Raw genomic sequence first — 57,671 nt, 5'->3', positions numbered from 1 at the left:
TTGATGAACTGTTCCTACTTTTATTAACCTCATCTCCTATCCCTCCATGAAAAAGAGCTGTTTACAAATACATATGTAAAACAACCCTTTTCAAGAATCCATCAATAAAAAAACCAGCAGCCAAACGGCCACTGGTTCCTTTTCATCTATTAAACTGTATAACGCTCATCTTCTAAAATTTTCGCAGCGATTTCACGTTTCTTCGGAATTACGTTAAGTGGCGTGTGGCGAGTTAATTTACGTAATGATGATAACATCATGCGCAGCATGTCGCCGTTTTCAACTGCGATAAGTGTTTCTTTCGCATCTGCTTCGATTTCGTTGAATGCTTCTTGGCAGAATACTTCAGTGTATAACACTTTTTGTTTATTCTTTTCAAGACCAGTTGTTTTAATTGCTTTTTCTGTACGAAGAACAGCTGATTCCATTGCATAAAGGTTGCTTACGATGTCAGCGATATTCACAAGAATTTCTTGCTCTTTATCTAATGCTTTACCGTATTTTTGAGCCGCTAATCCAGCTACCATTAAGCCGATTTTCTTCGCGTTAGTTACTAAATATTTTTGAAGTGCTAATGGCTCATCGCCTACTTCTTCTGGCATCATCATCATTAACTCTTCTTGTAATTTTTGTGCTTTTTGAAGAAGTGGTAATTCACCTTTCATCGCTTTACGTAAGAACGTACCTGGTACGATTAGGCGGTTAATTTCGTTCGTTCCTTCGAAAATACGGTTAATACGAGAATCGCGGTACATTCTTTCAATCTCGTATTCTGCCATAAATCCGTAACCACCGTGAATTTGAACACCTTCATCTACTGTATAGTCTAATACTTCAGAACCGAATACTTTATTTAAAGAGCACTCGATTGCATATTCAGCGATAGAAGCTGCTACTGCTTTACCGTCTTTCACTTCTTCTTCAGATAATGTACTCATGCGGCTTTCGAATAAACCTACTGTACGATATACAGAGCTTTCAGCTGCATATGTTTTCGCTGCCATATTCGCAAGTTTCTCTTGAATTAATGGGAAGCGAGCGATTGGTTGTTTGAACTGTTGACGTTGGTTTGCATATTGTGCTGAAATTTCTACTGCACGTTTCGCAGATCCAACTGTACCAACACCTAATTTATAACGACCGATATTTAAAATGTTGAACGCGATAATATGACCTTTACCGATTTCACCAAGTAAGTTCTCTTTTGGTACTAATGCATCTTCTAAAATTAACGTACGAGTTGAAGAACATTTAATACCCATTTTCTTTTCTTCTGGGCTTGTAGATACGCCAGCATATTCTTTCTCTACGATAAATGCTGAGAAGTGCTCTCCATCGATTTTTGCATATACGATAAATACGTCAGCGAATGCAGAGTTTGTAATCCACTGTTTTTCACCATTTAATACGTAATGTGTACCTTCTGCATTTAAACGTGCAGTTGTTTTTGCACCTAATGCGTCAGATCCTGAACCTGGCTCTGTTAATGCGTATGCAGCTAATTTTTCACCAGTTGCAAGTAATGGTAAATACTTTTTCTTTTGCTCTTCGTTACCGAATAATACGATTGGTAAAGATCCGATACCTACGTGAGCACCGTGAGTGATTGCAAAACCACCAGCGCGAGAGAATTTCTCTGCGATTAACGCTGAGCTTACTTTATCAAGACCAATTCCGCCGTACTCTTCTGGTACGTCAGCGCCTAGTAAACCAAGTTCACCAGCTTCTTTTAAAAGACGAACAGAACGATCAAACTCATGTTGCTCTAAATATTCAAGCTCTGGAAGAACTTCATTTACGATAAAGTCCTCTGTCGTTTTTGCAATCATTTTATGCTCAGATGAAAAATCTTCTGGTGTAAACACTTGATCAATCGTAATCTCATCTACTAAAAAGCTACCGCCTTTAACCGCATTTCCTACTGTTTTTTCCATGAAAATTTCCTCCTTCATATTTTCATGAGCCGCTTCTCTCTTTTGGAAAGAAGCTGGCTCTCAATTTTATTTATAACCCTTTGTTGCTTCCATTCTTTGCTTTAGCGTCGTCTCGTTCTGAGCAAGCCACTTCCACTTTTTATAATCCAGTTCCAGCGGCTAGAATGTTCGGTGGCTTCGCTTCTTCCTGCGAGGCAAAAAGAGCCTCTACGTCTGAAGCTCCATCCCCCTCACATTCTGAGCGAGCCGCTTCCACTTTTTTTATAGTAATTCAAACACTCCCGCTGCTCCCATTCCGCCGCCGATACACATTGTTACGATACCGAATTGTTGGTTGCGACGTTTCATTTCGTGAATAAGAGATAGTGTTAGTTTTGCTCCTGTACAGCCAAGTGGATGTCCAAGTGCAATTGCACCGCCGTTTACGTTTACTTTTTCTTCATCTAAACCAAGTTCACGAATAACTTGGATTGATTGAGAAGCGAATGCTTCATTTAACTCGAATAAGCCGATATCCGATAGTTCTAATCCTGCTAGTTTTAACGCTTTTGGAATTGCAGCGATTGGGCCAATTCCCATTACTTCTGGTGGTACGCCAGCTACTGCAAATGAACGGAATTTCGCAAGTGGCTTCATACCATCACTCACTGCTTTTTCACGATCCATTAATAGTACAGATGCTGCACCGTCACTCATTTGTGAAGAGTTACCAGCCGTTACAGAACCGCGAACGTTAAATGCTGGACGTAATTTACCTAAAATGTCTAGCGTCGTCTCTGCTCTTACACCTTCGTCTTGTGCGAAAATGATTGTTTCTTCTTGCAATTTATTGTTTGATCCAACCGAGCGTAACGTCACATCTACAGATACTGTTTCATCAGCGAAGTTACCAGCAGCTAATGCTTTCGCAGCGCGTTGATGACTTCTTACTGCAAATGCATCTTGCTCTTCACGAGAAATTCCATATTTCACAGCAACTTGCTCTGCTGTATGTCCCATGCCCATATAATATTCTGGAGCCGCTTCTACAAGGCGACTATTCGGACGAACGACGTGTCCCATCATCGGAACTAAGCTCATTGATTCCGCTCCGCCTGATAATACAGCTTCAGAGTGTCCAAGCATAATGCGCTCTGCTCCATAAGCAATACTTTGTAAACCTGAAGAACAGTAACGGTTAATTGTAATAGCTGGAACATCGTAAGAAAGCCCTGCTAATCCGCCGATATTACGAGCCATATTTAAACCTTGCTCTGCTTCTGGCATCGCACAACCGAAAATTAAATCATCGATTGGCCCTTCATAATTCGCACGCTTTAACGTTTCCTTTACTACTAACGCCCCTAGATCGTCAGGACGAACTGTTTTTAATGAACCCCTCTTTGCTTTTCCAATTGGTGTTCTTGCTCCCGCAACAATGACAGCTTCTCTCATGAACGATATCTCCCTTCGTTATTAGTTACGTAATGGCTTTCCTTTTACAAGCATGTGCTGCATTCTTGCTTGTGATTTCATCTCACTTACTAAGCTAATAAATGCTTCACGTTCTACATCTAATAAATACTGCTCATCAACTTTTGTTCCATACGGTACTTTTCCGCCCGCAATGACATATGCAAGTTTCTTCGCAATGTGAAGATCATGTTCAGAAATGTAACCAGATAAATGCATTGCTTCTGCACCAAGTACAAGCGTTGCATATCCTGTTTCACCGACAACTGGTATCTTTTTACGAATCGGTGCTTTATAGCCTGCTTCATATAAAGTAAGTGCTTTTTGTTTCGCATCATATAGTAAGTGGTCACCATTCACACTAATACCGTCTTTATCGCCTAAGAAGTTGTTAGAAACAGCCTCTTGCGCTGATGTAGAAACTTTCGCCATCGCTACGGATTCAAATACTTTATTCGCAACTTTTTGTAAGTCGAATTCTACACCGTTTGCCATTTTGTTTAAGTGTTTAATGTATAGCTCTTTATTACCGCCTCCGCCAGGGATTAAGCCAACACCTACTTCTACTAAGCCCATATACGTTTCGCTAGAAGCTTGAATGCTTGCAGCTGGTAAACAAACTTCTGTACCACCACCAAGTGTCATACCGTATGGAGCTGCTACAACTGGCTTAGAAGAGTACTTAATTTTCGTCATTGCATCTTGGAAGTTTTTCACAACCAACTCAATTTCAAAGTAATTGTCGTCTTGTGCTTCCATTAAGATCATTGCTAGATTCGCACCAACGCAGAAGTTCTTCGATTGGTTCCCGATAACAAGACCTTTATAATTCTTTTCTACTTCATCAACAGCGTAGTTAATCATTTGCGTAATATCCATACCGATTGCATTGCTCTTCGAATGGAATTCTAAGCAAAGGATGCCGTCACCTAAATCAATTAAGCTCGCGCCGCTATTTTTCTTTAATACGCCATTTTTCTCTTTTAATTGTTTAAGAGAAATTGCTTTTTTATTACGCTCGATTAGCTTATATTCACCATTATCGTAATAGTAGCTATCGCCGTTATCATGTTTATAGAAAGCAGTAAAACCTTTCTCTACCATTTCTTTTACCCAAGCTGGTACATTTACGCCGTTTTCTTCCATCTTTTGAATCGATTTTTCAACGCCGATTGCATCCCAAATTTCAAATGGTCCTTGCTCCCAACCGAAGCCCCATTTCATCGCTTGATCGATTGCCACGATATCGTCAGCAATTTCTTTATGAAGCTTTGCAGAGTATAAAAGAGTTGGTGTGATGATATTCCATAACAACTCACCTGCGCGGTCTTTCGCGTATACAAGCGCTTTCAATTTATTCGCTAATCCTTTTTCTTGCTTGCTTAACTCTACGGATGCAGCTTTTAATTTTTTGCGCGCTTCGTATTCCATCGTTTCAGGATTTAATTCTAAAATTTCTTTTCCTTGTTTTAAGAAGAAGCCTTGACCAGTTTTACTTCCAAGCCATTTTTTATCAAGCATGTCATGCATGAAAGCTGGTACTTTAAATACATCTCGCTCTTCTTCTTGTACATTTTCATATACGTTATTTGCAACATGTACAAATGTATCTAAACCGACAACATCTAATGTGCGGAACGTTGCGCTCTTCGGACGACCAATTAATGGACCCGTTACAGAATCAACTTCTCCAATGCTATAGCCGCGCTTAATCATTTCTTGAAGCGTTACAAGCAAGCCGTACGTACCAATGCGGTTTCCAATAAAGTTTGGTGTATCTTTTGCGATAACAACGCCTTTTCCAAGAACGTCTTCGCCAAATAATTTCATGAAGCTTAATACTTGTGGATCAGTTTCTTTCGTCGGTATTACCTCTAGAAGTTTTAAATATCGTGGTGGGTTAAAAAAGTGTGTTCCTAAGAAGTGTTTCTGGAAGTCGTCTGAACGACCTTCTGCCATTTTTTCAACGGAAATGCCTGACGTATTTGAACTAACAATAGAACCTGGTTTACGAACAGCATCTACTCTTTCAAATAATTTCTTTTTAACATCTAAGTTTTCAACTACTACTTCAATAATCCAATCTACATCAGCAAGACGCTCAAGATCATCTTCTAAGTTACCTGCTTCAATCAGTGCTAAATTTCCTTTCACTGTCAGAGGAGCTGGTTTTTGCTTCAATAGTTTTTGCAGTGCCGTATTACTAAAACGATTTCTCACACTTTTATGTTCTAATGTAAGTCCCTTCGCTTCTTCTTCTTTCGTAAGCGCAGGTGGTACAATATCAAGCAATAATGTCGGAATACCAATATTAGCTAAGTGTGCCGCAATTCCTGAACCCATTACGCCTGAACCTAGAACAGCAGCCTTTTTAATTTGGAACATCCAATTCTCCCCCTATTCTTGAATGAATGCTCATTCAATTTTTCGACATAAGTCGCAATCAATGAGTGAGCCTCTACTTATAAATATATGATACTGTTTAAATTTTCGCAATATATTTATTGATAAAATTTTCTGAAATAAATATTTTTCTTTTATTTGCCCATGCTATATATGTGTATTTTCTTCACTAAAATGCACTTTTCCTTTTTATAATCTGACGAAACTGGAGGAATATATATGGCAAAACTTAAGAAGAACCCCTCAAAAGCTGGAATTAGTGCAGCGAGTGTAACCGGAAATGCAGGTCCGCATAACCACGGTGTGGAAAAAGGACGTCAAGGTAATAACCAACAATATAAGAAGCATAATATGGGCGAAAAATAACGCTATATTTTTGGGCAGAGAACGTGGCATAATGATTAATGGCTGCTTTTTCTGCCCAATTTATTTGTACATATGGAAAACAAAAGAGGGAACGATGATGAAACGAACAATAGTTATGATTGTAATGATTGCTACACTATTTACAGGGATGATTTTCTTCTCTTATGCACAAAGACAACAAACTGTAAGAGCTGATCAGCCTAGTATTAAGGGGCAATACGGAATTACAATCGATGCAGACACAGGTGAAATTTTGTATGGAAAACGCGAAGATGAACGCTCTTATCCGGCTAGTATAGCCAAAATGATGACAACCCTTCTCTTACTAGAGAATGTAAAAGAAGATGAAGAAATTACAGTTACAGAAAACGCAATAAAAACAGAAAGTCAAAGTAAAAAAATTAAGCTGCGTGCTGGGGAAAAATTAAAACGCGATGAGGCATTAAAACTTATGCTTATCATTAGTGCAGACCCAATCTCTGAGTCAGTTGCAGAACATATCGCAGGATCAAAAAATGAGTTTGTGAAAATGATGAATGCTAGAGCGAAGGAACTTGGTACAAAACATGCAACTTTCAAAAACGCAAGTGGTGCTGATGCACTTGGAAATAAAGTATCACCATATGACATTGCCATTATTACGAAAGAAGCATTAAAATACCCAATTGTTTTACAATATATGAATTCAGTACATACAACTCTATATACTTCCGAACGCTCTCCAAAAATCGCAAACTATGGACGAGAAGAACTATATGACGATCCATATGCGATTGGAAGTAAAAGCGGTCTATCGGCACTCGGAAAATATACGGTCGTAACTGTTGATGAGAAAGACGGTAAACGCGTCATTAACGTCGTATTATCTTCTACTCGCGCGCAACTATATCCTGATACGAAGAAAATGGCACATTACGCATTTAAGCAATTAAAATAACCAAGGAGTATTTTCTCCTTGGTTATTTTTTAACCATACCTTTTAATACGAACGCAACGTTCGCTGGACGCTCTGCTAGACGGCGCATGAAATAGCCATACCAGTCGTTTCCATAAGGTACATAAACACGCATCTTGTAGCCTTCTTTTACAAGCTCGAGTTGACGCTCATTACGAATACCATATAACATTTGGAATTCAAATTGATCCCTTGGAATATTGTGTTCTTCGGCAAGTTTTTTCGTATATTCAATAATTGCTTCGTCATGTGAAGCAATTGCAGTATAATTTCCATTTAATAAGTGCATTTTAATAATTTTTTTATAATTGTCATCTACATCTTTCTTGTCCGGGAACGCTACTTCTTCAGGTTCCTTATAAGCCCCTTTTACAAGACGTAAATTAGGATTATAAGCATTTAAATCTTCCATATCTTTTTCTGTACGATACAGGTAAGCTTGAATAACAGTACCAATATTATCGTATTCAGATTTTAATTGTTTAAAGATATCAATTGTCTTCCCGCAACGCGTATAATCTTCCATATCAATTGTAACAAACACACCGTTTTCTTTTGCAGCTTCTAAAATACGGCGCATATTGTTCATTACGATTTCATCTGAGATATCTAATCCCATAGAAGTCATTTTTAAAGAAAGCTGTGAATCAAGTCCTTCTTTTCCAATTGCACGAATCGCTTCAATCGATTGGTTAGCCATTTCATTTGCTTCCGCCTCATTATCAACGAATTCACCTAAATAATCGATTGTTACACAAAGGCCTTGCTTGTTCAATTGTTTAATAGCTGCTGTCGCTAATTCGATTGTCTCCCCTGCGACAAAACGACCTGCTCCAAAGCGTAAACCGTACTTTTTAGCTAACTTTGTTAGCGCTTTATTTTTTGACAAGAAAAGAAACGAATTTCGCATTAATTGTTCCATGTAATTCACCCCTATGACTGTACTTTATCTGTTTTTTACCCCTCTTCAAAATTATATCATTCTTTAAAATTATTTGATACAAATAATTATTTAGATAATTTATAAAATACTATAAAAACATTTAAAACCTCATATTCTCGCTTGTAAATATAAAAGGAATATTTTTCGACATTTAGAAAAAACGGGTTTACTAGGCCTCAAATAGACATGTTGAAAATATTCGACACACCTATAAAACCCTTTATATTCCATCCAAATTATATGAGGATATTAATAAAGTGAAACTTTAATTAGAGCCCCCTCTGATTATTAGCCCTCATCAATTGGACTTTTACGAGATAAAAAAAGCTTAAGGTGAAATTCACCTCAAGCTCTTTTATTTTTCATTTCGCTTCTCTTCATTTATCTTTTTTATATCTGAAATTAACTGTACCATTTCTTCTTTCGCATCGGGATACGTCTCGTTCCAATGCTTCACTAAAGCTGGCATCGTCTTTGCAATGTAAGAATAAAGTGCCCACTTCTGCACCTGTTCTTTTCTTTCTTCATTGCTCTCTCCCAGTAATAGTTCCGTGTACTTCTCTAGCAACCCATCAAATTGCTCATTAAACTTTTCACTCACCTTATTTACCTCCTATATGAAAAAAGCAGCGATCATCGCTGCTTTTTCTTATAATTTTGATCGAACAGAGTTTAATTTCTTCTCCATTGTGCTTACTTTATCACGGCGATCATCGATACGAATTGTTGTTGCAACGCGTTGTGCACCTTTCGTATAGGGAACTTCATGCATTTGTTGAATTACTTCTAGAATGACAGGAAGATCTCCTTCAATAACTGTATTCATCGGTGTTAATTGATACTTCACGCGATCTGCATTTTTCTCTAGCACCTTTTGTACTTCTGCTACATATTCACTAACACTTGGATTACCTGTTCCTACTGGAATAATCGAAACGTCAACAATTGCCATAGTAGTTTTCCTCCTATAATTGCTTCTTATATATCCATTGTCTATTTTACCGAAATCCTCATCATTTTACTAATATGTTACTCTTCCACTTTAAACTGCTCGACTAATCTTTCTAAATCTCTCATATGCTCTGTCAAGCTTTCCATCGTATGAGCTACCTTTTCTAAATGATTCACTTGCGATTCAGTTGCAGCATTTACCTCTTCAGATACAGCTGCACTTTCTTGACTCGTACTAGCAATTGTATGCATTACCTCTGTAATTTCACCTTGCTCGTGACCTATATTGTTTACTTCTTCTACAATTTTTTCAACTGAGATACTAATCGTATTTACAACCGACATAATTGTACGGAATTCCGCCTCTGCCTCTGTCGTCACTTTATTTTGTATATCAGCAATATCTTTCAATTTACTTACGACCTCTACAACTCGTTTTACTTCTAATTGGACATCGCCAATCATTGTTGCGATTTCTCCTGTTGCCTCTTTTGATTGTTCCGCTAACTTTCGAACTTCTTCAGCCACAACTGCAAATCCCTTACCTTGCTCACCTGCACGTGCTGCTTCAATCGAAGCGTTTAAAGCAAGTAAGTTCGTTTGATCCGAAATACCTTTTATAAGCTCTACAACATTTTGAATCGATCCGACTTTTTGCTCTAACTTACCAGATGCTTCCTCTGTATGAACAACAATCGAAGATGACTCTCCTCTTGTACGAACTAAATTCTGCATCGTATTTAACCCTTGCTTAGATGCCTTTTCCGCTTTACCAGCCACTCCTTCTATTTCACCAACGGAGCTATTCATTTCTTCCACTGACTGCGCCATGTTCTCAAGCTGAGCTGAAACTTCATCTACACTATTGGCAAGAGTAGAAGCTCCCCCGCTCACATCATCCATTGCACCTGACACTTCTCTACTAGCGGCCACCGTTTCATTCGTTAAATAATGGAGATTATTCGTTGATTGCTGCACTGTTAATACACTATTTTTAATTTTACTTACCATTTCATTCATTTGCCCAACCATATGATTAAAATGGTTCGTCAGCTCTCCAACCTCATCTTTACTTGTCACTTTCATTTGCAGTGTTAAATCACCTCCTGCTACTTTTTGAACGTGATTCGTTAATAATTGCAGTGGTCTTGCTAATCTTCTTGAGAATAAATAAGAAGCTACTATTCCAACTAATAAACTAATACATCCCATTATAATGACTGTATTTCTCATACTACTTAACAATCCATCAATCGTTTGTTTCGGATAAAAAATTCCTATCTTCCATTTCATCGCATCAAATAACTGACTATAAACAACTACATCTTCACCTTTTAATGTAGTTTCAGCATATTTTGTGACATCTTTATTTAAACTCTTCAGCAATGGCTCTTTAGAAATATCTTTCCCTATCTTTTCTGGGTAAACAAGAGCTATATTTTTATCATTTATAATAAACATTTCTCCATCATTATTGTATTGAATATTATGAAGTAACTTCTGAATTGTTCCGAGCGATACATCCATCGCAACAACGCCTAATACAGAACCATCTTCAGACGTAATAGCTTTAGAAACCCCTACACTTAACTTTCCTGTCGCGATTTCATATGAAGGTTGTCCCCAATGAACCTTTTTCACATCAGCCTCTGAATCTTTATACCACGGTCTTGTCGTTGGATCATATCCTTCCGGCACTTTTCCACCTTCAGCAAGATTGGCACTTAATGTTTTTTTATCTTTCGTACCAATATATAAATCTAAAATACCAGGATGGTTCTTTTTATACTCCGCAAACTCTTTCGTTAAAAATGCTTCCTCTTCTGGAGTAACTCCATCTTGAATCATATTACGAATCATCTCACTGTTCGCATAATACCCCATATCTTCATCAGTTCTTTGAACAAATGTCGTAAGTTGCTCTGTCACAAGATCCATCGTATTTTGAGAATACTGGTCTAAGGAACTTACTTCTTTCTCTTTCTGTAATTGATACATAGCTGTACCCAATACTACGAACATCATAGAAATAAGTACTGAAAATACTACCGCAATTTTTAAACGTAAACTTCTTAACATCTTCCCCCAAGCATCCCCTTCGTATTAAATTAAAATCTTATTAATCATTATATTAAGTATAATAGATAAAATTAAAAAATTGAAATTAATTCTCACCTTAATACAATTAGAAAACGGACTACCACTTGTGCAAAAACAAATAGTTCATTATCCTTAAAATATAATCTCATTCGTTCGGAGGGAACTATGTTACAAAAATTCGGTTTCTCACAATATGAAAGCCAAGCTTATGAAGTTGTCGTATCAAGCAATGAACCGTTAGATGCTACAACAATTGTGAAGCACTCTGGTGTTCCAAAAGCAAAAATATATGAAGTGCTAGCACGCCTGATAGATAAAGGAATGGTAATGGATTCTGTTTCAGAAAAGAAAAAGTTGTATACAGCATTACCACTAAAACTAGCAATTGAAAAATTAACGACAGAATTCCAAGCAAATATTCAAGACTTAGAAACGAATATATCAAAAAAATCATTTACGGATGACCGTGTGTGGAGCTTAAAGATGCAATCTTCTATTCGAGTTCAAAGTAAAGAGCTCATTGAAAGTGCAAAAGAATCGATTCGTATTTCAGCTTGGAATGACACTCTTTCAGAATACCTTCCTTTACTAGAACAAAAAGCAAAACAAGGCGTCCAAATTGAGTCCCTTATAGTTGGAAAAGTAGAAACAGATTTAGAAAACATGCATTTTCTAATCCCAGCTGAAGAACCTAATGCATTAGAGCGCTACTTACTACTCATCGTTGACGACCGTGAAATTTTATTTGCTGGTGTAGAACAAGAGTCATGGCAAGCAATGAAAACAATGTCACAACCTTTCGTGAAGTTCTTTACAGAATTCTTCTATCATGACGTTGCACTTGCGAAAATTACCCAGAAACACCATGATCTCTTTATGGAAGATGAGGAAATTAAAAGTTTGTTGATGAAATTAAGATACTAATTAAATAATAAAAAGGAGTCTAGTTTTTCACTTAGACTCCTTTTCATTTTGTTCCTTTATATCCATCAACAGCTCAATGATTTTCTCATTTTGCTCCACTTGTTTCTCTGAATTTTGATAAATGAAACGAACCCATCTAAAGAGAAAAATTACAAGAAAGAATGGTATGATCGTAAATAAAAAACCAATGATTGAAAAACTTGAATACATATACTATCACCTCGCTATATATACCTTCTTCATTTTCCTACTAACTCCTTCCATTTTTTACAAATAAAAAAAGAACCTATCAAACGATAGATTCTTCTTTCACAAACTGAGTAGAACGCCCTCTCGTAATCGAGAATATTGCACAAAGCAGTGCTAATATAATAAAGCCACCGCCTACCCAAGCGTTATATATAACAGATGATTTTTCAATAACAACTCCGCCTACTGTTGAACCGAGCGCAATTCCTAAGTGAAGGGCAGAGTTATTTAAACTTTGCTGAATACCAGCTGATTCTGGTGCAATTTCAATTAAGTAATTTTGTTGTGCTGGTGAAATAGCCCAGCTCAGCATACTCCAAAGTCCCATCATAATAATGAAGAGCGGGAATGAAAATGTCATCATTGGCAACATAAAGATTGCACATGCAAATACGATAATGATGGAAATAGTACTTTTCTTCGATCCCCATTTATCAGCAAGCAAGCCCCCAAGGCCGCCTCCAAGTACCGCTGCAATTCCGAAAATGAAGTAAAACACACTAATCCAGTTCGCTTCCACATGCATCACATCTTTTAAAAATGGTGTTAAGTATGCATACAGTGTTAAATGACCTGTTAAAAATAAAAATGATGTTAACTGTGCACTCACAATTTTTTTATCTTTCAACGTAGCAATTTGTTCTCTTATTGATAACACCGATGTCGGCGGTACTTTCGTTAAGAATAATGAAATACAAGCGATTGCCATAACTGTTAATATCGAAATTAATACAAATGGCGCACGCCATCCGTATGCATTTCCGAGTACAAGACCAAGTGGTACTCCAAGTACGAGCGATCCGCTAATCCCCATAAAAATGATCCCAATTGCACGCGCACGAAAATGCGGTTCTACAACACTAGAAGCAAGTGTTACAGATAGTGCAATAATTAATGAACCACTCGCCGCACAAATGACCCTTGAGAACATTAACATTTCGTAATTCACACTAAATGCTGAAATAATATTTCCAATTAAGAAAATCGATAATGCCCCAATGTATAATGTTTTTCTTTCAAACTTTCCTGTTACCGCTAATAAAACTGGACCTGATAAAGCAAATACTACTGAAAATATTGTTATAAGCTGACCAGCTGCGCTAATAGATACTCCTAAATCATTGGCAACTAAATCGAGCGTTCCTCCTATAATTAGCTCAACCGTTCCGACTACGAAAGCCGCAATAGCTAAAATATATACACGAAAATTCAAGTCTTTCCCCACGCTTTCTATTTTGGTTACTACTATTATAGTAACCAAAATAGAAACTGTAAGCAAGTACAATTTTTTTACAATAAAAAAGGTAGGCGCATTATACACCTACCCCTCCATCATTCAGTTTCTTTCTTCTTATTTAAATACCAATACACCGGAAGTCCCGTAAAGACAATTCCAATTGATAAGAAACAACTTACCGGATCATTGATAATTGCACTACCGATTACAAAGAACGAACCTAAAATCGCTACGATTGGTACGATTGGGAATAAAGGTACACTATATGCACGCTCTTTATTCTTATTACGTTTTCTTAAAATGAAGACACCAATAAACGTCATTACATAGAAAATATAAATAATGAATACGGAAATCTCAGATAGCTTATTCGGATCACTAATAATCATTAAAATAATTCCTAAAATGATTTCAACAGTAATCGCATTTGCTGGTGTTTTAAATCTTGGACTTTCCTTTGCAATAAACTTAGCAAATGGAAGTTGTCCACGCTCTGCCATCGACATCGGGATACGTGGGAACGTTAAAATCTTTCCATTTAAACAACCGAAAATAGAAACGATAATACCGATACTAATAATTTTTCCGCCATATTCTCCAAGTAGCATGCCTGCAGCTGTCGCTGTTGCATTTTCTCCAAGGTCTACAATTTGTGTTGCTGGTAATACATTCAGTAACGCCAAGTTAATTAATACGTAAGCAGCAGTTACAATTAAAATACCAACTGTCATTGCCTTCGGTAATAACTTTGTTGGATTCTTCATTTCCCCGCCGATGGAAGCGAGTAAAATCCAACCATCATAAGCAAATAAAGTTGCTAAAATTGCCATACCTATACTTTGATTTTCTGATATCGGCACTACTACGTTAAAAATATCACTATTCCCTTTCCAAAAGCCTAATACAACAATTAAAATAATCGGAATCATCTTCCCTATTGTCGTAACCGTTTGGACGATACCTCCATATTTTGTCCCCATACTATTTACAACGCCTAGGAACACAACGGTACCAATTGCGATTGGTAAATTCCATACTTTATCTAAATAGAAAAAATTGATCATTAAAGAACTAAAATACAACCCTAACGTTCCAATAATAGCTGGGCCATACACAATCGTTTGCATCCAGCCTGATAAATACCCCCAAAAACTTCCGTAAATCTCCTCTAAATACGTATACAACCCACCATTTTTCGGGATTTGCGCTCCAATTTCAGCTACTGTTAAACCACTTGCTAGTGTCAACAGACCACCAATTACCCAAGCAAGAATAGCCATATTAGAACTCCCTGAGTAATCTAATACGCTCCCTGGTTTCATAAACACACCAGATCCAATGATAGTCCCTACTACGATAGAAAGCGCTACTGTTAAACCAATTTTGTTTTTCTCATCATGATGCATGCTGCGTATCCTCCTTCCAATCCTAGTGTGATGCAAAAATGAAATAAAAAAACACTCCTCCCTAAAAAAGGGACGAGTGTTATATTCGTGGTTCCACCCTTGTTTCAATTCGCAAAGTGACATACTTCACCAATTTCTCAAGTCTAAATAACGGTTTTTGCCGGCAAGCAATTACTAGGTATCCGTTCACTGCTGCAGTTCAGAGGTGGTAATCTATTTTCCCGTACTAGGAAGCTCACAGCCAAAGGCTTCCCTCTCTGAGAATCGTAAAAAATTGATCATGTCCTCATCATCACTTCTTGATGTCGAATTTTGTAGTTATTGTTCATTATATTGAATTGTTAGAAAAAATCAATATATTTTTTATATAACATAAGAAATATTTCTCTTCTTATATTATAACAGAAGCTATTTATTTTCTCTAATTGCCTCATATCTTTGAAACAGTGTAGCGATAAAAAATTATATGAACGATTTCCCAACAAAAAAACGACAATAAGTAAGAGGAGGCTTTCCAAAGAAAACCTCCTCACATATGTACCTTCCGGTTGCCCACACGAAAGATACATAACTCAATTATTTATCTTCTTTTTTCATAAAAAATTTATGATGTGGAAGATTCACATTTAATTCCTCTAATTGTTTCTTTTCATTTTCTAGAACTGCTTTTGCTTTTGCCTTTGTTGCTTCATCTAATCCCGCGAAGATGTCTTCATGCTTCTCTTTCTCTGGAAGTTTCACGCCTAACTTTGTTAATTCTTCTTTTGCTTGTTCACGTGTTAATTTTCCGGATTTCTCTTGCTCTAAAATCGATTTCGCTTTTGCTTTCGCCTGATCATCTAATCCTGCAAACATATCCTTATGTTTACCCTTCTCTGGCAATTTCACGCCTAGCTTTGTTAATTCCTCTTTTGCTTGTTCACGTGTTAATTTTCCGGATTTCTCTTGCTCTAAAATTGACTTTGCTTTTTCTTTCGCCTGATCATCTAATCCTGCAAACATATCCTTGTGTTTACCCTTCTCCGGCAATTTCACACCTAGCTTTGTTAATTCTTCTTGCGCTTGTTCATGTGTTAACTTCCCAGATTTCTCTTGCTCTAAAATTGATTTTGCTTTTTCTTTCGTTTGATCATCTAATCCCGCAAGCATATCTTTACGTTTTTCTTTCTCTGGAAGCTTTACACCTAGCTCCTCTAATTGTTTCTTTGTATCGTCCATAATTGTTTTCACTTTTTGTTTTGTAGCGTCATCTAAATCTTTCTTCACCGTTTTTGTAGGCTGATCCGCTGCTGGAGTATTCGTTGCCGCAAATGCTGGTACACCCACTCCTCCTATAATTCCAAATGATAAAGCACCTGCAATTGCTAAATACCCAACTGTTTTCTTCTTCATAGGAAATTTCCTCCTTCATATTTCTAAAGCATGTACACTTTCGTATACAATGCCTATAGTAATATTGGTTTCTTAAAATTCCCTTAACGACTTAACAAAAAAGACACCGCTCATCACGAGCGGCGTTGTTCTAAGCTTTTTGTAATTGTAATTCTTCACGTTCCATTATTTTTCTTAATACAATTGTTTGTGTCATTGTAAATAGGTTACCTGTAATCCAATACAGTACAAGACCTGATGGCGCCGCAAATCCCATAAATAGAATCATTGCTGGCATCATAATTTGCTGCATTTTTAGCATTTGTACTTGTTCTCCAGGTGTGATATTAGATTGGAAAACTTTCATCTGAATAAATGTCGTTAACGCTGCAATAATCGGTAATATATGATATGGATCTGCATGTCCTAAGTTCACCCATAAAAATGAAGATGTGCGAATCTCTTCTGTTCGGCTAATCGCATAATACAAAGCAGAGAAAATCGGCATTTGTATAAAAATTGGCCAACAACCAGCAAGTGGATTCCAACCGCCTGATTTCATTAGTTCTGACATTTCTTTTTGATACTGCTTTTGTTTTTCAAGATCTTTGCTTACATCACCGTATTTTTTCTTTAGCTTCTGCAATTCAGGTTGCATTTTTTTCATTTTCGCTTGGCTACGGTATTGTGAAACAGCTAATGGAATCATTGCTGAACGAATAACGAGCGTCATGATAATGATCGCAATCCCGAAGCTAGCTCCAGGTATATGATGAGCAACAAATTGAATCATAAACGAGATTGGATATACAAAGTAATGATCCCAAATCCCAGTACTATGTGCATCAATTGGGGCCGCATTACTGCAACCAGATAAAACAAAAACAAGTAATAATGATAAACTAACGAGCACAGCTCGATATGATTTTAACATGTTCATTCCTCCAATGTTTCGTAATTATTTAGCGAAACATTGGTGTATACGGACCGACCTCGTCATTCTCTTCACTTGATTCTTGTCTGCGAACAGAACGAATCATTCCATATTTATAAAAAATAGAAAATAGCGTTACATTTCCTGCACTATCTTCACATGTATCAACTAACGCAAAAGCTCTTTGTTTACCGCTCGATGCTTGCTGACGCACAAAGCGAGAAACATTGGCAAGGAAGAAAACTTCTAATAAACAAAGCGCCGTTGTTACAAACGATATATATAGAATTGCATCCTGCAATAAAAATTCCATCGCTTCACATCCTTAATAAGCTCATTTTAGCACATCGGGCAAATATTCTCTATTTCCTTTTATTTTCAAAAAAAGTATTTTGCATATTTTCTCAAGAAAACAATAATTAAGAAACATTGTATTCGCTTTCTTTAGTATATTCACGCACATCAATGAATAGGCTTGATTTATTAGAAATTTATAAAATTTTTGCATTATAATAAAACTATTGCCAGTTTTTGAAAAAACCTTTATTCTCTTCTTGTAATCAAAAATGAATATGGAGATGAAACATACTATGGGTCAACTAGGAGACGCCGATTACGTTCCCGACACCGCCTTTTTATCTTTCCCAGCAGCTAAAACATTTCACTTAGAATTTATGATACAGTTGGTTGTTATTTTCATAGCTTCTATTTTGTATGCAATTTCTATGAACATGTTTTTTATCCCGCATAATATGATTAGCGGTGGATTTGCTGGTGTAGGGATGATTATCGGTTATTTAATGCATTACAATATCGGTGCACTTATCTTTTTACTAAACATTCCTCTTCTTATTTTAAGTCACTTTTACTTAGGCAAGAAGACAACCTTTTTAACAGCGTATTTTGTAGCTGTATCATCTTTAGCGATGAACATTATCCCAGTACATCAAGTTTCAGACGATATTTTACTTTCTTCTGTATTCGGTGGTGTAATTTGCGGAGCAGCTTCAGGAATCATATTCCGATTTGCTTCTTCAACAGGTGGTTTTGATGTCGTTGGATTGATTGTAGCAAAACATCGAGATATTTCGATTGGAGCAATCATCTTTGGATTCAACTTGATCTTACTTGTTGCAGCAGGATTTATTTTCGGATGGGATATTACGCTTTATACGTTAATTAGCCGGTTTGTAGTCAGCAAAGTAATTGATGCCGTGCATACAAAACATATTAAATTAACGATAATGACAGTTACAGAAAAAGGTGAGGAAATAAAAAGCGCACTATTACATCACGGCATACGCGGGGTGACAATGGTAGATGCTGTCGGCGGCTATACAAACCATAAGAAAAAAATGATTTACACTGTCGTGACTCGATATGAGTTAGGCGAAATGAAACGTATTATCCGTCAAGTGGATAACAAAGCATTCATGAACATTACTGAAACAGTTGAAATTGTCGGCCGTTTCAAACGCATATAAAAAAGCGCAAGGAACTAACATTCCTTGCGCTTTTTATTTTTTACACTTATTACAAAATCAGATAATTCTATTATTGTGTCCCTAAATGTGTTATAATGAAAACAGACTCACAAAAAAAGAGTATATAGACTTGGAAGTTTCTCATATTTTACAAACAAAAAGAAACGAGAAGTCGGGTATATTTCAGTCACCATACACGTAACGGTTTAAAAACCGATCATCTTAGTTATTCTTCACTAATCTTTTTATAAAAAGATACGTACAACTAAAATTCACTTCAATATACTATACCTACCTTTTTGACTTCCAAATCATCTTATTACATAAGGAGATGAACATATGAATCAATATATACGATATACAATAGCTGTCCTGTTTGCCATTATCGGCGGTGTGATTTGCTTCTGGACAAACACTCAGCTTGGAGAGAATATCATTTTTAATGGAATCGAAACACTTGTAAGCGCTTCAATTTTAGGCGGATACATTTACTTCCTCTTCAATCCAGAAGAAAATGCTCAAAAAACAATGTTATTAACAATGATCGGAATCGTTGGTGGATGTATTTCCTACTCAATGACAAACTATACATTACCACTTCAATTAAGCTCTGCTTTCTTCCACGGTCTATGGACTTGGTTTATCGCATTCTGCCTAGCAGATGTATTCAATCTTTTACAAGACACTGAAGAAGAAAATGGTCGTCAAATTGAAAGTAACTCGTAAGCTGGAAGAATATCTTCCAGCTTTTTTGTTTGCTATTCTTTCCTTTTCATACTCCATCACCAAAATAAAAAGAAGTTACCTCCACGGCAACTTCTTTTCCATATACCCCACTTAGTATTCACTTAAGTATATCAACGATTTTTCAAATATATCGATCGTTTCTCCACTTATATCAACGATTTTTTCATTATATCGACGATTCGACACAAGATATCGATTTAACGACAACCTTCGACACTCGAAACACACAACATACCCTATCCCCCAAGCAACTTACTGCCGAACTCTACGATTAAAAAGATAATTAATAGGATCGCGAGTATCTTTAATGCTACATATGCTACTTTAAAAACAACATAAATGAGCAAGACTATCAAAACAATTGATAAAATTTCCATATTTACTTCCTCCAAGCTTTGCTCTTCTTATCTTATTTTACTCGTCCTAGGCTGTTTATGGAACGTTATAAGATGACATATAAAAAAGAGGATACCTCACCCATCGTAAGATACCCTCGCCTGTAGCTGATCAAACCATTCTCTCTCTACTTGTAAATATCCCATTCCACTCTTCTCAGCACTCTCCAATTCTTTATCAGCTTTCTTCATATAAGTGCGGGAAGCTTCCATATCGTCCTCTAAATATTTAATAATTCCTTGTGTACGGTAATATCCGTTTAAATCCATTTTGGTAATGGCCTTTGCATGTTCCTTTGCTTCTTGCAGAGAAAGGCTATTTATCTGATAAAGAGCTTTATATAAAAGATACCAACTATGAAAACTACTAACGAAAAATTTATTGTCCTTCGTTACAGATAGTTGAACAATTTGTTCTATATACGGTATTGCTCTTTCCATTCCCCTTTGATCAGCTCGGACATAAAAGACGAGCATAAGTCCGCTCATTATCTCTCTTATACTTTTATCCTCTTTTAATTTTTCCTCACTAAGTTCTACTAATCTCTCATCCCAATCTTTCGGTCTTTTATAACTAAATAACTCACTCGATATTTGAATCGTATATAAATGCTGCTTAGCTTTTTCATCATCTTTAATTAAAATGAGAAATTGCATACCATCACTCAGAAGCGTTCCTTTTATCGGCACGATTGTAACTGCAAAAATCACAAAGTGGAAAACGGAAAAATATAAAAGATATTGATAATAACTCACCATATATATGTAACCTGAAGTAATACCGAATAGTAAACTCATAATTGGCCCACCTAAAGTCATCCACGCCCATTTCTTTGAAAGGTTCGGTGTCTCTATAGAAGACGGCGCTAACATCACCACGCCACCAAAGTACGCCCATAATTTATTTTCTCGAATGCGTAATTTCCCTTTTTCCTTTTGAACAGTGATAGGTCCTACTGTCATAAATTTAAAATTCAAACCACCTATCAAGCCAAATAGTACGTGCCCTAGCTCATGAATGGCTAACACTAATAATACAATTCCAAATACTGCCCATATATTCAACATTACTTCTAATTTTCCAGTTCGGATTACTCCGTATAAAATGGACAAAACTAGCGCCGCCGTCATTGAACTAGCTGGCCTTCTTAAAATATCCACTCTTTTCTCTCCTTAATAAATCATTTTCCTCTGCATTTCGTACATGAATTTTCCGAGATGCAATATCCAAATAAATGAGATTAAGCCAATCAATACAAAATCGATATTACTAGCCGCTGTATATATAACGGCAGCCCACCATACATATGCTAATATTGTATTCGTAAATTCATACGCTTTATATCCAGCCTCATGCACAATGTGTTTTAATCCTTCATCTGCGTTTTTCGTCCACATTTTCATAGATTCCATATATGTTACACCTTGTTCAGGATATAGCTTATTATAACGATTTTTTGTTATGAGCCCGATAATCACTACAGTAGTTAAACAGACAATAGAAGCTACTAAATTCCACACCGCAAATGAAACATTTGTATCCTGCACCAGTGCACGTCTACATGTAATAACTGCATATACAAACCATGCCTGCGTAACTATATCACCTACACGTAAATATATACTTATAATGCCTAATTTTCTGCCTTGTACGCTCTCTTCTTCATCGCGTGCTTCCGCTAACATACGTGTATTCTTCCAAGTGTAGTACATCATTAAAATTCCAAAAATAGTACATACACCTATAAATAGATTAGATGATAATTTTCTCGGTTCATCCGAGAGTAAATCTAAAGCTATATAAGATGTTAAAAAACCACCCATCATACTTAATGCTATTTTTCCCACAAAATCAAATTGTTTTTTTCGTTTACTCTTCATCGTCCTCTTCCCCCTCCACTAACGTGAATATTTCCTCCACCGGTACATTGAAAATTTTTGCGATTTTTAACGACAATACAATAGATGGTGCATAATCCCCACGCTCAATTAAACTAATCGTTTGCCGTGATGAGCCAATCGCTTTCCCTAAATCCCCTTGTGATAAACGATGCTTTGCTCGCAATTCCCTCACTCGATTTTGAAGCTTCATATCTTCCCTCTTTTTCATTTATTTAATTAAAATTGTAAATAATATCCTTATTTTTGTCAATTATAATTGTCATTACGACTATAATAATTGACAAAAATAAGGATGTATTATGATGAAAATAACCTATATAATGAATGTGAAATATTAAACAAAGGAAGTGACATATGAATAAATTATCTACTTTTTCCTATATTCTTACTAAGCTTACAGCGACTTTCTTATTATTATTACTTATTAGCACGCTTCTCTTAACAACTAGTCAACAAACATTATATAGTTTCTTAGCTGGATTACGAGAACTGCTATATGTTCCCTTCGTTCCTATTCTTGCTGCATATGCATTTTTTTGTTCTATTTGCATCGATAAATTGAAATTAAAAACACATACAAGACTGAAGACATTATTACTTTATATTTTTTGCGGCTATTTATTTTTTCTTCCCTTCCTAACATTTAAAGAAGCTAGTCTAATACAGTTCTTGTTCCTCGGATCAATTGGTGCAGTATGTTCTCTTTCTTTCTATTTATGTACAGTTATAGCAACAAAATTTAAGTGGCTACAATATTTCGTACCAAGCATTATGTTTATTATATTTATCACAATTAACTTAGTAGATTTAGAAAGGTTTGGAACATCAAAAGAACAATGGGTCGAAACAAAAACAGATAACTCTTTCGAAGCATCTTTTCAACATTTTAGTGGTGAACATAAAGTCCCAATTGAACTAAAACGAGGGAACATATTAGAATTCACCATTGAATCACGAGCTGAAAATTCGAATGGCTACATGGGGGACATAAAAATGGCTAGTGAATTTCAAGAGGAAGAAAATTATTTAGCTCCAGCTGGACCTAATACATACCAGTTCGCGGCAATTAAGACAGGAACTTATTACATTATAGTTAGCGGAAATCAGCTAAAAGGAAAGTTAAAAATAGATTGGAACATAAAATGAAACTTTAATCAGTGGGGTTTTGTTCATCCCCCACTGATTATCAACCCTCACCAATCGGACTTTTACGGGCAGCCCGACAAATAGCGGGATAAAATAAAAAAGGCAGTGCTTTTGCACTACCTTCCTAAATTTTGACATAGAATGGATTCCATATTAACTTGCGTTTTGTAACAATACTCGTTTTAACTGTTTACGGAAACGAATGCCTAGCGTAATTGCTACGATTACGATAACTCCAAAAATGATTTTACCAATATGACCTTCTAGCACCCCAAAAATATCATGTAAGTTTCCACCTAACCAATAACCACCGATTAAGAAGAATGACACCCAAAACAGAGCACCTGAATAAATTGTAATCGCAAAACGACGGAATGGTAGATTAATAATTCCTGCAAAGTATCCTGTAAAATGGCGTACACCAGGAATAAAGAAACCGATAAAGATTAGGAAGTACCCATACTTATCGAACCACATTCTTGTTAAGTCGATTTTTCTTTGTGTTAAAAATACATATTTCCCATATTTTTGAACGAAAGGCATACCTAATTTATTTCCTAAAAAGTATTGAATCGTCATTCCTACACTTGTCCCAATAAAGGATAAGATAATTAAAATTGGTAAACTTAAATCACCCTTCTGTGCTAAAAATCCCGCATATGCTAATGTTGGCTCTCCCGGAAACGGAAGCGCAATATATTCTAACAGCAAGCCGACAAGTACAACATAATACCCGTATTGCTGAAATAATTCATGAACCCATTCCATGTCATCTCTCCTTTCAGTCACGTACAACTTCTTACTATTATTGTATAAAAAAAATGTCGAAATAACTATCACAATAGCTTACATTTTTATTACATTTTTGTAAGGCTCACACTAAAATTTTTTGTTCTCTATTTACTTATATCTATTAGCATTTAAAAACAAGCTAACAACTATATATCACGCGAATGAAATCCATTAATATACATTTTTTATCCAATTTTTAACACTCGAAAACTATCTTATTTTGTTCTCTATAAAAAACCACCACAAACTCATACGAACTTCATATTAGCTTCATATACGTATTGTAAGATTATATCGGAATTTGTTGAAAAATTTAGCTAATATATGACTAAACATTAAATTGAATAAATATAAGTCGCTTTTCGAAATTGAAAAAAGGGTGAATAAGAAATGGAAGCTTATAAAATGCACGATTTTATTAATACGAATGTTGAATCTCATCAAAATGAAACCGTTTTTAATTTACAAATATGTGAAACAAATGAATTTGACGTAAGTTTAACAAAATCTACTACGCTGTCTTTTATCGTTTCAAAAAAGAACATTAAGATTGTCACTAGAAAATGGGTGAATTCAAATCAAGAAAGCATGATTGGCAAAAGCTACATCATTCCAACGAAAGCTTTTCACTATTTCTTACCGATTATTTCTGAAACTGAAGATGAACTAAATATTCAAGTTCAAAGTTTTGGACTACATGGTGAGCTTTTATTAAACGAAAGATTACTTATTGATAAAAACAACAAATGCAACCCAAAGATTACTACCTTCTTTGAAACATTAGATGAAAATGTCAATCAAGCATTACGAGGATTACAAATTCATTGTATGTAAGACTACTACAAGAAGTAAAAGGAGAATATAATGAAAAAATTATTATTAAGTGCGCTATTATCATTAGGATTTTTAACTCTTCCATTCACTACTGCAGAAGCAGCTACAACGAAAGATCAGCTTATCGTAAACACACAACTAAATAAAATGGATTATTATCAAAATGGAAAATTCATAAAAAGTTTCACTGTCGCTACTGGAAAAGCAGCAACACCAACACCTAAGGGTACTTTTCAAATCGTAAATAAAATTAAAAACCGTCCTTACTATACAGGAAAAATTAAAGGCGGCGATCCACGTAATCCACTTGGGGACCGCTGGCTCGGATTAAATATGGCAGGAACTTACGGAACAACGTATGCAATTCATGGAACTAACAATAATCAAGCAATCGGGAAAGCAACAACACTTGGTTGTATTCGTATGTTTAACAATGATATTCACTGGTTATTTGAGCGCATTCAGCAGCAAGCTACTGTCACTGTAAATTAACCTAAGAACAAGATTTACGTGTAGCCAAGAATTTTATGTCTTGGCTTATTTTATTTATTCATTTACAGTAGCAAAACAACTGTATTTACATATATAATAAAAATAGATTGCGTTCAACATCATCGTAACATTGATAAACATGGATATTAAAATTATACAGTTATAATATTTTATAAATTTTACAATACATACTATAATAGAACTACTGTAATTCTGAAATATTCAGTGACACTAAACAATCCCCCTTGCTACTTTCATTACTATTTTATAGCGGGGGCTTATTATATGTATAAACAATCTGAGTCATCCGAAAAATGATGAATTCGAATATTGCAGTAAAAAGCGTTATTTAGGAGGTGTTACTATGACGCATATACTGGTGATTGAAGACAACCCAGATATACAAGAACTTATTCGTGAATTTCTAATGGCACAAAACTTTACTGTTGATGTAGTTGGTGCTGGAACAGAAGGCATTCTTCTTTTCCAAAAAAATTCATACGATCTTGTCCTCCTCGATGTAATGTTACCAGATATAGATGGCTATAGTATTTGTAAAATTATGCGAGGACAATCTGATGTACCAATCATTATGTTAACAGGCTTACATAATGAAGAAAGTGAAATTAAAGGATTTGAGTTAGGTATTGATGACTATATTACAAAACCGTTCCATTACACCGTATTTATAAAACGTGTAGAAGCTGTATTAAGAAGAGCAGCAACGAAGGAAGCAGAAGCTGCAACTATACTACAATTCCATGAATTGATGTTAAATTCTACAGCATATGCCGCTTATGTTCATGGTAATCAAATTGAATTGACTACAAAAGAATTTGAAATTATATATACTTTACTGCAAAATCGGGGAAAAGTACTATCAAGAAGTGATTTGTTGAATAAGGTATGGGGCTATGAACATTATGGTGATGTGAGAGTTATAGATACACATATTAAAAACTTACGAAAAAAATTAGAAATTCCTTATATTAAAACGGTGAAAGGCATTGGCTACAAAATCGAATCGTAGCAAAGACAACATCACCAAAAATATATTCATCAAAACCTTATTATTTTGTATTTTGTTATCACTTTGTCTTTATCAAATTATTTATTTTCTAGCCTCAAATTACGATAAAGATCGTTTGAAAGCGTCTGAAACGCAAACTGCGGAACAAGCGGAATCAGACAAACAAAACGACCAAAGTAAAACAAAGCAAAATAAAGCTGTGTCAGAGAGTAGCATCTCTAATTTTCAATCTTCTCAAATAGACATGAATACACTCTCTACAGCCATCAATCATCTTTTGCAGCCTAGCCAAACTGCAAAAGCAAAAGAACATGCACAAAATATTCCGGGGAAAAGTAACACAACGTCATCACTTACAGAAGCGGAAAAACAAGTTACTAACAATGATGCCTTACATACACAAAATGCAGCAAGTAAAACAAATGATACACATGATAATCCATCGTTAACAGATGTGTTGCAGCAATTAGCTCCACATATTGGGGCGACAATGCTTGCATTATCTCTGCTTGGATCTTTAATCTACGCAAAAATAATCGCCAAACCTTTCCAATATATGAGCGATGCTTTAAAAGATATTATGAATCTTGATTTCTCAGATAAAAAGCTACTTAACAAAAATACAGATCAAACAGATTTTAATTTGCAAGTAGCTGCCTCACAAGTACCTACTATTGTGAAAAATTTACACGAAAGCAATCAAGATTTAAGAAATGAAATCAAGAAGGAACAACAATTAGAACAATCTCGTAAAGAATTTATGTCTATGATATCCCATGAATTAAAAACACCAATCGCAGCCGTTATGGGACAACTCGATGGCATGATTCACGGAATTGGCGCTTATAAAGATAGAGATAAATATTTAAAACGTTCATATGAGATGATGCAAGATATTAACATATTAACGGAAAAGGTGTCAGAATTATCCAAAATACAAAACCCTCAATTTAAACCAAATTTAAAAGTTATCTCATTGACTAATATTATTGAGGACGTTATAAAGAAAGTAGATTATTTTGTATCTGTAAAACAATTAAATGTTCAATCTAACATTAAACAAGATGTACAAATTTTAGCTGATCCTAAATTTATGCAAACTGCTATTTTTAACATTATTTCAAACGCAATTCATTATACAATTGACCATCAGCATGTATATATAAAGCTTTATGAAAAGCCAAACGGTTACGCATTAGAAGTATTAAATACAGGTTCTCAAATTGATGAAGATAAACTTGCCCATTTATTTGAGCCATTCTATCGCGCAAATCCTGATAAACATGGCTTAGTACAAGGTAGTGGTCTTGGGTTATATATTGTAAAACAAATATTAGATAAACATCAGTTTCCTTATGGAATACAAAACACACCTCAAGGTGTAAAATGCTCCATTGTATTCCCAAAGGCAATGTAAAACCTATTGTAATTTCATACCCCAAATTCATACTTCGTATGAATGGCGGAATTTTGTAGAGTATGTTACTCTGTTTCGTTCGCCCGTTGTCCTTATTTGGATAGCGGGCGTTTTTTATTTTAAAAGGAGGATTTTTATGGAGAAGTTTAAGTATTCACTACTCGTTTTACTCGGTGCTTGTAGCTACGGCGTGCTTTCAACTATTTTCAAACTCGGATTTATTAACAGATTTTCAGCACATCAACTATTAGGGGGACAATATGTCTTCGGATGGATTGGACTACTTCTGCTCGTTCTTTTCTTTTCACGCCATAAAGTAACAAAAAAGCAATTCTTGTCATTACTAACAGTCGGCACAACAATGAGTATGACTGGTATTTTCTATGCTATTTCTGTAGAAGAACTGCCAGCATCTATCGCTGTCGTTCTACTCTTCCAGTTCACATGGATCGGAGTAGTCATCGAGGCTATTGCAAATCGAACGTTTCCAAGCCGTGAAAAAGTTATATCTATCATCATTTTATTCACTGGTACATTGTTTGCTGGCGGTGTCTTTGAAGGGCTAGGAGAAAGTTTTTCTACGAAAGGTATTATCTTTGGACTATTAGCTGCTGTCTCTTTTTCATTCTATGTTTTTGCAAGTGGACGCGTTGCTACAGATGTTCCACCTTATACGAAAAGCTTTCTCATGACAACAAGTGCTACCCTTATCGTCTGCCTATTCTTCCCGCCAACCTTTTTAACAGATGGTGCCCTGCAAGCCGGTCTATGGAAATATGCTTTCTTCCTCGGATTATTCGGCGTTGTCGTACCTGTCATTTGTTTTTCAATTGGCGTACCGAAAGTCGGAATAGGACTTGGTACAATATTAGGTGCAGCTGAATTACCAACTGCCATTATCGCTTCTATTACACTTGTACATGAAGTTGTAACGCTTATGCAGTGGATTGGAATTATATTTATATTGTTTGGTATTTTCACTCCTCAGCTCCTTACGTATAGAAAAGAAAACAAACATAATCGTGTGCATAGCGCATAAGAAAAGACCTTTCATTTATTTGAAAGGTCTTTTCCCTATCTCACTTTACCGCTCCATATAGCTTCTCTATCTCATGCTCAATTTGTTTTACATCGATTCGTTCAAATAATGGCTGCACGCTATCAATTTTATTCGGCAACGTATTTTGCGGCTCCCAATTTCGTTTAACAATCGACAATGTGTTTCGAACTCTTTCACTTGAAAATGGTAAAAATGGTTCAAGGAGATTTGCAAAATTAGCGATAAGATAAACACAATTATAAACCGTTTCTTCACATGAAACTGGATCATCTTCTCTTTGTTTCCAAGGCTGCTTTTCGTCAAAGTATTTATTTGCAAAACGTACTGCATCAAATATTGTCTCTAACGCCACCTTAAATTTAGTTTGTTCAATAGCCACTCCTACTTCTTTATATAATCCTTCTACTTTATCTTTCAGCTCTACATGAATAGTTCCCTTCGGTACAACGCCATCATAATACTTTTCAATAAACTTTAATGTCCGATTCACAAAGTTCCCATATGCACCTAACAATTCACTATTATGACTGTAAATAAACTCACGCCACGAAAAATCAGTATCACGATTTTCTGGTGCATTTACTGTTAAAAAGTAACGGATCGAATCTGGATCATAGCTTTCTAATATATCAGGTACCCATACTGCCCAGTTTTTACTTGTCGATAATTTTCTTTTTTCTACCGTTAAATACTCATTTGAAACGATATGACGAGGAATTGCTTCTTCTCCTACTCCAAGTAATACCGCTGGCCAGATGATAGAGTGAAATGGAATATTATCCTTTCCGTGTACATAATACGTTTTCGTTTCTTTATTCCAAAACTCTTGGTCATCTTTCCCTGTTTTTTCAGCCCAATGTTTACTTGCAGAATAATATCCTGTCACTGCTTCAATCCATACGTAAATTTTCTTATCTTCGTATCCTGCCACTGGAATTGGAATCCCGACTGGTAAATCACGCGATACTGCCCTATCTTGCAACCCTTCTTTTACATATCTTTCTGTTAGCTGAATTGCATTATCACGCCATGTTCCTTTTTGTTTTGCAATTTCTACGACTCCTTTAATTTTCTCCTGAAATGTATGCAGTGCGAAATAGAAATGCTCTGTTTCCTGTACGGATGGCGTACTACCACATAACTTACATTTCTTTTCTAACAAATCGAGTGGATCTAAAATGGCCGAACAAGCATCACATTGATCTCCTCTTGCTGCTTCATGGCAATGAGGACAAATTCCTTCTACGTAACGATCTGGTAAAAACTGCGTACACGTTTCGCAATATGCTTGTTCCACTGTTTTTTTATAAATATAACCTTCCTCTAATAAACGTAAAAAAACTTTTTGAACTGTTTCATGATGATGCTCGCTATCTGTACGTGTATAGCAATCATAAGTAAAACCAAGGCTACGAAAACATCGCTCAAACTCTTCATGATACTTATCAGCAATTTCCTTCGCCGTCACACCTTCTTGTTTTGCTCTAATTGCAATCGGTGTTCCATTACAATCACTTCCTGAAACATACAACACATTCTCACCTTTTGCCCGATAATAACGTGCCAAAATATCTCCAGGTAACAAACTCGCAATATGTCCAAGATGTAATGAACCATTTGCATACGGCCAAGCTCCTCCAATAAAAATACTCATCTTACATTCCTCCTTTTAAATATAAAAAGCCCCGCCCCTATCTTAAAAAAGATAAGGGCGGGGCTGTATAAACAGTCGCGGTACCACCTTATTTCGCCAATTACTCACATAATTAGCCTTAACAAGTACGGAGCTATATGCTCTTATACTGTGGTTTTGATAACGAGTACCAACTCTCGTCGCCGCCTACTATTATCATTTGATAAGTTCAGGACGAAGCTCAAAGGCCATTGTTCAAATGAATATTCTTGCTTCTTCTCACCTACCGAAGCTCTCTGGAAAGAATGGTTTCATCCTACTTTTCCTTTTCAACGCTTTTACGTATAACACGTATTTTACGGCTTAATTACAGAAAAATCAAACTTTAATTTAAAAAGAAAAGGAAATCCCCTTCCCCTGCAGAATAACTATACGTTCACAAAAGGAGTGATAACATTGAATCAAAAGCAACTAAGCATGATGAATGAAAAAAGTTGGAATGCAGCTGCTTATGAAGCTTGGACGAATCGCCACGGGGCGCCAGTTGATTATGCGAAAAAGATTACGGAAGAGCCCACACGCGAAGTAGCACATTATTTACCTTACATACAATCTCCAAAAGGAAAACGTATTATTAATTTACTCGGGTCAAAAGGAAACAAAGCCGTCGCTCTTTCCCTATTAGGATCTGACGTAACAGTTGTTGATATTTCAGCGAGTAATGCCAAATATGCAAATGAACTTGCAGAAGCCGCTGGTGTCTCTATCCAATACATCGTCTCTGATGTACTGGATGTAAATCTTTCCGAATCATTTGATGTCGTCTTGCTGGAACTTGGTGTACTTCATTACTTTTTAGATTTAAAACCACTCTTTCAAAAGATTGCTAACTTACTTAAACAAGATGGAATGCTTATCCTTCGTGACTATCATCCTGTTTACACTAAATTATTAGGTGTAGATCATCCATCATTTCGGGCCAATGGAAATTATTTCGATAAAGAATTGATTGAAGATGATGTTGCTTATAGCATCCTTCTTACAGAAGCGCAGAAAGAATCATTGCCTAAAACAACCATCCGTCGCTGGACGCTAGGAGAAATAATTACAACACTTGCGGAAGAACATTTTAAAATTGAAAAGCTAGTTGAAGAACACGGATCTCATCAAAGGTGGGTTTTCCCTTCTACTTCACCTGAAGGAATTGAAGAACGTATACCAGGTCTATATACATTAATTGCGACAACATGCAAAAAAGGATCCCTTCACGGATAGGATCCTTTTTGCATGCTTACGCATATAAGTTGAGGTTGGAGATTACCATAATTCTGTAGAATAGGACACAAGATATTTCAACATTTTGTCTCTGACTTACGTCGTCAAAAAGGGGTATGACCAACATAACGAAGAGTAATGTTTTAGTTGATACTGATAATCGTTATCAACTAATTAGAAGTATACATGATGTTATTTCAAATTACAATACCATTTCTAATTTTTATTTATGAATTTTTTGATATACAAATGTATACATTTTAAGAACATTTACTCACATTAATCTGCCATATTCCATTATCTGCTATAATTTTCATGGAACAGATTAATAACTTCTTAATCATGTTTTTATTGATTCTGCTCTTAATATTTATACATTATAATAAATAGTTTTAAAAAGGTAGGGGTAACGATGAAATATGTTAGCATTCGAAAAAAACTACTGTTCACACTCTTAAGCATTTCTTCCTTATTTAGCATTGCTCTTATTGTTATTCTTTCATTCGCGATGCATCAAGCAAGTGAAATCGAAACGTTAAAGAATGATGTATCGAAAAGAGCAACGATTTTAAAAGAACGTGGCGATTGGTTCCAAGCACAGGTCGCTGGTTTACAAGAATATTTACTATCACATGACCAAAAAGGATTGGATAAATTCAACCGAGAAGGAAAAAAACTAGCTGATACTAGGGAGAAAGTAACAAGTGATAAAAAACTCCCAGAAGGAATGAAAGAGGCCATTTTAATGGGAGCGAAATGGCGCAGCGTCGTAGATAATGAAGTCCTCCCTCTTACGCGTGAAGGAAAATGGGATGAAGCATCCAAAATTGCTCTTGCTCAAACAGATTATGTAAATGATCTTTTAAGTCGTTTTACTAAATATGCAAATGAAGAAAATGACAAACGGGATGTATTAATTGCTGAAGTAGAGTCTTCTTCATCCCTTATTCAATATATTATTTTCTTCTCACTCATTACATGTACATTAACATCTATTCTATTGGCATGGTGGTTCTCTGGTAAACTCGTTAAACCGATTCAACAAATTGATGCGAAGTTAAAAGAATTAGCTTCTCAAGATGGCGATTTAACCGCTAGATTACACGTAACGAGTAAAGATGAAATTGGTGACATTGCAAATTCCTTTAATCAAATGCTTGCTAACTTACAGCATATAATAAAACAAGTTCAACAAACATCAACAAGTGTAAAAGAAGCTTCTGAAAATGTATTTATCGAAACAACTTCTTCTATGGAAAATACCGCAAAAACGAAAGAGACTATGAATGCTCTTGAGCACAATATTCGTTCCCAAGTTTCTAGCATCGAAGAAAGTTCAACCGCAATGGATGATATGGCAACGGGTGTTCAGCGTATTGCAGAAACTGCCTCTTCTGTCGCTAGCCTAGCTGTTACAACTTCTGAAAAAGCAGATGATGGAAATAAAGTCATTGAGAAATCTATTACACAAATGCATACAATTAACGAAGCTGTTAACGCTACATCACAAGTGGTAGAGCGACTCATTACACATACGAATCATATTGATACTGCACTTCAATCTATTTCTAATATTGCCGAGCAGACGAATTTACTCGCTTTAAATGCATCTATTGAAGCGGCCCGTGCTGGTGAACATGGAAAAGGATTCGCTGTTGTTGCCGATGAAGTACGAAAACTTGCTGAACAATCTCAGCTAGCAGCAACTGATATTAACCATTTACTTCATCAAATTCAAGCGGACACAAAAATAGCAAATGACATGATGACACAAGGTCAGTCAGAAGCTTCTGAAGGAATTACAGTCATTCGTACCGCTGGATCTTCATTCTCAGAAATTGTTAATCACATTAACAATGTATCTACACAAATACAAGAAATGTCTGCAACTGCTGAAGAAATGGCCGCAAGTGCTGAAGAAATGAATGCAGCTTTAAATAGTATCGCTTCTATTTCAAATGAAGTTGCTGTCGAAACATCACAAACAGCAACTTCAGCTGGTAACCAAGTAAACAAAATGAGTATCGTTGCTAAAAAATCATCAGAAATGAAAACAATTGCACAAGAACTTGAAGTGCTCGTTTCTCATTTCAAAACAAATGGTTAAAATGAAAATTCCATTTATACTTCTACGAACTCTAAATTGTTAGAAAGAGCGATTTAGAGTCTCTCTTTTTTCACGCTAAAATATCTCTTTCTATCTCCCATTCTGTCTGCTATAATTCCTAAAGGAAAGAGGAAAGCTTTATTCCTACTGGAATAAAGCTTTCTTTCAATTTTTTACATTAATTAATTCTAATACTAAGATTTCACAAAGGAGGCTTTTTATCATATGAATTTTATAGGTATCAGAAAAAAACTAATGTTCATGATGGGAACGATTTGTGCTTTATTCGGCATTGCCTTAGCTTTTATTTTATTCTTTACCATGGATCAGTCTCATAAAGCTGAAACATTACAAAAAGAAATTTCTCCTCTTGCAACAGAATTGAAAGAGCGCGGAGACGCTTATCAAGTACAACTTTCTGCTTTAAGAGGTTATTTACTACAACATGATCAAGTCGAATTAGACAAGTTTAATGAGATGAGTAAACGTCTTGAAGATACAAAAGGGCAACTTCTTTCTAACCCTAACACCTCTCAGTCCGTGAAAAGCACAATGGAATTAGGATCCACTTGGAGAAAGTTCATTGAAGAGAAAGTATTCACTCTTGCAAAAGAACAAAAATGGGAAGAAGCTTTACAAGTAGCTTCTACAGAAAATGGTACTGTTTATAAAGTAATTGGTGATTTCACAAATTACAGTAATGAACAAGCTAAATTACGCGAACAATCTATTGAAAAAATCGATCAATCTTCACTACGAATTGAATATGTTGTCTTCTTATCACTTGTTATTTGTATTGTAACTGCAATTATTCTTGCATGGTGGTTCTCTGGTAAGCTTGTAAAACCAATTCAACAAATTGATATTAAGCTAAAAGAATTAGCCTCTCAAGAAGGCGACTTAACAGCCCGTCTACAAGTAAATAGCAATGATGAAATCGGTGCAATTGCATCATCGTTTAATAAAATGTTAGAAAACCTGCAACATATCATTAATCGTGTTCAAAAAACATCTGTAGAAGTACAAACAGCTTCTGAAAATATGCTAGAAAAGACTAATACATCACGCGAGGCAACAATACGAGTTCAAAGCTCGATGTCCAACTTAAATTCAAGTATTCAATCGCAAACTTCTAGTATGGAAGAAAGCTCAACTGCGATGGATGATATGGCAATAAGCGTTCAACGCATCGCTGAATCTGCTTCATCTGTAGCCGAACTTGCTGTAGCTACATCTGAACATGCTAACGACGGAAGTACTGTTATCCAAAAATCTGTTTCACAAATGACAACGATACATGAAGCTGTAAATGCTACATCAGAAGTAGTCGAACGTCTAATCACTCATACGAAATATATTGATACGGCTGTACAATCTATTTCTAATATCGCTGAGCAAACAAACTTACTTGCTTTAAACGCTTCTATTGAAGCAGCTCGTGCTGGTGAGCAAGGAAAAGGATTTGCTGTCGTAGCTGATGAAGTTCGTAAACTTGCGGAACAATCTAAAACTGCTGCAACAGATATTAACCAATTACTAAATCAAATTCAAAATGATACAGAAACAGCTAGTTCTATGATGTCTAAAGGTCGTTCTGAAGCATTTGAAGGCATTACTGTCGTTCGTGAGGCTGGTACTTCTTTCACAACAATTGTTGAACAAGTAAATAAAGTATCCACTCAAATGCAAGACATATCAGCAACTGCTGAAGAAATGGCTGCAAGCGCTGAAGAAATAAATGCTTCACTTAATAACATCGCTTCTACTTCAAATGAAGTATCTAGTGAAACAGCCGCAACGGCACAATCTGCTGAGAAAAAGGTTATTGTTATGAATGAAATGACAGTAACTGCAAAACAAATGAAACAAATGGTTGAAGAATTAGATCAACTCGTATCTCATTTTAAAACTGAATAGCTCAAAAAAATATTCCTCTTTCAAGAGGAATATTTTTTTGAGCTCATTCCCTGCACATTATACATATATCCGTTATAATGAGAATCGATATCATTAATCTGTAGGGGGGCTACACATGTCACAACAAGCATTTGAAGAAAAATTATATGCAAACTTAGAAGCTGTTATTGATCCTGAACTAGGTGTTGATATTATCAATCTTGGATTAGTTTATGACGTTACAGCGGATGAAAATAATAATGCTATCATTACAATGACGATGACTTCTATCGGCTGCCCAATGGCTGGTCAAATCGTATCAGACGTTAAAAAAGTACTATCAACGAACGTACCTGAAGTAAACGAAATAGAAGTAAATGTCGTTTGGAATCCACCATGGTCGAAAGAACGTATGTCACGTATGGCGAAAATCGCATTAGGTATTCGCGACTAAATAAAGAAAGACCTGACATCATAGTCAGGTCTTTTTCTCTTATTATTTAACGCCTACTGCATCATAAGCTTTCGTTACAGCTTGTAACTCTTTAGAGTTTTTACCATATAAATCTTCTGCTGACTGAAGTGCTGCTTGACGCATCATTTTAAAGTCAGAGTTTGCAGTTAAATATTTAGTAAGAGCACGGTAGTAAATTTTTTCTGTCGCTTCACGGCCCACTCCAGTTACTTTCACGCCGTAATGCGTGCCACCATCAGATACTAAGTACGCAGCTTTATTGTTAATACTACTGTTAATATGAACGCCGCCATTATCAGCTGTTCCAGTGTAGCGTTTATTGTAATGATCTGGATAACCTTCACCTGGTTTTAATGGGTTTGGAATAGATGCTGGATCTTTCAGAGAACGAAGCGCATCACCAGGTTTACCAGGTGTATAAATATCAGCACCTAAATCCCAGCTCTTCTTCTCAACCATGACACCCATAATATCAGATAACGATTCATTTAACGCACCTGATTCATTTTTATAAACAAGGTTTGCTGTATGCTCAGTTACAGCATGTGTTAATTCGTGCCCGATAACATCTAGGCCAGCAGATAATGGAATAAATGTCTTGCCATCTCCATCACCGTACATCATTTGGATACCGTTCCAAGCTGCGTTATTCCAGCTTTCTCCTACGTGAACAGAGGAAATAAGCTTCGCACCTTTATCATCGAAAGAGTTACGGTTAAATGTCTTTTTGTAGTAATCGTATACTTTTCCTGCATTTACATGCGCATCAACCGCTGCTTTGTCATCAAAGAACTTATTTTTACTTTCTACTTCGACACCTGTATATCCAAACCATTGTGAGAATATGTTAAACCAGTTTTCATCCATATTCTCTGCATCAAACGTATGAACACCTTGTCCACGCTTACCATCAAATAAATGGAATGCTCCTGTCTTCTCATTTTGAGCAATTTCAAATGATTGTCTAGCACCTAATACTCCGTAACCAAATCCTGTAATGTTATCTACAGCATTATATTTCTCAATCACATTTCCATTTGTTGCATCAACAAAGTAATGCCAATAGCCTGGAGCTGGTTTTGAAATCGATGCCTTAACTAAGTATGCAAGATAGTAGTTTCCATCTTTTTCATACACAAATAAATCTTTTTTCACACCATCATAATTCTTTACTTTACCAACTTCTTTTTCAATATCTGCCTTTGCAATTGTTTCTGCTTGTTCTGCACTAATACTTGCAAAGGTAGGAATATTTTTATCCTCTAAATTCGGAATAACTTGTCCGAAGAATGCTTTTACATTATTCTCTTTATCTAGTGTAACAGTTTGGTCTGAACCGTACACAGGAATGTTATTATGTTTCTCAACTAACTTCACATGTGTCGTACCAGATTCAGCATCTTTTTCTTCCCCAACGACATTGAAATGTTTATCAATGTTTCCTGCTAATTTAAACATATCTTTTTTACTCTCTAAATATTGAAAGACCGTCTCTTTTTTATCTAGTCCTTCCGGTGCTTTCCATTCTTCACCTATGTATGCAGGTGTTTTAAATTCTTGATGATATTGAATTTTTTGTTCTTCCGCTTTCGTTGTCGTTGCTCCAAACGTTCCAAATCCCCCGGCGATAACAGTTAACGCTAATGCTGATGAAATGACTTGCTTTTTCACTATAACATTCCCCATTCCCATAAAGATTTTTGACACTTTTATAAAATTCTGAATTTTTAACCTGATACCTCTTCCAAAAATTTGAGAAACATTTTTCAGATAATTCCACGCAAAAAGAGGACACCCTATCAGGTGTCCTCTTTTTTATAAACATTTTGTTATTTTTTTAGCTCAATTGCTAAATAGTGTGATTGCTCTTTCGCTTGGATATGAATATCTTCTTCTACTGTTTCTGCCGCATCGCGCATAACAAGTATCTCACCATTTATCACACTACTTCCTTCAATTTGTACAAGGTACAATTGACGGCCTTCTTTCACAGGAAAATGAATTTCTTTTCCAGTCTCTAACGATAAAGAATATAAATTCGCATCTTGGTGAATTTGAATTGGCGCATCACCTTCCACTGGGGAAACCATATGGAACCACTCATTATCACGTTTACTCCAATCAAATTTAAACTCACCATAGTTTGGTTTATGATCAGCACGGTCTGGTAAAATCCAAATTTGTAATAAACGCAATGTTTCATTTCCTAAATTATGTTCACTATGAAATACACCAGTACCAGCACTCATATATTGAACATGTCCACGCTCAATTGTTCCTCTATTACCCATGCTATCTTCATGTGTTAAGGCACCATCTACAACGTAAGAAATGATTTCCATATCGCGGTGCGGATGCATATCAAACCCAGTTTGTGCCGCTACTAAATCATCGTTAATAACACGTAACGCTCCAAAATTCATATTATTTGGATTGTAATAATTAGCAAAGGAAAAATGAAAATGTGTATTTAACCAACCGTGATTTGCTCTACCCATATTTTTATGATCAACTTTTCTAAACATATCCTTCACCTCATATTATCTCGAATTCAAGATTTACTTTAAAATTGTTTCTTACTGTAATTTTTTTAGTAATTTTAATAATTGATTTTGTTCTTTTATATTTAATTTATGAAACTGCTCCGCTTGGAACGTTTCCTGGGGCGGGACGATCTCCTCATATAAAGCTCTTCCCTTTTCTGTTAACGAAATATATTTCGTAGTACCTTCTTGTTCACGCCCAATCCAGTCCAGCTGCTCCATTTTATTTAAAAGCTGCGTGACATTTCCTTTCGTAACAAATAGCTTCTTCCCAAGCTCTTGCTGCGTTAAACGATTATGTCCTCCAACTTGAGCTAGTACATCAAACTGAGCGGCAGATACATTCCATTTTTTCAAATGCTGATTCGTCTCACGAATACTCTTGTTATAAAAACGTGATAAACGAAACCATAATAATAGTCCTAATCTATCTTCTGTTTTCATTTCATCACCTCGCTCGTTTCATACTATTAGTTTAGAACTAAACTTTATAGAAGTCAATTACTTATTTTTAGTAAGTAACAAAGAAAGCATAGCGCTATTTCTCCACTATGCTTACATCAATTTTCTATTTTTATATTCATCTAATTTCCTCTCCGCGAACTTCCTCGCATCTTTCTCAATCCATCTCTCTTCATACGATTCACTTCCAACATACAATACTTCTCTCTTATGTTGCATCGCATGGCGAAATTCATGCAGCAGTGTTTTAAGCACTTGCTCATACTCATCCCACATACAAACGAAAATTAATTGTTTTTCTTTATGATAAAAACCACCTACGGGGAATAAAAACTCCTCTTCCTCTTCCCCTAATGATAGAAGTACATGATTTGCATCACACGTATCACAAAAAATAACTGGCGTTTTACATACTTCAATAAGAGAAAATAAATCCTCTCTAATCCTTTTGACATCCCAAGGAAGCTCCGAATCCAACACATACCAATTCTCCACCTGTTGATATACATTTTGAAACTGGAGTTCCATTTCTTTTTATTCCCCTTTCCAAGCTCTCTTTCTCTATATGTATGCCACAATATGGTAAATATTAAACATACTCTTTCCCCCTTTGAAAAATGACAATAAAAAGAACCTATATTAGTATAGGTTCTTTTCCATAATTACTTTTTTTTCATAATTTTTTTTAGTACAAAATAACCAATTGCGCAAACAATAGCAGCAAGTGCAAAATATTTCACATATGGCCCAGCTACTTTATTAATGTTTTCCCACTCTGATCCTAATTTAAATCCTAAATATACAAACACAATTGACCATGGAATAACAGCTAATGTAGTTAGCGTAATAAACTTAGCATGTGACATTTTCGCAATACCAGCTGGTATCGAAATCGCATGACGCACAACAGGAATAAAACGTGCCGTAAAGATAACGCCAGTTCCATAACGATTAAACCAATCTTCAGCATAATCAATATGCTTCTTCTGAATTAAAATATATTTTCCATATCGCTCAAGAACAGGTCTTCCTCCGTATCGACCAATCCAATAAATAAATAGTTGTGCGATTACACCGCCAATTGTCCCGAACGCAACAGCGCCCCAAAATGTAATGCTTCCTGTTGATACTAAATAGCCTGCATAAGACAATACAATTTCACTCGGAATAACTTCTAACATCAATCCAAGCATAATTCCCCAATAACCAAGTCCTTCTAGAAAAACTAAAACTGAATGAATCAACTCTCCTAACATCATTTACCTCTCTTTACTGTTTTCGTTACCAAAAATAAAAGTACAAGCAGTAAGTATCTTGTACTTTTATTTTTTAAAATTTAGTTAGTCTTCGTATCCCACTTAAAGATTTTATTTAAAAATTTATATACATTCTTTGACTCTTTTGTCAGAAGTGGACCTAAGATGGATAGTATAAGCACGTATAGTGCTGAGAATGGTTTTAACACTGACATTAAACCACCAGCGATACCGATATTAGCCATAATGATGGAGAATTCTCCCCTTGAAACGATTGTTAATCCAATATTTGTAGAAGCTTTATGAGATAATCCAGCTTGTCTTCCTGCAATCATCCCTGCTACAAAGTTACCGATTATCGTAAGAAGTACCGCACCTAGCGTTAACCATATTGCCCCGCCTAATGAGAACGGATCGATACTTAACCCGAAGCTGAAGAAGAAAATTGCTCCGAAAAAGTCTCTAAATGGAACAACAAGATGTTCAATTCGATCACTATGCTCTGTCTCAGAGAAAACTAATCCTAAAAGAAGTGCTCCGATTGCTTCTGCAACGTGAATTGTTTCTGAAAAACCAGCGATGAAGAATAACGAAGCAAATACTACAATAATAAAGATTTCATCTGAACTAATATTGAGCAATTTATTTAATAACGGCGTTGCTTTTCTAGCCACAATAAAGAATAGAAGCATATATCCTAAAGCAATTCCAATTGAAGTAAGAGCACCTAAGAAGGAAGCATGATCCCCAAGTACTAAACCAGAAACGACTGATAAATATACAGCAAGGAATATATCTTCAAACATAATAATTCCTAAAATTAGTTCGGTTTCATTATTACCAGTTCTTCTTAAATCCACTAATACTTTCGCAACGATGGCACTAGAAGAAATCGTAATAATACCCGCAATAATTAAGATTTCTAGTAATGGGAATCCCATGATAAACCCGTATAATAATCCAAGTGAAAAATTAATTAGAATATAGATTGTTCCACCAATCGCAATAGAACGTCCGGATTTAATTAGTTTCTTCATCGAAAATTCTAGCCCTAGATAGAAGAGAAGGAACAGAACACCAATTCTTCCAAGGAAGGATATTACACTTGCACTTTCAATAAATTTGAGATCGATAACACCTATTGTCGGTGCGTGTGGACCTACTAACATGCCAAGAACAATTAGAAAAGGAATTACTGAGAACTTAAACTTTCCAGCGATTACTGCCGCAATTGCCACTAGAACTAAAGCTGTACCAACTTCAAAAATTAAAGTATCCATCTAGTCAGTCCCCCTATTCGAAAGTAACTCATTAATAATTTTTTTAATTTCTTCTCTCTCACCTGAAACTACTAGCATATCGCCTTCTTCAATTACTGTTTCTGGTCCTGGATTAAATAGCTTTTTCATATTCTTTTTCATAACTGCAATTATCGTTACGCTATACGTTTTTCTTATTTCAAGATCACCAATTGTTTTTCCGATTGCTGGAGCTGCATTCTCCACTTTAAACCACTCAATCGCTAAACCTTCAAAGACCATCTCAACATTTTCTAATGCCCTAGGCTTATATACCATTCCACCTAATATTGCTGCAACTTGTCTTGCTTCTGAGTCACGTAATGAAATACTAGAAATACTTTCTTCATGGTCTGAATCAAAATGATACATTTCTCTACGTCCGTCATCATGGATCACAATCACCATTTTTTCGTTACCTTTCGTAACGATTTGAAATTTATACCCAATACCTGGAAGTTCACTTTCTCTAATATTCATATTTAGCTCCTCCTCAACAATTTTATTTGAATTTTCTGTTTTTCAGTCTTTTGTTCATCCAACCAATTTTAGAAATTCTAACCACTCCGGATACTTATGATTTGGAAATCTTTTATTGTAATAATAAGTGGCCCCTAGAAAAATACTTGAAGATGTAACGATAAAAAATACATTGCTTCTCATTTTTAAACTCTTAAGGCTTACTTTCAATAAAGTTTCTTCTTTCAAATTATCCCCACTTTCTCGCTTTACATTTAGTTTTTTAAAATGTAAATAATTCTAAAAATATTATTATGTAACATAATCATAACATAAAATACATTTAAGTAACATCATTTTTTAGAAAAATTGATTCTAGTATATTTTTTGCATATAATTTTCTTATTACGGAAAAAAGGAAGTGTATTATATGGTTGATATCTTTAGCAGGTTCCTTGAGGTAACGAATAATATTTTATGGTCATATATTCTTATTGCAATGTTAATCGGCTTCGGTCTTTATTTCTCTTTCAAATTAAAATTTGTCCAAATTACTCATTTCAGTGAGATGGTCAGTTTAATTAGTAAAGGGTTTAATCGAAAAGAAAAAAAGAAAGATAGCATCTCTCCATTCCAAGCATTTTGCTTAAGTGCAGCCGCTCGCATTGGTATCGGGAACTTAGCTGGTGTAGCATTAGCAATTTCAATGGGAGGACCTGGTGCAATATTTTGGATGTGGTTTATCGCCATCCTTGGAGCAGCTACTAGTTTTGTAGAATGTACGCTCGCGCAAATTTATAAAGTAAAAGATGGAAGTAGATTCCGTGGTGGACCCGCATATTACATGGAAAAAGGGTTAAACAAACGCTGGATGGGTGTCTGGTTTTCACTTCTCATTACAGTTGCGTACGGATTAATTTTCAATTCAGTACAAGCAAATACAGTAACAATAGCGTTTGAAAATGCTTTCGGATTAGAGCGAACGATCGTAGGAGCTCTACTAGCTTTACTAGTTGCAGTTATTATTTTTGGCGGTATTAAGAGCATTTCACGCATTACAGAAATGATTGTTCCCCCAATGGCAATTGTTTATATTGGTGTGGCTATTTTTGTCGTGATTAACAACTTCAATATGTTACCAAGCATTTTCATGGAAATCTTTAACGGTGCATTCGGTTTAGACCAAGCCATCGCTGGTGGTATTGGAGCAGCTATCAAGTTCGGAATCCAACGCGGTTTATTCGCGACAGAAGCAGGTATGGGGAGCTCTCCTAATGCAGCAGCAACATCTGATGTATCTCATCCTGTAAAACAAGGACTTGTTCAAGCATTAGGTGTTTTCGTAGATACATTCTTAGTATGTACATCAACAGCGTTTATCGTATTATGTTCTGGACTTTACAAAGGATCAAATTTAGAAGGTATTGAATTAACACAGCAAGCATTAAGTTCACAAATTGGACCGTGGGCAAGCACTTTCTTAGCGATTATTATTTTCCTCTTCGCTTTCAGCTCTTTACTAGGAAACTACTATTATGGTGAAACAAATATCGCATTCATTAAAGAAAGCAAAACATGGTTAATGATTTATCGTGTTGCAGTTGTCGGAATGGTATTCTTCGGATCAATCGCTGCTCTTAAAACAGTTTGGAGTTTAGCTGATTTATTCATGGGACTAATGGTATTCACAAACTTAATTGCCATCTCATTCCTTAGCAAATTTGCCTATGCAGCATTAGTAGACTACATTAAGCAAAAGAAACAAGGTAAAGATCCTGTCTTCCTTGCAAACTCTATCCCTGGCTTAAAGAATACAGAGTGCTGGGATGGACAGGATGTAGAAGAAAAACAAAAAGCTGTTTAACAAACAAAGGCCCTATTACTTCACCGTAATAGGGCCTTTTATTTACAACAGTTCATAATTTGTTCAAATTAATTCCAGCAAAAGGGTTGATTTATACAAATTACTAGATTATAATAATTATAAATTAGTAATTGATATAACATAACAACTCAAAAGGAGATTGATCATAATGAACAAACAAGTAATCGAAGTATTAAACAAACAAGTAGCAGACTGGAGCGTTTTATTTACAAAATTACACAACTTCCATTGGTACGTAAAAGGACCTCAATTCTTCACATTACACGAGAAATTCGAAGAACTTTACACAGAATCAGCTACTCACATCGATGAAATTGCAGAACGCATTTTAGCAATTGGCGGCAAACCAGTAGCAACAATGAAAGAATACTTAGAACTATCTTCTATTCAAGAAGCAGCTTACGGAGAAACTGCAGAAGGGATGGTCGAAGCAATCATGAAAGACTACGAAATGATGCTAGTCGAACTGAAAAAAGGCATGGAAATCGCTCAAGACTCTGACGATGAAATGACATCTGACCTACTACTAGGCATCTACACAGAACTAGAAAAACACGCTTGGATGCTACGCGCATTCTTGAATCAATAATAGATTTTAAAGCGGAGGTAGCTTGCTCAGAATGTGAGGGGGATGGAGCTTTTGACGTAGAGGCGCTCTTTACCTCGCAGGAAAAAGCGAAGCCACCGAACATTCTAGCTACCGGAGCTGGATATTATGTAAAAGCAGAAGCGACTCTTTCAGAGTCGCTTTTTTATGTAATGGTTGCATTTAACGGTACACGAAATTATATCAACGATTTTTCAAATATATCGATCATAACTCGCAATATATCAACGATTTTTTCATTATATCGGTCATTACAAGCAATATATCAACGATTCGACAAAGGATATCAATTTACCGACAAATCACGACAATATTAACACACCCCTCGCCCTACTTTTATCAATATATTACAATCTCATCTATGTTAAAATATAGGAAACACCTTTTAGTAAAATAGATCCAAAAAGCTTTTCCAAATTCATCATTTACTACTTAAATGGCGGGAGTGGTTCAGTTGAAAGACTACTTAATTAGAGCATTTTTTGCGTTAATAACAGTTGGAATCGTCTTACTTATAGCTAATATTTTCAATATACGTGTCGAGGTTAAAGACTATGCTTTCCTCGTTGTTGTAGCAATTGGTGGCGGCTGGGGTGGCTGGTACCTGTATAAAAAACAAAGTAATCAAAATGATAAAGGCATTCCAAAGTAATATGGAATGCCTCTTTTTATTGCCTTCTGTAATAAATAATGAAATTCAGACCACTAATACAGCCAATTGCAATAAACATGCTAAAACTCTGTCCATCTCCACCTAGACTATACTCATCAACGATAAATCCAGACATAAACAATGTTATCGCTGAAACACCAACACACAATATCGAAATAAACCAAAGCGAAAACTCATTAATCAGCTCTTTCTTCTGTCTTAAAACAATTAGCATAACAAGAATAGACGCTGCTAAAATACTTTTAAAAACAGGACGTAAATACACAAACTCCTCCATCTATTTCTCCTTTCCGAAAAACTATATATTATAACATTAATATATTTAACTAAATTAAAAACACATGTCTTTTTACGATGAAAAAGACATATGTTTCTATAAATCGCTATAAAAACGTACTATGATAATTGCTTCCACTTCGTCCCCAAGACAGGACGCTCGTAATTTTGGATTTCATGAATTAGTTTATCTGCCGTCTCAGCGGAAACAATTAACTCTTTATTCGATGGATTCATAAAGCCTTCTTCTGCTGCCCGTTCAACCATTTGCAAAATTGGTCCGTAAAAGTCTTTTATGTTCAATAAACCAACCGGCTTATTATGTATACCAATTTGTGACCAACATACTACTTCAAAGAGCTCTTCAAACGTTCCATATCCGCCTGGTAATGCAATGAAGGCATCCGCAAGCTCTGCCATTTTCGCCTTGCGCTCATGCATCGTTTCTACTTCAATTAATTCTGTTAATCCTGTATGTACGATTTCTCCTCGAAATAGACCACGCGGCATAACACCTGTTACACGTCCGCCTAAACGAAGAACTTCGTTTGCTACTTCTCCCATTAATCCAACGCATGAACCACCGTATACGAGCTCATAGTCGTTCTCAACAAACATTTTCCCTAACTGGATTGCCTGCTCTTTAAACTCTGGTCTCTCCCCTAAATTGGAACCTGCAAACACACAAATCTTTCTCATTCCTACACCCCGAAACTATATATTGTTATGATACAATTGACATTGTACAACATATTGAGGAGATGAGGAAGAAATGGATATCGTTGCATTTCAAAGATGGGTTGAGGAATTTTACGAAAAACGAAGCTGGTCACAGTATAATGCCTTTATTCGCTTAAATTTCTTAACTGAAGAAGTTGGAGAAGTTTCACGAGTTGTTCGCGCTATTGAAATCGGCCGCGATCGTCCTGATGAAGATGCGAAAACAGAAGAAGAGCTAAAACAAGAACTAAAAGAAGAACTTGGTGATGTACTATCTAACCTTATTATTCTTTCGCAAAAATATGATTTGGATTTACAAGACATTATGGACGCACACGTCACAAAGCTTTCGAAAAGGTTCGAAGCACTCAAATGAGAATATTATCAATTATGGTATAATATTCTTGTCACAATACTAAGGGGGATTTTATGTTATCTAAAAAATTGCATGACGCATTAAATGAACAAATGAACTTTGAATTTTACTCTGCCCACGCCTATATGGCAATGGCTGCTTACTGTACAGCTGAGAGCTATGATGGATTCGCTAACTTTTTCCTTGTACAAGCTGAAGAAGAGCGTTTCCACGCAATGAAGCTTTACAACTATATTAACGACCGCGGTGAGCGCGCTATTATTACTGGATTCGATAATCCAAATAACGAATACGAATCTGTATTGAACGCTTTTGAAGTCGCACTTGAGCACGAGCGTGAAGTAACGAAACGTATTTATCACTTATCTGATATTGCTTGGGATGAGCGTGAGCATGCAACAATTACATTCTTAAAATGGTTCGTTGATGAGCAAGTAGAAGAAGAAGCTTCATTCGATAGCATCATTCAAAAATTAAAACGTATTACAAGCGATTCAAACGCGCTATTTATGCTAGATGCTGAATTAGAGAAACGTACATTTACGCCTCCAGCTGAGTAGTATTTTAATCACCTTAATGCATGTATTAAGGTGATTTTTTTATTTGCTTTCTATCTTAAAATCACCTTAAATTTCCTAGCATTTGACATAGAACCAGTTAAGGAATGGTATTATCTTCAATATAAAGTTCAACTAATCGGGCCTTTACGGGCAGTTGATCTCCCACCCAACCTCTTTGCCCCGCCAAATTTTGAGGTGGGAGTCTTACTGCTGGTTAATGCGGGATAAAACAATATGTGAGGAGAGAAAAAATGAATCAACGTGTAGAAGCTGTTGATGCAATTCGTGGTTTCGCTTTATTTGGCATTTTACTTGTTAATATAACATTAATTCAATTCGGGTTATTCGCTAATGAAAAACCCACTTATATTTTCGGAAAACTCGATGAAAGTGCTAATTGGTTTATTCAATTTTTCGGCACACAAAATATCATTTCCCTATTCTCTTTTTTATTTGGGCTTAGCATTATTTTGTTACAAAAAAGTATTATCGCAAAAGGAAAAAAGTTTTTCCCCACATATATAAGACGTATTAGCATTCTTTTACTACTAGGTTCCATTCACGGTACCTTTATTTGGTCCGGAGATATTTTATTTGCATACGGACTTATCGGGATTTTCTTAATGATGTTTATAAATAGAAAACCAAAAACATTATTGATTTGGGCAACTATTCTACTCGCACTCATTACACTTATGTCTTATCAAACTGATCCAAATACAAATATTAATGATTTTGCTCCTTATATTGAAAAAGAGCATAAAGTTCATGAAACTGGAAGCTATATGGATCATGTCAACTTTAGGTTAACTGAAAGTCCTTTCGATTATATTGGGATTAACGGTTTCTTCGGACTAGTTTTCATATCAATTTTCGCAATAATTTTTATGTCCCCACTTTTCTTACTCGGAATGTATGTAGGAAAAAAGGGCTGGCTATTTGAGATTGATAAACACATACCTTCTATCAAAAAGATTTGGCTTATCACTGGTATTTTCTCTTTTACAATTAAAATCTTAGCCGTGTTCGTAAAGCATCCAATTTTAATTATGTTACAAGATGGCCTTACATCAGTAACCATGACATTCTTTTACGGAAGCACCATTATTTTATTATTCCATTACAAAAAAGCATCGCGCTTACTAACATATATGGCGAATATGGGGAAAATGTCGGTTAGTAATTACTTAGCTCAATCCATTATCACAACAACAATTTTTTACGCATACGGCTTTGGCTTATTCGGTAAAATCGGATATTTCTTCGGTATTCTTTTGACCATTGGAATTTATACAATTCAATTATTCGTTAGCACCTATTGGCTACAGAAATACCGAATGGGCCCTATAGAATATGCGTGGAGAATGGGAACTTATTTAGAGAGACCACGATTTAAAAAAGACTTGGATAAAGCAAGTTAAACAAAAAAAGCAATGAGCCTACGCTCATTGCTTTTCTTAATTTATTAAAGCATAACCCCAACAATAATCGCTGATAATATACTTACTAACGTTGCACCGTATACAAGTTTTAGTCCGAATGATGATACAACATTTGCTTGTTTGCCATCGATACTCTTTGTTGCACCTGCGATAATTCCAATAGATGAGAAGTTCGCAAATGATACAAGGAAGATAGATAAAATACCTACTGTACGAGTTGATAAATCACCAGCTACTTTTCCAAGGTCAAGCATTGCAACGAATTCGTTCGTTACTAATTTTGTTGCCATAATTTGTCCCGCTGCTAGCATCTCTGATGTTGGAATACCCATTACGAATGCTAATGGTGAGAAGATATATCCTAAAATGCTTTGGAATGTGATTCCGAAAATTGAATCGAATACACCGTTAATTGCTGTAATTAATGCTACGAAACCGATTAACATCGCCGCTACTGTTACAGCGATAGAGAAACCAAGCATAATATATTCGCCTAACATTTCAAAGAATGTTTGTTTCTTATCTTCTTGTAATTCTAAAATATCGTCTTCTTCTTTCACTTCATATGGATTGATAATATGAACGATAATGAATCCACTAAATAAGTTTAATACAAGTGCTGTTACTACATATTTTGGATCAATCATTTTCATATAAGAACCGACGATTGACATTGATACTGTTGACATTGAAGATGCACAAAGTGTGTATAAACGATTTTTCGGTAATTTGCTTAATTGATCTTTTACTGTAATAAATACTTCACCTTGACCAACAATTGCAGCTGCTACCGCATTATATGATTCTAGTTTTCCTAAACCGTTGATTTTACTTAATACGAAACCGACTGCACGAATGATAATCGGTAAAACTTTAATATGTTGCAGGATCCCGATTAATACTGCTAAGAAAATAATTGGTAATAATACTGTTAAGAAGAATGGTGCTTGTCCATCGTTTGCTAAACCACCAAATACGAAATTAACCCCAGCTTCCGCAAATTTTAAAATAGCGCCAAATCCATCTGCAATCCCTTTTACTAATACAAATCCGACCTTTGTATTTAATAAGAAATACGCAAGTACCAATTGAATCACAAGCATAAGTGCAATTGGCTTATATTTAATTTTCTTACGATCTGAACTTATAAGGAAACCTAGTACAAACACGACAAGTAAACCAACTAGAAACATTACTATTTTCATATGTGAATCCTCCACTTCTCCCACGAGTTATTGGTCGTATAACGTATAACGAATGACGTCTGACCATTGTTGTTAAAAAAATTTAAAACCCCTAAATACTATTCAACTGTTATCTAAAATCAGTAAGCGTTTACATAAATTGCAATTTATAAAAGGTAGCCTCTTCTCTCCTACCGTATTAAAAGTCTGAAATTGATACCACCTACAAATCAAATTGTAAGCGTTATCTAGAAGAAATGCAATATAAATTTTAAAAGATTTTCATATGTTAATATATTCCTAATTAATTGGTTTTTTTATGTAAATTAACCATAAAAAACGGCCCTAGCTATGAGCTAGAACCATCCTTTTTATCCCGCATTAACTGGCAGTAAGATCCCACCTCAAAATGCAGCGAAAGCAAAGAAGTTAGGTGAGGGATCAACTGCCCGTAAATGCCCGATTGGTTCAACTAATAATCACTGGGGGATGAAGCCCCCCACTGATTAAAGTTTCACTTTATAGCATAACACCAACGATAATCGCTGATAATATACTTACTAATGTCGCACCATACACAAGACGTAAACCGAATGATGATACAACATTTGATTGGTTTTCATCGATACCTTTCGTTGCACCTGCGATAATTCCAATTGATGAGAAGTTCGCAAATGATACAAGGAATACAGAAAGAACACCTACTGTACGAGCTGATAAATCACCAGCTACTTTGCCAAGATCAAGCATCGCAACAAACTCGTTTGATACTAATTTTGTTGCCATAATTTGTCCCGCTGTTACCATCTCTGCTTGCGGGATACCCATTACGAATGCTAATGGTGAGAAAATATATCCTAAAATAGCTTGGAATGTAATACCGAACACTGAATCAAACAAGCTATTGATTGCTGTAATTAATGCTACGAAACCAAGTAACATTGCTGCTACCGTAATTGCAATCGTGAAACCAAGCATAATATATTCGCTTAACATTTCAAAGAATGATTGCTTTTTCTTATTTTCTAACTTCAGTGTATCTTCTTCTTCCGTAATATCGTACGGGTTAATAATATGAATAATAATGAAACCACTAAATAAATTTAATACAAGTGCTGTTACTACATATTTTGGCTCGATCATTTTCATATAAGAACCAACGATTGACATCGATACTGTTGACATTGAAGATGCACATAATGTATATAAACGATGTTTTGGGATTTTACTTAATTGATCTTTTACTGTAATAAATACTTCCGCTTGTCCAACAATTGCAGCTGCTACTGCATTATACGATTCTAATTTCCCTAAACCATTTACTTTACTTAACAAAGTACCAATAGCACGAATAAATATCGGTAAAATCTTAAAGTGTTGTAAAATTCCGATTAATACTGCGAAGAATACGATTGGTAATAATGCAGTTAAGAAGAATGAAACTTCTCCTTTATTAACAAGGCCACCAAATACGAAAACGATTCCAGCTTCCGCATACCCAAGAAGTGCGCCAAATCCATCTGAAATTCCTTTTACTAAAATATAACCCACTTGCGTATTTAATAAGAAATACGATAATGCTAACTGAATTACAAGCATGAGTGCGATTGGTTTATACTTAATCTTCTTTCGATCGGCACTTATAAGAAAACCGAGTACGAATACAACGAGTAATCCTACAAGAAACATAACAAACTTCATTAATAAAATCCTCCATTTAACTCTTCATTAACGTTGAACGTCTGACCATTCAAAACAAGAAATAATCCGAACTTTCCATTTCTCCACCAAAACACTTTACTGGATATGAAAAATCATAAAACCTCTTGTCTCAAAGGCATTTTCCATTCTATCATAAATCCCAACTCATATCCGCACTTTTCTAAAAAAAATTACATTTTATTATAAAACCCTCATTAATGTTCGTCTTTTGCCCCTTTCTCCTATTTTATAACTACACAAAAAACGAGCATCAAATTTCACTGATGCTCGTTCCATCTTTTATCCGCTATTTGCCGGGCAGTAAAACTCCCACTGATTAAAGTTTCACTTTATTATACAGCTTTTTCTTTCTCTGCTACTTCCGGCTTATCCCAACACTCTGTGTTCAACCCTGGAATAGACTCCGCATAAAAGACTGGATCTTTTCCTTGTTTCTTTTGCTTTACGTAATCTGATAACGCTGCGAAAGCGTACTTTGAAAGGAATACAATTGCCACTAAGTTAATAACAGCCATAATCCCCATAAATAAATCTGCTAAGTCCCAAACGATTTGAATTGTTGCTACAGACCCTAACATAACCATACCAAGTACAGCAATGCGGTATGCCGTTAATAACACTTTACTTCCATTTAAGAACTCAATATTTGTTTCACCATAGTAGTAGTTACCTACTAATGAGCTGAATGCAAACAAGAAGATTGCAACCGCTACAAATACAGATGCCCACGGTCCGATATGTTGGCTTAACGCTTGTTGCGTTAATTGAATTCCATTTAAATCAGCTGCACCAGGTACATCAGATAATAAAATGATGAACGCTGTACAACTACAAATTAATAATGTATCTGTAAATACCCCTAAAGTTTGAATAAAACCTTGTTTAACTGGGTGCGTTACGTTCGCAGTCGCTGCTGCGTTCGGTGCACTACCCATACCAGCTTCATTTGAGAATAATCCACGTTTTACTCCTAGTAAAATCGCAGCTCCTAATCCCCCACCAACTACTTCTTTAATTCCGAATGCATGTAAGAAGATTTCTTTAAATACATACGGAATTGCCGTAATGTTTGTTACAACAACGAATAATGCAACTGCTACATATATAATTGCCATTACCGGAACAATCATTTCAACTGCACGTGCAATTCGCTTAACCCCACCGAAAATAATGATTGCAAGTAAACCAGCCATAAACAGACCTACAAGTCTACTATCCATTTTAAATGCGCCATCAAAAGCTGCCGCAACTGTGTTTGACTGCACTGCATTAAAAATCAATCCAAAACTCACTGTTATTAGAACAGAGAAAACAACACCTAACCAGCGTTTCTTTAAACCCTTTTCCATATAATACGCTGGGCCCCCACGGAATGCGTTCCCATCTTTTACTTTATAAATTTGCGCTAATGTGCTCTCTACAAACGCAGAAGCACCCCCAATTACCGCAATTAACCACATCCAAAATACAGCACCTGGACCACCTGCTGAGATTGCAATAGCTACACCAGCTAAGTTACCAGTACCTACACGAGAAGCTGTACTCATACAAAATGCTTGGAATGATGATACACCGCTTTTTTCTTTTTGCGCTTTTCTTGTCTTTGAACTCGCCCCGTCCCCAAGTAGGCGAATCATTTCTCCGAAGTAGCGAATTTGGACAAATTTCACACGAAATGAAAAATAGAGTCCTAATCCAATTAACATCGCGATAATGATATATGACCAAAGGACATTATTTACATCCCCAATTACTTTAGCTAAAAAATCCATAATCGAATTGCCCCCTCTTCCTAACAATAAGAAAATTATATTCTAAAAACTTTTAGTAATCAAGAACTTTATGTTAGGTTTTGTAACACGGATGCGTTAGGTTTATTAACACATATATGTTTTCCGCTTAAAACTATGACCAATACGTGCATTTATCCACACTCAATCACTCATCCCATTTGGCCAATCATACTTTTAAAACAGTACGTTACCTACAAATAATGAGAGAAATGAACAAACAAAAATTATATTAATAATTACCTTTCACCCTTCTTATCATTTACTACAATAAAAAAGGCGAGCATCGAATTCCTCTCGATGCTCGCCTTTTCATTACACTGCTTTTTCTTTATCCGTTACCGCTGGCTTATCCCAACACTCTGTATTCGTTAAACCCGGAATAGAATCTGCACTGAAGACTGGATCTTTTCCTTGTTTCTTTTGCTTTACATAGTCTGCCAACGCAGCATACGCAAATCGTCCAAGAAGTGTAATCGCAATTAAGTTTGTAATTACCATTAGACCCATAAATAAATCTGCCATGTTCCATACGACTTTAAGCGTCGCAACAGAACCGAATAATACCATTGCAACTACCGCAATACGGTAAATTGTTAACCAAGCTTTACTTTGTTTAATGAATTCAATATTCGTTTCACCATAATAGTAGTTTCCTAGAAGTGAACTAAATGCAAATAAGAAAATAATAATCGCTAAGAAGCTACTTGCCCATGGGCCGATTTGTGAACTTAATGCATTTTGTGTTAATTCAATACCTTCTAAATTCGTTGCTTTATATGCACCAGAACATAATACGATAAAAGCTGTTGATGTACATACTAAAAATGTATCTACTAAAACCCCGATTGTTTGAATAAAACCTTGTTTCGCTGGATGCGTTACATCAGCTGTTGCTGCCGCATTCGGCGCACTACCCATACCTGCTTCGTTCGCAAATAATCCGCGCTGAATACCAAATTTCATTGCAGCACCGATACCGCCACCTACAGCTGAATCTAAACCGAATGCACCTTTAAAGATTTCTGTAAATACATCTGGTATTAAATAGAAGTTTTTAATAACAACGAAAATAGCTACTGCAATATAAATAAGTGCCATTGGCGGAACAATCATTTCTGACATACGCGCAATACTTTTCACACCACCAAAAATAATAACTGCAACTAATACCGCTAATACAATCCCAACAACATAACGCTCTAAACCAAATGCATTCTCAAATGCTAACGTAACTGTATTCGCTTGTACTGAGTTGAAAATTAAACCGTAACTAATTGTGATTAGAATAGAGAACCAAATTCCCATCCAACGTTTATTTAAACCTTTTTCCATATAATAAGCAGGACCACCACGGAAGCCACTGCCATCTTTTATTTTATAAATTTGCGCAAGCGTACTTTCCACGAAACTTGAAGACGCCCCTATAATTGCAATAACCCACATCCAAAATACAGCTCCGGGTCCTCCCATAGAAATAGCTAACGCTACACCAGCTAAGTTTCCGATACCAATACGAGCTGCTGAACTCATACAGAACGCTTGGAAAGAAGATACGCTACCCTTTTTACGTGTCTTACCAGTTAGTCCATCACTCATTAATCGAACCATTTCTCCTAAATGAGTAATTTGTACGAATTTTAATTTAACAGAAAAATAAAGCCCTAAACCAATTAGCATTGCAATAAGAACATATGACCAAAGAATCGTATTCGTTGATGAAACGAATTGATCTAAAATATTCATACAATTAACCCCTCCTTTTCTCCATAAATCGAATTATATTCAAAAAATATTCAAAAATCAACATTTTTCGACATCTTGCGACTTCCAAATATTAGGTTGATCTACATAAATACATCATTCTTTTATGACTCCACTTTCAGTAGCTGTGCATACTAAAACAAAAAATAATTTCATAAACAACACCATTGACAAAAATATATAACTGTAACTATAATGGTTACATCAGGTTGTAACTAACCTAATTACATTACATTCATTCATTTCAGATATACACTTTAACAAAACACTTTGGAGGGATTTATTATGAAAATCGGAATCATCGGAGCAACTGGTAAAGCTGGAAGCCGTATTTTAAAAGAAGCATTAGATCGTGGACATGAAGTTACTGCAATTGTAAGAAATGCTGCGAAAATTACAGAAAAAAATGTAAAAGTTTTAGAGAAAGATGTATTCGCTCTTACATCTAACGATCTACAAGCATTCGATGTAGTTGTAAATGCTTTCGGTGCTCCAGCAGGACAAGAGCATCTTCACGTAGATGCAGGAAATGTACTGATTGAAGCTGTGAAAGGTGCACCACATACAAAATTACTTGTAGTTGGTGGAGCTGGAAGCTTATTTGTAGACGAAGAGAAAACAACACGTGTATTTGATACACCAGGTTTCCCGGGCGAATACCTTGCAACAGCTCAAAACCAAGGTAAAAACTTAGAAATCTTGCAACAAACAAATGATATCACTTGGACATTCATCAGCCCTTCTGCACTATTCGCATTAGGAAAACGCACTGGCTCTTACACAGCTGGTAAAGACAATCTTCTTGTTAACTCAAAAGGCGATAGCTACGTAAGTTACGAAGACTTCGCAGTAGCAGCACTTGATGAAATCGAAAATCCAAAACATGTGAACGAACGCTTCACAGTAGTTTCTGAAGCTGAATAATAAGAAAAAGCTCGTAAAATATTATGTTTTACGAGCTTTTTTATTTTTAAGCTTTTACCTCTTGTATACCTTCTATTCTTTCGAAACCTTGTTTGGTAATTTTAAAGAATACGTCATGTATATCATACCCAAATAACATACCATTAAATTGTTCTGTCAATGCTTTCGTATTTTCCATTCCTTCTAATCCATGTATATAAAAAGCACCGGCAAATGCCAATGCTTTTTATACTATCTTTTAATTTGATTCGGTTTATGTGGCTCATTTGGAGTATACGGTTTATTCGGTTTCTGTGGTCCTTCAGACTTTTTCCAACTCACCGCTAATTCCGGACTTGTTTTCTCTTCACTACGCTCAAGTAATACTACTGCATTTTGAATTGTTGGTGTTCCTTTATGCGCAATCCCTTGTAATTTCGTTAAATTCCCTGATACTTTAAAGCTAAATCCACCTGCTGGTGTTTGTTTCGGAATTAAAATGCGGAACTTTTCTCCTACATTAAATTCTGTTTTTGCTTCGCCTTTTTCATTTGCAAATTTCACACCAGCTGGTGCACCTGTTGCTTGCACTTTATACGTTCCGCTTTTTGCATTTGTTTCTACTGTATATAAACCTGTTTCAAAGAAATCATTTTTTAATACTGCTTCTTGTTCTTCTGTAGGAGTTACACTCATCGTAATTTCTTGTAACTCTTCACTCGCATTTGCCTTTGCAACTATGTCTTTCGTTACTTTCTCTACGTTTTTATTACGGAAATCTAAATCGTTAATATCGATTTGCTTTAATGCATTCCATACTGCAAGCTGTGTTGCGTAATGTGCTTCTCTCCAATCGGAAACACCTAATTCTTGCGGACTCTTTTGTGGATATCCATTTAATAGTACACGATACACGTTAATATCCACTTTTCCCATTTCCGGTAAATCTTGACCACTTGGAGATTTCAAATCTACATTTAAGCAAAATGCAATTTTTCCATCTGCCGTTTTAATAAGCTCTGTTCGGATTGGTTTCTTCTTTGACTTACTATAACTCCAATCCATTTCATACTTTGTATGATCCATAACTTCTGCGAATGCCTTTTGAAGCGGGAACAACACAAATAAAACACTTAAAAAAACAGCTAAAAGTTTGAACGATTGCTTTATATTCATGTTTTACAACCCCTTATGAAATAACAAATTTACTAATAAGTAGTATTTAGTTAGAAATTTTTTTTATACATAAACACAACAAAAAGAGTGCAAATAATTTGCACTCTTTTTCTCTACTTTAATCTTAGAAATCGAAGTTATCAGGATCTGGACCAACGCGGTGATTTTGGTTTAATGCATCGATTTTTTCCATATCTTCTTTTGTTAATTCGAAGTTAAATACATCAGCATTTGCAATAATACGGTGTTCTTTCGTTGATTTTGGAATTGTAATTACTCCATTTTGTAAGTCCCAACGTAAAATAACTTGCGCTGTTGTTTTGCCGTGTTTATCAGCAATTTCTTGTAATGTTTCGTTATCTAATAATTGACCTTGCATAAGTGGTGACCACGCTTCCATTTGAATACCTTGTTCTTTACAGAAAGCTTGTAATTCTTTTTGCGTTAAACGAGGGTGATATTCTACTTGGTTAATCATTGGCTTAATTTCTGCATCTTTCATTACATCTTGTAAGTGATGGATTTGGAAGTTACTTACGCCAATTGCACGTACACGCTCTTCTTTATAAAGTGTTTCTAGCGCTTTCCATGTATCTTTATATTTTCCTTCTACAGGCCAGTGAACAAGGTATAAATCTAAATAATCTAGTTCTAATTTTTTTAAG

At 35.6% G+C, this 57,671-nt stretch carries 59 protein-coding genes, 1 pseudogene and 2 other annotated features (2 of these 62 running past the window's edge); of the genes and pseudogenes, 23 read left to right on the top strand and 37 right to left on the bottom strand.

All coding sequences use genetic code 11. The annotated features are described in order from the left end of the window. From ACS2MN_RS20910 to ACS2MN_RS20895, 4 genes are all read right to left on the bottom strand, one after another. Positions 1 to 33: the start of an MBL fold metallo-hydrolase gene (locus tag ACS2MN_RS20910; protein WP_001236901.1), read on the bottom strand. 687 nt of this gene lie to the left of the window's left edge; 33 of the gene's 720 nt are visible here — the first part of the coding sequence; the start codon lies at positions 31 to 33; its stop codon lies beyond the left edge, outside the window. Between the two features lie 116 nt (positions 34 to 149). After that, positions 150 to 1,934, bottom strand: coding sequence for an acyl-CoA dehydrogenase family protein (locus ACS2MN_RS20905; protein ID WP_000416287.1), 1,785 nt, complete (start codon positions 1,932 to 1,934; stop codon positions 150 to 152). A 261-nt stretch (positions 1,935 to 2,195) separates the two neighbouring features. Beyond that, the gene (locus ACS2MN_RS20900) at positions 2,196 to 3,368 is read right to left on the bottom strand and encodes an acetyl-CoA C-acetyltransferase (RefSeq protein WP_001206332.1); all 1,173 of its coding nucleotides are present in this window, start codon (positions 3,366 to 3,368) and stop codon (positions 2,196 to 2,198) included. Positions 3,369 to 3,389: 21 nt separating this feature from the next. Then, positions 3,390 to 5,771, bottom strand: a complete 2,382-nt coding sequence (locus ACS2MN_RS20895; RefSeq protein WP_000486354.1) for a 3-hydroxyacyl-CoA dehydrogenase/enoyl-CoA hydratase family protein — start codon at positions 5,769 to 5,771, stop codon at positions 3,390 to 3,392. A gap of 237 nt (positions 5,772 to 6,008) precedes the next feature. Between ACS2MN_RS20895 and ACS2MN_RS20890 the strand changes: the two genes are divergently transcribed. Further along, the gene (locus tag ACS2MN_RS20890) at positions 6,009 to 6,155 is read left to right on the top strand and encodes a YuzL family protein (RefSeq protein WP_001096344.1); all 147 of its coding nucleotides are present in this window, start codon (positions 6,009 to 6,011) and stop codon (positions 6,153 to 6,155) included. Between the two features lie 97 nt (positions 6,156 to 6,252). Next, positions 6,253 to 7,092 carry a D-alanyl-D-alanine carboxypeptidase family protein gene (locus ACS2MN_RS20885; protein WP_000831486.1) on the top strand — a complete coding sequence of 280 codons (840 nt, stop codon included), beginning with the start codon at positions 6,253 to 6,255 and terminating at the stop codon, positions 7,090 to 7,092. Between the two features lie 22 nt (positions 7,093 to 7,114). Here the strand turns inward: ACS2MN_RS20885 and ACS2MN_RS20880 are convergent, their stop codons facing one another. From ACS2MN_RS20880 to ACS2MN_RS20860, 5 genes and pseudogenes are all read right to left on the bottom strand, one after another. Then, on the bottom strand, positions 7,115 to 8,032 hold the full coding sequence (locus tag ACS2MN_RS20880) for a proline dehydrogenase family protein (RefSeq protein WP_000436768.1): 918 nt from the start codon (positions 8,030 to 8,032) through the stop codon (positions 7,115 to 7,117). A gap of 376 nt (positions 8,033 to 8,408) precedes the next feature. Further along, positions 8,409 to 8,654 (bottom strand): YusU family protein, encoded by a 246-nt coding sequence (locus ACS2MN_RS20875; RefSeq protein ID WP_001290590.1) that lies wholly within the window; start codon positions 8,652 to 8,654, stop codon positions 8,409 to 8,411. Between the two features lie 48 nt (positions 8,655 to 8,702). Continuing rightward, a complete protein-coding gene (locus ACS2MN_RS20870) occupies positions 8,703 to 9,005 on the bottom strand; it encodes an MTH1187 family thiamine-binding protein (RefSeq protein ID WP_001018862.1) in 303 nt (100 codons plus the stop codon). A 77-nt stretch (positions 9,006 to 9,082) separates the two neighbouring features. Then, complete coding sequence (locus ACS2MN_RS20865; protein WP_430384461.1) at positions 9,083 to 9,907, bottom strand: methyl-accepting chemotaxis protein; 825 nt, start codon at positions 9,905 to 9,907, stop codon at positions 9,083 to 9,085. 126 nt (positions 9,908 to 10,033) lie between these two features. Continuing rightward, positions 10,034 to 11,002: pseudogene (locus ACS2MN_RS20860) on the bottom strand (HAMP domain-containing protein); the annotation flags it as partial. 267 nt (positions 11,003 to 11,269) lie between these two features. On the opposite strand from ACS2MN_RS20860, the gene ACS2MN_RS20855 reads away from it, so the two are divergent. After that, complete coding sequence (locus ACS2MN_RS20855) at positions 11,270 to 12,028, top strand: TrmB family transcriptional regulator (protein ID WP_000939466.1); 759 nt, start codon at positions 11,270 to 11,272, stop codon at positions 12,026 to 12,028. A 27-nt stretch (positions 12,029 to 12,055) separates the two neighbouring features. On the opposite strand, the gene ACS2MN_RS20850 is transcribed toward ACS2MN_RS20855, so the two are convergent. From ACS2MN_RS20850 to ACS2MN_RS20825, 6 genes are all read right to left on the bottom strand, one after another. Further along, complete coding sequence (locus ACS2MN_RS20850; protein ID WP_000287384.1) at positions 12,056 to 12,238, bottom strand: hypothetical protein; 183 nt, start codon at positions 12,236 to 12,238, stop codon at positions 12,056 to 12,058. Between the two features lie 79 nt (positions 12,239 to 12,317). After that, on the bottom strand, positions 12,318 to 13,502 hold the full coding sequence (locus ACS2MN_RS20845; RefSeq protein WP_346994808.1) for an MFS transporter: 1,185 nt from the start codon (positions 13,500 to 13,502) through the stop codon (positions 12,318 to 12,320). Between the two features lie 107 nt (positions 13,503 to 13,609). Continuing rightward, complete coding sequence (locus tag ACS2MN_RS20840) at positions 13,610 to 14,920, bottom strand: APC family permease (protein ID WP_000546326.1); 1,311 nt, start codon at positions 14,918 to 14,920, stop codon at positions 13,610 to 13,612. A 65-nt stretch (positions 14,921 to 14,985) separates the two neighbouring features. Further along, positions 14,986 to 15,222, bottom strand: a binding site (T-box leader). 274 nt (positions 15,223 to 15,496) lie between these two features. Continuing rightward, positions 15,497 to 16,312, bottom strand: a complete 816-nt coding sequence (locus ACS2MN_RS20835; RefSeq protein WP_098805088.1) for a hypothetical protein — start codon at positions 16,310 to 16,312, stop codon at positions 15,497 to 15,499. A 130-nt stretch (positions 16,313 to 16,442) separates the two neighbouring features. Next, a complete protein-coding gene (gene yidC, locus ACS2MN_RS20830; protein ID WP_000920530.1) occupies positions 16,443 to 17,225 on the bottom strand; it encodes a membrane protein insertase YidC in 783 nt (260 codons plus the stop codon). 28 nt (positions 17,226 to 17,253) lie between these two features. Then, the gene (locus ACS2MN_RS20825) at positions 17,254 to 17,538 is read right to left on the bottom strand and encodes a hypothetical protein (protein ID WP_000394928.1); all 285 of its coding nucleotides are present in this window, start codon (positions 17,536 to 17,538) and stop codon (positions 17,254 to 17,256) included. Between the two features lie 277 nt (positions 17,539 to 17,815). On the opposite strand from ACS2MN_RS20825, the gene ACS2MN_RS20820 reads away from it, so the two are divergent. Together ACS2MN_RS20820 and ACS2MN_RS20815 are read left to right on the top strand one after the other, a co-directional pair. Further along, on the top strand, positions 17,816 to 18,709 hold the full coding sequence (locus ACS2MN_RS20820; RefSeq protein ID WP_000530041.1) for a YitT family protein: 894 nt from the start codon (positions 17,816 to 17,818) through the stop codon (positions 18,707 to 18,709). A gap of 339 nt (positions 18,710 to 19,048) precedes the next feature. Further along, positions 19,049 to 19,435: a DUF3938 domain-containing protein gene (locus ACS2MN_RS20815; protein ID WP_001077779.1), complete on the top strand. Its 387-nt coding sequence runs from the start codon at positions 19,049 to 19,051 to the stop codon at positions 19,433 to 19,435. A gap of 257 nt (positions 19,436 to 19,692) precedes the next feature. Here the strand turns inward: ACS2MN_RS20815 and ACS2MN_RS20810 are convergent, their stop codons facing one another. From ACS2MN_RS20810 to ACS2MN_RS20795, 4 genes are all read right to left on the bottom strand, one after another. Further along, positions 19,693 to 19,833, bottom strand: coding sequence for a DUF3985 family protein (locus ACS2MN_RS20810; RefSeq protein ID WP_000404759.1), 141 nt, complete (start codon positions 19,831 to 19,833; stop codon positions 19,693 to 19,695). Between the two features lie 96 nt (positions 19,834 to 19,929). Beyond that, complete coding sequence (locus ACS2MN_RS20805; RefSeq protein ID WP_346994807.1) at positions 19,930 to 20,982, bottom strand: site-2 protease family protein; 1,053 nt, start codon at positions 20,980 to 20,982, stop codon at positions 19,930 to 19,932. 42 nt (positions 20,983 to 21,024) lie between these two features. Continuing rightward, a complete protein-coding gene (locus ACS2MN_RS20800; RefSeq protein ID WP_000837707.1) occupies positions 21,025 to 21,732 on the bottom strand; it encodes a DUF3169 family protein in 708 nt (235 codons plus the stop codon). After that, positions 21,722 to 21,943, bottom strand: coding sequence for a helix-turn-helix transcriptional regulator (locus ACS2MN_RS20795; RefSeq protein ID WP_000776158.1), 222 nt, complete (start codon positions 21,941 to 21,943; stop codon positions 21,722 to 21,724). Before ACS2MN_RS20795 ends, ACS2MN_RS20800 begins: the two co-directional genes overlap by 11 nt. 164 nt (positions 21,944 to 22,107) lie before the next feature. Between ACS2MN_RS20795 and ACS2MN_RS20790 the strand changes: the two genes are divergently transcribed. After that, positions 22,108 to 22,899, top strand: a complete 792-nt coding sequence (locus tag ACS2MN_RS20790) for a hypothetical protein (RefSeq protein WP_001038196.1) — start codon at positions 22,108 to 22,110, stop codon at positions 22,897 to 22,899. 153 nt (positions 22,900 to 23,052) lie between these two features. Here ACS2MN_RS20790 and ACS2MN_RS20785 read toward each other — a convergent pair whose 3' ends face one another. Next, the gene (locus ACS2MN_RS20785; protein ID WP_000455364.1) at positions 23,053 to 23,667 is read right to left on the bottom strand and encodes a DedA family protein; all 615 of its coding nucleotides are present in this window, start codon (positions 23,665 to 23,667) and stop codon (positions 23,053 to 23,055) included. 414 nt (positions 23,668 to 24,081) lie between these two features. Between ACS2MN_RS20785 and ACS2MN_RS20780 the strand changes: the two genes are divergently transcribed. From ACS2MN_RS20780 to ACS2MN_RS20760, 5 genes are all read left to right on the top strand, one after another. Next, positions 24,082 to 24,525, top strand: coding sequence for a DUF3978 family protein (locus tag ACS2MN_RS20780; RefSeq protein WP_000388766.1), 444 nt, complete (start codon positions 24,082 to 24,084; stop codon positions 24,523 to 24,525). A gap of 30 nt (positions 24,526 to 24,555) precedes the next feature. Beyond that, positions 24,556 to 25,017 (top strand): L,D-transpeptidase, encoded by a 462-nt coding sequence (locus tag ACS2MN_RS20775; RefSeq protein WP_000735064.1) that lies wholly within the window; start codon positions 24,556 to 24,558, stop codon positions 25,015 to 25,017. A 364-nt stretch (positions 25,018 to 25,381) separates the two neighbouring features. Continuing rightward, a complete protein-coding gene (locus ACS2MN_RS20770; RefSeq protein WP_000148832.1) occupies positions 25,382 to 26,047 on the top strand; it encodes a response regulator transcription factor in 666 nt (221 codons plus the stop codon). Beyond that, entirely contained in the window at positions 26,025 to 27,464 is a 1,440-nt protein-coding gene (locus ACS2MN_RS20765; protein ID WP_000201945.1) for a sensor histidine kinase, read from the top strand. The genes ACS2MN_RS20770 and ACS2MN_RS20765 overlap by 23 nt, the downstream gene beginning before the upstream one ends. A 136-nt stretch (positions 27,465 to 27,600) precedes the next feature. Beyond that, entirely contained in the window at positions 27,601 to 28,503 is a 903-nt protein-coding gene (locus tag ACS2MN_RS20760) for an EamA family transporter (RefSeq protein WP_346994802.1), read from the top strand. A 40-nt stretch (positions 28,504 to 28,543) separates the two neighbouring features. Here ACS2MN_RS20760 and metG read toward each other — a convergent pair whose 3' ends face one another. Next, entirely contained in the window at positions 28,544 to 30,178 is a 1,635-nt protein-coding gene (gene metG, locus ACS2MN_RS20755) for a methionine--tRNA ligase (protein ID WP_000021550.1), read from the bottom strand. Between the two features lie 50 nt (positions 30,179 to 30,228). Further along, positions 30,229 to 30,499 (bottom strand) — a binding site (T-box leader). 135 nt (positions 30,500 to 30,634) lie between these two features. Between metG and ACS2MN_RS20750 the strand changes: the two genes are divergently transcribed. The 4 genes from ACS2MN_RS20750 to ACS2MN_RS20735 all read left to right on the top strand — a co-directional run bounded on the left by ACS2MN_RS20750 (position 30,635) and on the right by ACS2MN_RS20735 (position 35,889). Further along, positions 30,635 to 31,432 (top strand): class I SAM-dependent methyltransferase, encoded by a 798-nt coding sequence (locus ACS2MN_RS20750; RefSeq protein WP_015001092.1) that lies wholly within the window; start codon positions 30,635 to 30,637, stop codon positions 31,430 to 31,432. A gap of 412 nt (positions 31,433 to 31,844) precedes the next feature. Then, a complete protein-coding gene (locus ACS2MN_RS20745; RefSeq protein ID WP_000878424.1) occupies positions 31,845 to 33,539 on the top strand; it encodes a methyl-accepting chemotaxis protein in 1,695 nt (564 codons plus the stop codon). A gap of 225 nt (positions 33,540 to 33,764) precedes the next feature. Beyond that, positions 33,765 to 35,456, top strand: coding sequence for a methyl-accepting chemotaxis protein (locus ACS2MN_RS20740; RefSeq protein ID WP_001009245.1), 1,692 nt, complete (start codon positions 33,765 to 33,767; stop codon positions 35,454 to 35,456). A 115-nt stretch (positions 35,457 to 35,571) separates the two neighbouring features. Next, complete coding sequence (locus ACS2MN_RS20735) at positions 35,572 to 35,889, top strand: metal-sulfur cluster assembly factor (RefSeq protein WP_000082520.1); 318 nt, start codon at positions 35,572 to 35,574, stop codon at positions 35,887 to 35,889. 42 nt (positions 35,890 to 35,931) lie between these two features. Here the strand turns inward: ACS2MN_RS20735 and nprB are convergent, their stop codons facing one another. The 7 genes from nprB to ACS2MN_RS20700 all read right to left on the bottom strand — a co-directional run bounded on the left by nprB (position 35,932) and on the right by ACS2MN_RS20700 (position 41,949). Next, the gene (gene nprB, locus ACS2MN_RS20730) at positions 35,932 to 37,581 is read right to left on the bottom strand and encodes a neutral protease NprB (protein ID WP_000745149.1); all 1,650 of its coding nucleotides are present in this window, start codon (positions 37,579 to 37,581) and stop codon (positions 35,932 to 35,934) included. A 158-nt stretch (positions 37,582 to 37,739) separates the two neighbouring features. Next, a complete protein-coding gene (locus tag ACS2MN_RS20725; protein WP_000488933.1) occupies positions 37,740 to 38,435 on the bottom strand; it encodes a pirin family protein in 696 nt (231 codons plus the stop codon). Between the two features lie 51 nt (positions 38,436 to 38,486). Then, positions 38,487 to 38,897 carry a MarR family winged helix-turn-helix transcriptional regulator gene (locus ACS2MN_RS20720; protein WP_000845484.1) on the bottom strand — a complete coding sequence of 137 codons (411 nt, stop codon included), beginning with the start codon at positions 38,895 to 38,897 and terminating at the stop codon, positions 38,487 to 38,489. Between the two features lie 111 nt (positions 38,898 to 39,008). Further along, positions 39,009 to 39,443 carry a DUF3920 family protein gene (locus ACS2MN_RS20715; protein ID WP_000422812.1) on the bottom strand — a complete coding sequence of 145 codons (435 nt, stop codon included), beginning with the start codon at positions 39,441 to 39,443 and terminating at the stop codon, positions 39,009 to 39,011. A gap of 134 nt (positions 39,444 to 39,577) precedes the next feature. Further along, a complete protein-coding gene (locus ACS2MN_RS20710) occupies positions 39,578 to 40,171 on the bottom strand; it encodes a DedA family protein (RefSeq protein ID WP_000900207.1) in 594 nt (197 codons plus the stop codon). An 80-nt stretch (positions 40,172 to 40,251) separates the two neighbouring features. Next, a complete protein-coding gene (locus ACS2MN_RS20705) occupies positions 40,252 to 41,451 on the bottom strand; it encodes a cation:proton antiporter (RefSeq protein ID WP_000380223.1) in 1,200 nt (399 codons plus the stop codon). Next, a complete protein-coding gene (locus ACS2MN_RS20700; protein WP_001026079.1) occupies positions 41,452 to 41,949 on the bottom strand; it encodes a cation:proton antiporter regulatory subunit in 498 nt (165 codons plus the stop codon). A 409-nt stretch (positions 41,950 to 42,358) separates the two neighbouring features. Here ACS2MN_RS20700 and ACS2MN_RS20695 point away from each other — a divergent pair, with 409 nt between their 5' ends. The 4 genes from ACS2MN_RS20695 (at position 42,359) to ACS2MN_RS20680 (ending at position 45,072) form a co-directional block, all read left to right on the top strand. Beyond that, positions 42,359 to 43,792, top strand: coding sequence for an alanine/glycine:cation symporter family protein (locus ACS2MN_RS20695; protein ID WP_000227602.1), 1,434 nt, complete (start codon positions 42,359 to 42,361; stop codon positions 43,790 to 43,792). Positions 43,793 to 43,961: 169 nt separating this feature from the next. Next, positions 43,962 to 44,402 (top strand): Dps family protein, encoded by a 441-nt coding sequence (locus tag ACS2MN_RS20690; protein WP_001041895.1) that lies wholly within the window; start codon positions 43,962 to 43,964, stop codon positions 44,400 to 44,402. Then, positions 44,372 to 44,737, top strand: coding sequence for a hypothetical protein (locus ACS2MN_RS20685; RefSeq protein WP_000340175.1), 366 nt, complete (start codon positions 44,372 to 44,374; stop codon positions 44,735 to 44,737). The genes ACS2MN_RS20690 and ACS2MN_RS20685 overlap by 31 nt, the downstream gene beginning before the upstream one ends. A 137-nt stretch (positions 44,738 to 44,874) precedes the next feature. Further along, positions 44,875 to 45,072: a hypothetical protein gene (locus ACS2MN_RS20680; protein ID WP_000656329.1), complete on the top strand. Its 198-nt coding sequence runs from the start codon at positions 44,875 to 44,877 to the stop codon at positions 45,070 to 45,072. A gap of 16 nt (positions 45,073 to 45,088) precedes the next feature. On the opposite strand, the gene ACS2MN_RS20675 is transcribed toward ACS2MN_RS20680, so the two are convergent. Both ACS2MN_RS20675 and ACS2MN_RS20670 read right to left on the bottom strand, forming a co-directional pair. Then, positions 45,089 to 45,370, bottom strand: a complete 282-nt coding sequence (locus ACS2MN_RS20675; RefSeq protein WP_000390906.1) for a hypothetical protein — start codon at positions 45,368 to 45,370, stop codon at positions 45,089 to 45,091. A gap of 119 nt (positions 45,371 to 45,489) precedes the next feature. After that, positions 45,490 to 46,053, bottom strand: a complete 564-nt coding sequence (locus ACS2MN_RS20670) for a TIGR00730 family Rossman fold protein (RefSeq protein ID WP_002039979.1) — start codon at positions 46,051 to 46,053, stop codon at positions 45,490 to 45,492. Positions 46,054 to 46,141: 88 nt separating this feature from the next. Here ACS2MN_RS20670 and ACS2MN_RS20665 point away from each other — a divergent pair, with 88 nt between their 5' ends. The 3 genes from ACS2MN_RS20665 (at position 46,142) to ACS2MN_RS20655 (ending at position 48,446) form a co-directional block, all read left to right on the top strand. Then, entirely contained in the window at positions 46,142 to 46,465 is a 324-nt protein-coding gene (locus tag ACS2MN_RS20665; protein WP_000355745.1) for a MazG nucleotide pyrophosphohydrolase domain-containing protein, read from the top strand. A 53-nt stretch (positions 46,466 to 46,518) separates the two neighbouring features. Then, positions 46,519 to 47,025 (top strand): ferritin, encoded by a 507-nt coding sequence (locus ACS2MN_RS20660; protein ID WP_000949400.1) that lies wholly within the window; start codon positions 46,519 to 46,521, stop codon positions 47,023 to 47,025. 251 nt (positions 47,026 to 47,276) lie between these two features. After that, positions 47,277 to 48,446 carry a DUF418 domain-containing protein gene (locus ACS2MN_RS20655; RefSeq protein WP_346994801.1) on the top strand — a complete coding sequence of 390 codons (1,170 nt, stop codon included), beginning with the start codon at positions 47,277 to 47,279 and terminating at the stop codon, positions 48,444 to 48,446. 44 nt (positions 48,447 to 48,490) lie between these two features. Here the strand turns inward: ACS2MN_RS20655 and ACS2MN_RS20650 are convergent, their stop codons facing one another. From ACS2MN_RS20650 to ACS2MN_RS20635, 4 genes are all read right to left on the bottom strand, one after another. Next, entirely contained in the window at positions 48,491 to 49,672 is a 1,182-nt protein-coding gene (locus ACS2MN_RS20650) for a NupC/NupG family nucleoside CNT transporter (RefSeq protein ID WP_000706852.1), read from the bottom strand. Positions 49,673 to 50,170: 498 nt separating this feature from the next. Continuing rightward, positions 50,171 to 51,352 carry a NupC/NupG family nucleoside CNT transporter gene (locus ACS2MN_RS20645; RefSeq protein ID WP_000673858.1) on the bottom strand — a complete coding sequence of 394 codons (1,182 nt, stop codon included), beginning with the start codon at positions 51,350 to 51,352 and terminating at the stop codon, positions 50,171 to 50,173. A 353-nt stretch (positions 51,353 to 51,705) separates the two neighbouring features. Then, positions 51,706 to 53,145 (bottom strand): alanine/glycine:cation symporter family protein, encoded by a 1,440-nt coding sequence (locus ACS2MN_RS20640; RefSeq protein ID WP_346994800.1) that lies wholly within the window; start codon positions 53,143 to 53,145, stop codon positions 51,706 to 51,708. Positions 53,146 to 53,478: 333 nt separating this feature from the next. Further along, positions 53,479 to 54,909 (bottom strand): alanine/glycine:cation symporter family protein, encoded by a 1,431-nt coding sequence (locus ACS2MN_RS20635; RefSeq protein ID WP_088055715.1) that lies wholly within the window; start codon positions 54,907 to 54,909, stop codon positions 53,479 to 53,481. Positions 54,910 to 55,212: 303 nt separating this feature from the next. On the opposite strand from ACS2MN_RS20635, the gene ACS2MN_RS20630 reads away from it, so the two are divergent. Continuing rightward, positions 55,213 to 55,851 (top strand): NAD(P)-dependent oxidoreductase, encoded by a 639-nt coding sequence (locus tag ACS2MN_RS20630; protein WP_000689915.1) that lies wholly within the window; start codon positions 55,213 to 55,215, stop codon positions 55,849 to 55,851. 46 nt (positions 55,852 to 55,897) lie between these two features. Here the strand turns inward: ACS2MN_RS20630 and ACS2MN_RS20625 are convergent, their stop codons facing one another. From ACS2MN_RS20625 to ACS2MN_RS20615, 3 genes are all read right to left on the bottom strand, one after another. Beyond that, the gene (locus ACS2MN_RS20625) at positions 55,898 to 56,071 is read right to left on the bottom strand and encodes an enterotoxin (RefSeq protein ID WP_224993125.1); all 174 of its coding nucleotides are present in this window, start codon (positions 56,069 to 56,071) and stop codon (positions 55,898 to 55,900) included. Between the two features lie 11 nt (positions 56,072 to 56,082). After that, positions 56,083 to 57,006: a thioester domain-containing protein gene (locus ACS2MN_RS20620; RefSeq protein ID WP_001022547.1), complete on the bottom strand. Its 924-nt coding sequence runs from the start codon at positions 57,004 to 57,006 to the stop codon at positions 56,083 to 56,085. Between the two features lie 124 nt (positions 57,007 to 57,130). Next, on the bottom strand, positions 57,131 to 57,671 hold the 3' portion of the coding sequence (locus tag ACS2MN_RS20615; protein ID WP_000793554.1) for an aldo/keto reductase. The gene runs 299 nt beyond the window's last position; only the last 541 of its 840 coding nucleotides appear in the window; its start codon lies beyond the right edge, outside the window; its stop codon occupies positions 57,131 to 57,133.

It is taken from the genome of Bacillus cereus group sp. BceL062 (assembly GCF_051780025.1).
In the GTDB taxonomy this organism is placed as follows: domain Bacteria; phylum Bacillota; class Bacilli; order Bacillales; family Bacillaceae_G; genus Bacillus_A; species Bacillus_A toyonensis.
Note: the sequence above shows the minus strand (reverse complement) of the source record. Positions and strands in the feature narration are given on the sequence as shown.

Bases quoted from the DNA above. Each gene is read 5' to 3' on its own strand.
- ACS2MN_RS20675 (WP_000390906.1), bottom strand. From the start codon at position 45,370: ATGGAGGAGTTTGTGTATTTACGTCCTGTTTTTAAAAGTATTTTAGCA.
- ACS2MN_RS20900 (WP_001206332.1), bottom strand. From the start codon at position 3,368: ATGAGAGAAGCTGTCATTGTTGCGGGAGCAAGAACACCAATTGGAAAA.
- ACS2MN_RS20725 (WP_000488933.1), bottom strand. From the start codon at position 38,435: ATGTTTAGAAAAGTTGATCATAAAAATATGGGTAGAGCAAATCACGGT.
- ACS2MN_RS20805 (WP_346994807.1), bottom strand. From the start codon at position 20,982: ATGACGGCGGCGCTAGTTTTGTCCATTTTATACGGAGTAATCCGAACT.
- ACS2MN_RS20840 (WP_000546326.1), bottom strand. From the start codon at position 14,920: ATGCATCATGATGAGAAAAACAAAATTGGTTTAACAGTAGCGCTTTCT.
- ACS2MN_RS20690 (WP_001041895.1), top strand. From the start codon at position 43,962: ATGAACAAACAAGTAATCGAAGTATTAAACAAACAAGTAGCAGACTGG.
- ACS2MN_RS20660 (WP_000949400.1), top strand. From the start codon at position 46,519: ATGTTATCTAAAAAATTGCATGACGCATTAAATGAACAAATGAACTTT.
- ACS2MN_RS20895 (WP_000486354.1), bottom strand. From the start codon at position 5,771: ATGTTCCAAATTAAAAAGGCTGCTGTTCTAGGTTCAGGCGTAATGGGT.
- ACS2MN_RS20785 (WP_000455364.1), bottom strand. From the start codon at position 23,667: ATGGAATGGGTTCATGAATTATTTCAGCAATACGGGTATTATGTTGTA.
- ACS2MN_RS20640 (WP_346994800.1), bottom strand. From the start codon at position 53,145: ATGGATTTTTTAGCTAAAGTAATTGGGGATGTAAATAATGTCCTTTGG.
- yidC (WP_000920530.1), bottom strand. From the start codon at position 17,225: ATGTTAAAATCATATCGAGCTGTGCTCGTTAGTTTATCATTATTACTT.
- ACS2MN_RS20665 (WP_000355745.1), top strand. From the start codon at position 46,142: ATGGATATCGTTGCATTTCAAAGATGGGTTGAGGAATTTTACGAAAAA.
- ACS2MN_RS20650 (WP_000706852.1), bottom strand. From the start codon at position 49,672: ATGAAAATAGTAATGTTTCTAGTTGGTTTACTTGTCGTGTTTGTACTA.
- ACS2MN_RS20850 (WP_000287384.1), bottom strand. From the start codon at position 12,238: ATGTATTCAAGTTTTTCAATCATTGGTTTTTTATTTACGATCATACCA.
- ACS2MN_RS20715 (WP_000422812.1), bottom strand. From the start codon at position 39,443: ATGGAACTCCAGTTTCAAAATGTATATCAACAGGTGGAGAATTGGTAT.
- ACS2MN_RS20815 (WP_001077779.1), top strand. From the start codon at position 19,049: ATGAATCAATATATACGATATACAATAGCTGTCCTGTTTGCCATTATC.
- ACS2MN_RS20800 (WP_000837707.1), bottom strand. From the start codon at position 21,732: ATGAAGAGTAAACGAAAAAAACAATTTGATTTTGTGGGAAAAATAGCA.
- ACS2MN_RS20655 (WP_346994801.1), top strand. From the start codon at position 47,277: ATGAATCAACGTGTAGAAGCTGTTGATGCAATTCGTGGTTTCGCTTTA.
- ACS2MN_RS20720 (WP_000845484.1), bottom strand. From the start codon at position 38,897: ATGAAAACAGAAGATAGATTAGGACTATTATTATGGTTTCGTTTATCA.
- ACS2MN_RS20855 (WP_000939466.1), top strand. From the start codon at position 11,270: ATGTTACAAAAATTCGGTTTCTCACAATATGAAAGCCAAGCTTATGAA.
- ACS2MN_RS20770 (WP_000148832.1), top strand. From the start codon at position 25,382: ATGACGCATATACTGGTGATTGAAGACAACCCAGATATACAAGAACTT.
- ACS2MN_RS20710 (WP_000900207.1), bottom strand. From the start codon at position 40,171: ATGTTAGGAGAGTTGATTCATTCAGTTTTAGTTTTTCTAGAAGGACTT.
- metG (WP_000021550.1), bottom strand. From the start codon at position 30,178: ATGAGTATTTTTATTGGAGGAGCTTGGCCGTATGCAAATGGTTCATTA.
- ACS2MN_RS20795 (WP_000776158.1), bottom strand. From the start codon at position 21,943: ATGAAGCTTCAAAATCGAGTGAGGGAATTGCGAGCAAAGCATCGTTTA.
- ACS2MN_RS20835 (WP_098805088.1), bottom strand. From the start codon at position 16,312: ATGAAGAAGAAAACAGTTGGGTATTTAGCAATTGCAGGTGCTTTATCA.
- ACS2MN_RS20705 (WP_000380223.1), bottom strand. From the start codon at position 41,451: ATGGATACTTTAATTTTTGAAGTTGGTACAGCTTTAGTTCTAGTGGCA.
- ACS2MN_RS20870 (WP_001018862.1), bottom strand. From the start codon at position 9,005: ATGGCAATTGTTGACGTTTCGATTATTCCAGTAGGAACAGGTAATCCA.
- ACS2MN_RS20635 (WP_088055715.1), bottom strand. From the start codon at position 54,909: ATGAATATTTTAGATCAATTCGTTTCATCAACGAATACGATTCTTTGG.
- ACS2MN_RS20620 (WP_001022547.1), bottom strand. From the start codon at position 57,006: ATGAATATAAAGCAATCGTTCAAACTTTTAGCTGTTTTTTTAAGTGTT.
- ACS2MN_RS20820 (WP_000530041.1), top strand. From the start codon at position 17,816: ATGGGTCAACTAGGAGACGCCGATTACGTTCCCGACACCGCCTTTTTA.
- ACS2MN_RS20880 (WP_000436768.1), bottom strand. From the start codon at position 8,032: ATGGAACAATTAATGCGAAATTCGTTTCTTTTCTTGTCAAAAAATAAA.
- ACS2MN_RS20735 (WP_000082520.1), top strand. From the start codon at position 35,572: ATGTCACAACAAGCATTTGAAGAAAAATTATATGCAAACTTAGAAGCT.
- ACS2MN_RS20630 (WP_000689915.1), top strand. From the start codon at position 55,213: ATGAAAATCGGAATCATCGGAGCAACTGGTAAAGCTGGAAGCCGTATT.
- ACS2MN_RS20905 (WP_000416287.1), bottom strand. From the start codon at position 1,934: ATGGAAAAAACAGTAGGAAATGCGGTTAAAGGCGGTAGCTTTTTAGTA.
- ACS2MN_RS20740 (WP_001009245.1), top strand. From the start codon at position 33,765: ATGAATTTTATAGGTATCAGAAAAAAACTAATGTTCATGATGGGAACG.
- ACS2MN_RS20825 (WP_000394928.1), bottom strand. From the start codon at position 17,538: ATGGAATTTTTATTGCAGGATGCAATTCTATATATATCGTTTGTAACA.
- ACS2MN_RS20885 (WP_000831486.1), top strand. From the start codon at position 6,253: ATGAAACGAACAATAGTTATGATTGTAATGATTGCTACACTATTTACA.
- ACS2MN_RS20810 (WP_000404759.1), bottom strand. From the start codon at position 19,833: ATGGAAATTTTATCAATTGTTTTGATAGTCTTGCTCATTTATGTTGTT.
- ACS2MN_RS20760 (WP_346994802.1), top strand. From the start codon at position 27,601: ATGGAGAAGTTTAAGTATTCACTACTCGTTTTACTCGGTGCTTGTAGC.
- ACS2MN_RS20790 (WP_001038196.1), top strand. From the start codon at position 22,108: ATGAATAAATTATCTACTTTTTCCTATATTCTTACTAAGCTTACAGCG.
- ACS2MN_RS20695 (WP_000227602.1), top strand. From the start codon at position 42,359: ATGGTTGATATCTTTAGCAGGTTCCTTGAGGTAACGAATAATATTTTA.
- ACS2MN_RS20865 (WP_430384461.1), bottom strand. From the start codon at position 9,907: ATGGATGATGTGAGCGGGGGAGCTTCTACTCTTGCCAATAGTGTAGAT.
- ACS2MN_RS20700 (WP_001026079.1), bottom strand. From the start codon at position 41,949: ATGAATATTAGAGAAAGTGAACTTCCAGGTATTGGGTATAAATTTCAA.
- ACS2MN_RS20745 (WP_000878424.1), top strand. From the start codon at position 31,845: ATGAAATATGTTAGCATTCGAAAAAAACTACTGTTCACACTCTTAAGC.
- ACS2MN_RS20890 (WP_001096344.1), top strand. From the start codon at position 6,009: ATGGCAAAACTTAAGAAGAACCCCTCAAAAGCTGGAATTAGTGCAGCG.
- ACS2MN_RS20780 (WP_000388766.1), top strand. From the start codon at position 24,082: ATGGAAGCTTATAAAATGCACGATTTTATTAATACGAATGTTGAATCT.
- ACS2MN_RS20645 (WP_000673858.1), bottom strand. From the start codon at position 51,352: ATGAAGTTTGTTATGTTTCTTGTAGGATTACTCGTTGTATTCGTACTC.
- ACS2MN_RS20750 (WP_015001092.1), top strand. From the start codon at position 30,635: ATGATGAATGAAAAAAGTTGGAATGCAGCTGCTTATGAAGCTTGGACG.
- ACS2MN_RS20775 (WP_000735064.1), top strand. From the start codon at position 24,556: ATGAAAAAATTATTATTAAGTGCGCTATTATCATTAGGATTTTTAACT.